48 protein-coding genes (2 of these 48 cut by a window edge) are annotated in these 57671 nt (G+C 72.1%); 21 read left to right on the forward strand and 27 right to left on the reverse strand.

What is annotated here, in order from left to right:
- Positions 1-801: the 3' portion of an alpha/beta hydrolase gene (locus AB0K15_RS33675; protein WP_364059703.1), read on the forward strand. The gene continues 96 nt to the left of window position 1, outside the view; the window shows 801 of its 897 coding nt (coding positions 97-897); the start codon falls outside the window, past its left edge; its stop codon occupies positions 799-801.
- 10 nt (positions 802-811) lie between these two features.
- Here the strand turns inward: AB0K15_RS33675 and AB0K15_RS33680 are convergent, their stop codons facing one another.
- Positions 812-1180, reverse strand: coding sequence for a DUF4267 domain-containing protein (locus AB0K15_RS33680; protein ID WP_364059706.1), 369 nt, complete (start codon positions 1178-1180; stop codon positions 812-814).
- Positions 1181-1481: 301 nt separating this feature from the next.
- On the opposite strand from AB0K15_RS33680, the gene cmk reads away from it, so the two are divergent.
- The 5 genes from cmk to AB0K15_RS33705 all read left to right on the forward strand — a co-directional run bounded on the left by cmk (position 1482) and on the right by AB0K15_RS33705 (position 10107).
- Entirely contained in the window at positions 1482-2198 is a 717-nt protein-coding gene (gene cmk / locus AB0K15_RS33685; protein ID WP_364059919.1) for a (d)CMP kinase, read from the forward strand.
- On the forward strand, positions 2195-2854 hold the full coding sequence (locus tag AB0K15_RS33690; protein WP_364059709.1) for a lysophospholipid acyltransferase family protein: 660 nt from the start codon (positions 2195-2197) through the stop codon (positions 2852-2854). The genes cmk and AB0K15_RS33690 overlap by 4 nt, the downstream gene beginning before the upstream one ends.
- A gap of 15 nt (positions 2855-2869) precedes the next feature.
- Positions 2870-4369 carry a ribosome biogenesis GTPase Der gene (gene der / locus AB0K15_RS33695; protein ID WP_364059712.1) on the forward strand — a complete coding sequence of 500 codons (1500 nt, stop codon included), beginning with the start codon at positions 2870-2872 and terminating at the stop codon, positions 4367-4369.
- Positions 4370-4742: 373 nt separating this feature from the next.
- A complete protein-coding gene (locus AB0K15_RS33700; protein ID WP_364059922.1) occupies positions 4743-8606 on the forward strand; it encodes a Pls/PosA family non-ribosomal peptide synthetase in 3864 nt (1287 codons plus the stop codon).
- 82 nt (positions 8607-8688) lie between these two features.
- Entirely contained in the window at positions 8689-10107 is a 1419-nt protein-coding gene (locus AB0K15_RS33705) for a M1 family metallopeptidase (RefSeq protein WP_364059715.1), read from the forward strand.
- Positions 10108-10129: 22 nt separating this feature from the next.
- Here the strand turns inward: AB0K15_RS33705 and AB0K15_RS33710 are convergent, their stop codons facing one another.
- From AB0K15_RS33710 to AB0K15_RS33755, 10 genes are all read right to left on the reverse strand, one after another.
- Positions 10130-11122 carry an LLM class flavin-dependent oxidoreductase gene (locus AB0K15_RS33710; RefSeq protein WP_364059718.1) on the reverse strand — a complete coding sequence of 331 codons (993 nt, stop codon included), beginning with the start codon at positions 11120-11122 and terminating at the stop codon, positions 10130-10132.
- 80 nt (positions 11123-11202) lie between these two features.
- Positions 11203-11604, reverse strand: coding sequence for a hypothetical protein (locus AB0K15_RS33715; RefSeq protein WP_364059721.1), 402 nt, complete (start codon positions 11602-11604; stop codon positions 11203-11205).
- 92 nt (positions 11605-11696) lie between these two features.
- Positions 11697-11855, reverse strand: a complete 159-nt coding sequence (locus AB0K15_RS33720) for a hypothetical protein (RefSeq protein WP_364059724.1) — start codon at positions 11853-11855, stop codon at positions 11697-11699.
- Positions 11856-12403: 548 nt separating this feature from the next.
- Positions 12404-13246: an MBL fold metallo-hydrolase gene (locus tag AB0K15_RS33725; RefSeq protein ID WP_364059727.1), complete on the reverse strand. Its 843-nt coding sequence runs from the start codon at positions 13244-13246 to the stop codon at positions 12404-12406.
- A 117-nt stretch (positions 13247-13363) separates the two neighbouring features.
- Positions 13364-16111 carry an AAA family ATPase gene (locus tag AB0K15_RS33730; protein ID WP_364059730.1) on the reverse strand — a complete coding sequence of 916 codons (2748 nt, stop codon included), beginning with the start codon at positions 16109-16111 and terminating at the stop codon, positions 13364-13366.
- A gap of 207 nt (positions 16112-16318) precedes the next feature.
- On the reverse strand, positions 16319-18070 hold the full coding sequence (locus tag AB0K15_RS33735; protein WP_364059733.1) for an FAD-dependent monooxygenase: 1752 nt from the start codon (positions 18068-18070) through the stop codon (positions 16319-16321).
- A 14-nt stretch (positions 18071-18084) separates the two neighbouring features.
- Positions 18085-20010 carry a maleylacetate reductase and hydroxyquinol 1,2-dioxygenase domain-containing protein gene (locus tag AB0K15_RS33740; protein WP_364059736.1) on the reverse strand — a complete coding sequence of 642 codons (1926 nt, stop codon included), beginning with the start codon at positions 20008-20010 and terminating at the stop codon, positions 18085-18087.
- A gap of 109 nt (positions 20011-20119) precedes the next feature.
- Positions 20120-21004, reverse strand: coding sequence for an AraC family transcriptional regulator (locus tag AB0K15_RS33745; protein WP_364059738.1), 885 nt, complete (start codon positions 21002-21004; stop codon positions 20120-20122).
- Positions 21005-21124: 120 nt separating this feature from the next.
- A complete protein-coding gene (locus AB0K15_RS33750; RefSeq protein WP_364059741.1) occupies positions 21125-21949 on the reverse strand; it encodes an NAD(P)-dependent oxidoreductase in 825 nt (274 codons plus the stop codon).
- Positions 21950-21992: 43 nt separating this feature from the next.
- The gene (locus tag AB0K15_RS33755) at positions 21993-22802 is read right to left on the reverse strand and encodes an IclR family transcriptional regulator (RefSeq protein ID WP_364059744.1); all 810 of its coding nucleotides are present in this window, start codon (positions 22800-22802) and stop codon (positions 21993-21995) included.
- A gap of 217 nt (positions 22803-23019) precedes the next feature.
- On the opposite strand from AB0K15_RS33755, the gene AB0K15_RS33760 reads away from it, so the two are divergent.
- The 6 genes from AB0K15_RS33760 to AB0K15_RS33785 all read left to right on the forward strand — a co-directional run bounded on the left by AB0K15_RS33760 (position 23020) and on the right by AB0K15_RS33785 (position 32058).
- Positions 23020-23961 carry a 5-dehydro-4-deoxyglucarate dehydratase gene (locus tag AB0K15_RS33760; protein WP_364059747.1) on the forward strand — a complete coding sequence of 314 codons (942 nt, stop codon included), beginning with the start codon at positions 23020-23022 and terminating at the stop codon, positions 23959-23961.
- Positions 23958-25214 carry a glucarate dehydratase family protein gene (locus AB0K15_RS33765; protein ID WP_364059750.1) on the forward strand — a complete coding sequence of 419 codons (1257 nt, stop codon included), beginning with the start codon at positions 23958-23960 and terminating at the stop codon, positions 25212-25214. The genes AB0K15_RS33760 and AB0K15_RS33765 overlap by 4 nt, the downstream gene beginning before the upstream one ends.
- 4 nt (positions 25215-25218) lie before the next feature.
- Positions 25219-26367, forward strand: a complete 1149-nt coding sequence (locus tag AB0K15_RS33770) for a hypothetical protein (protein ID WP_364059753.1) — start codon at positions 25219-25221, stop codon at positions 26365-26367.
- Positions 26368-26370: 3 nt separating this feature from the next.
- A complete protein-coding gene (locus tag AB0K15_RS33775; protein WP_364059756.1) occupies positions 26371-27867 on the forward strand; it encodes an aldehyde dehydrogenase (NADP(+)) in 1497 nt (498 codons plus the stop codon).
- Positions 27868-28063: 196 nt separating this feature from the next.
- Positions 28064-30436, forward strand: coding sequence for a polysaccharide lyase 8 family protein (locus tag AB0K15_RS33780; protein WP_364059759.1), 2373 nt, complete (start codon positions 28064-28066; stop codon positions 30434-30436).
- Positions 30437-30582: 146 nt separating this feature from the next.
- Positions 30583-32058, forward strand: a complete 1476-nt coding sequence (locus AB0K15_RS33785; protein ID WP_364059925.1) for an NAD(P)/FAD-dependent oxidoreductase — start codon at positions 30583-30585, stop codon at positions 32056-32058.
- Positions 32059-32138: 80 nt separating this feature from the next.
- Here AB0K15_RS33785 and rpmJ read toward each other — a convergent pair whose 3' ends face one another.
- From rpmJ to AB0K15_RS33820, 7 genes are all read right to left on the reverse strand, one after another.
- Complete coding sequence (gene rpmJ / locus AB0K15_RS33790) at positions 32139-32261, reverse strand: 50S ribosomal protein L36 (protein WP_220241881.1); 123 nt, start codon at positions 32259-32261, stop codon at positions 32139-32141.
- Between the two features lie 60 nt (positions 32262-32321).
- The gene (locus AB0K15_RS33795; protein WP_364059762.1) at positions 32322-33491 is read right to left on the reverse strand and encodes a VWA domain-containing protein; all 1170 of its coding nucleotides are present in this window, start codon (positions 33489-33491) and stop codon (positions 32322-32324) included.
- Positions 33488-35668: a DUF5682 family protein gene (locus tag AB0K15_RS33800; protein WP_364059765.1), complete on the reverse strand. Its 2181-nt coding sequence runs from the start codon at positions 35666-35668 to the stop codon at positions 33488-33490. Before AB0K15_RS33800 ends, AB0K15_RS33795 begins: the two co-directional genes overlap by 4 nt.
- Entirely contained in the window at positions 35665-36750 is a 1086-nt protein-coding gene (locus tag AB0K15_RS33805) for an AAA family ATPase (RefSeq protein WP_360598374.1), read from the reverse strand. Before AB0K15_RS33805 ends, AB0K15_RS33800 begins: the two co-directional genes overlap by 4 nt.
- Positions 36747-38189: a DUF5691 domain-containing protein gene (locus tag AB0K15_RS33810; protein WP_364059768.1), complete on the reverse strand. Its 1443-nt coding sequence runs from the start codon at positions 38187-38189 to the stop codon at positions 36747-36749. Before AB0K15_RS33810 ends, AB0K15_RS33805 begins: the two co-directional genes overlap by 4 nt.
- Before the next feature lie 628 nt (positions 38190-38817).
- Positions 38818-40158, reverse strand: a complete 1341-nt coding sequence (locus AB0K15_RS33815) for an SWIM zinc finger family protein (RefSeq protein ID WP_364059771.1) — start codon at positions 40156-40158, stop codon at positions 38818-38820.
- Positions 40159-40319: 161 nt separating this feature from the next.
- On the reverse strand, positions 40320-41474 hold the full coding sequence (locus AB0K15_RS33820; protein ID WP_364059773.1) for an NAD-dependent epimerase/dehydratase family protein: 1155 nt from the start codon (positions 41472-41474) through the stop codon (positions 40320-40322).
- 181 nt (positions 41475-41655) lie between these two features.
- On the opposite strand from AB0K15_RS33820, the gene AB0K15_RS33825 reads away from it, so the two are divergent.
- The gene (locus tag AB0K15_RS33825) at positions 41656-42162 is read left to right on the forward strand and encodes a GtrA family protein (protein WP_364059775.1); all 507 of its coding nucleotides are present in this window, start codon (positions 41656-41658) and stop codon (positions 42160-42162) included.
- Here the strand turns inward: AB0K15_RS33825 and AB0K15_RS33830 are convergent.
- Both AB0K15_RS33830 and AB0K15_RS33835 read right to left on the reverse strand, forming a co-directional pair.
- Positions 42092-44266 carry a glycosyltransferase family 2 protein gene (locus AB0K15_RS33830; protein ID WP_364059778.1) on the reverse strand — a complete coding sequence of 725 codons (2175 nt, stop codon included), beginning with the start codon at positions 44264-44266 and terminating at the stop codon, positions 42092-42094. The two genes, AB0K15_RS33825 and AB0K15_RS33830, sit on opposite strands and share 71 nt — an antisense overlap.
- Positions 44263-45207: an NAD-dependent epimerase/dehydratase family protein gene (locus AB0K15_RS33835; RefSeq protein ID WP_364059781.1), complete on the reverse strand. Its 945-nt coding sequence runs from the start codon at positions 45205-45207 to the stop codon at positions 44263-44265. Before AB0K15_RS33835 ends, AB0K15_RS33830 begins: the two co-directional genes overlap by 4 nt.
- 257 nt (positions 45208-45464) lie before the next feature.
- Here AB0K15_RS33835 and AB0K15_RS33840 point away from each other — a divergent pair, with 257 nt between their 5' ends.
- From AB0K15_RS33840 to AB0K15_RS33850, 3 genes are read left to right on the forward strand one after another with little or no spacing between them, the layout of a single operon-like run.
- Positions 45465-45938, forward strand: coding sequence for a helix-turn-helix transcriptional regulator (locus AB0K15_RS33840; RefSeq protein WP_364059784.1), 474 nt, complete (start codon positions 45465-45467; stop codon positions 45936-45938).
- A gap of 2 nt (positions 45939-45940) precedes the next feature.
- The gene (locus AB0K15_RS33845) at positions 45941-46525 is read left to right on the forward strand and encodes a hypothetical protein (RefSeq protein WP_364059787.1); all 585 of its coding nucleotides are present in this window, start codon (positions 45941-45943) and stop codon (positions 46523-46525) included.
- 7 nt (positions 46526-46532) lie between these two features.
- Entirely contained in the window at positions 46533-47612 is a 1080-nt protein-coding gene (locus AB0K15_RS33850; protein ID WP_364059790.1) for a hypothetical protein, read from the forward strand.
- Here AB0K15_RS33850 and AB0K15_RS33855 read toward each other — a convergent pair.
- From AB0K15_RS33855 to AB0K15_RS33865, 3 genes are all read right to left on the reverse strand, one after another.
- The gene (locus tag AB0K15_RS33855; RefSeq protein ID WP_364059793.1) at positions 47554-48075 is read right to left on the reverse strand and encodes a 2'-5' RNA ligase family protein; all 522 of its coding nucleotides are present in this window, start codon (positions 48073-48075) and stop codon (positions 47554-47556) included. The genes AB0K15_RS33850 and AB0K15_RS33855 overlap by 59 nt on opposite strands.
- 324 nt (positions 48076-48399) lie before the next feature.
- Positions 48400-48816: a nucleoside deaminase gene (locus tag AB0K15_RS33860; protein WP_364059796.1), complete on the reverse strand. Its 417-nt coding sequence runs from the start codon at positions 48814-48816 to the stop codon at positions 48400-48402.
- The gene (locus AB0K15_RS33865) at positions 48813-49670 is read right to left on the reverse strand and encodes an LLM class flavin-dependent oxidoreductase (RefSeq protein WP_364059799.1); all 858 of its coding nucleotides are present in this window, start codon (positions 49668-49670) and stop codon (positions 48813-48815) included. The genes AB0K15_RS33860 and AB0K15_RS33865 overlap by 4 nt, the downstream gene beginning before the upstream one ends.
- Positions 49671-49763: 93 nt before the next feature.
- Here AB0K15_RS33865 and AB0K15_RS33870 point away from each other — a divergent pair, with 93 nt between their 5' ends.
- The 4 genes from AB0K15_RS33870 (at position 49764) to AB0K15_RS33885 (ending at position 53573) form a co-directional block, all read left to right on the forward strand.
- The gene (locus tag AB0K15_RS33870) at positions 49764-50213 is read left to right on the forward strand and encodes an Lrp/AsnC family transcriptional regulator (RefSeq protein ID WP_364059802.1); all 450 of its coding nucleotides are present in this window, start codon (positions 49764-49766) and stop codon (positions 50211-50213) included.
- 95 nt (positions 50214-50308) lie between these two features.
- Positions 50309-51028: an SRPBCC domain-containing protein gene (locus tag AB0K15_RS33875; protein WP_364059805.1), complete on the forward strand. Its 720-nt coding sequence runs from the start codon at positions 50309-50311 to the stop codon at positions 51026-51028.
- Positions 51029-51120: 92 nt separating this feature from the next.
- Positions 51121-52644, forward strand: a complete 1524-nt coding sequence (locus AB0K15_RS33880) for a CehA/McbA family metallohydrolase (protein ID WP_364059808.1) — start codon at positions 51121-51123, stop codon at positions 52642-52644.
- 95 nt (positions 52645-52739) lie between these two features.
- Complete coding sequence (locus AB0K15_RS33885) at positions 52740-53573, forward strand: hypothetical protein (RefSeq protein ID WP_364059811.1); 834 nt, start codon at positions 52740-52742, stop codon at positions 53571-53573.
- Between the two features lie 517 nt (positions 53574-54090).
- Here the strand turns inward: AB0K15_RS33885 and AB0K15_RS33890 are convergent.
- Positions 54091-54660, reverse strand: coding sequence for a TIGR03086 family metal-binding protein (locus tag AB0K15_RS33890; RefSeq protein ID WP_364059814.1), 570 nt, complete (start codon positions 54658-54660; stop codon positions 54091-54093).
- A gap of 64 nt (positions 54661-54724) precedes the next feature.
- Between AB0K15_RS33890 and AB0K15_RS33895 the strand changes: the two genes are divergently transcribed.
- The gene (locus tag AB0K15_RS33895) at positions 54725-55468 is read left to right on the forward strand and encodes a helix-turn-helix domain-containing protein (RefSeq protein WP_364059817.1); all 744 of its coding nucleotides are present in this window, start codon (positions 54725-54727) and stop codon (positions 55466-55468) included.
- Here the strand turns inward: AB0K15_RS33895 and AB0K15_RS33900 are convergent.
- From AB0K15_RS33900 to AB0K15_RS33910, 3 genes are all read right to left on the reverse strand, one after another.
- Positions 55465-55653 carry a hypothetical protein gene (locus AB0K15_RS33900; protein ID WP_364059820.1) on the reverse strand — a complete coding sequence of 63 codons (189 nt, stop codon included), beginning with the start codon at positions 55651-55653 and terminating at the stop codon, positions 55465-55467. The genes AB0K15_RS33895 and AB0K15_RS33900 overlap by 4 nt on opposite strands.
- Positions 55650-57056 carry a DHA2 family efflux MFS transporter permease subunit gene (locus tag AB0K15_RS33905; protein WP_364059823.1) on the reverse strand — a complete coding sequence of 469 codons (1407 nt, stop codon included), beginning with the start codon at positions 57054-57056 and terminating at the stop codon, positions 55650-55652. Before AB0K15_RS33905 ends, AB0K15_RS33900 begins: the two co-directional genes overlap by 4 nt.
- A gap of 80 nt (positions 57057-57136) precedes the next feature.
- Positions 57137-57671: the 3' portion of a trypsin-like peptidase domain-containing protein gene (locus tag AB0K15_RS33910; protein WP_364059826.1), read on the reverse strand. 266 nt of this gene lie beyond the right edge of the window; the window shows 535 of its 801 coding nt (coding positions 267-801); its start codon lies off the right edge, out of view; it ends in the stop codon at positions 57137-57139.

Below are 57671 nucleotides of genomic sequence, written 5' to 3' on the forward strand. Positions count from 1 at the left end.
TTCCCGGACACGCCGTTCACCTACCGGCACCTGCTGCCCGCGCTCGCCGCGGCGGGGTTCCACGCGGTCGCGCCGTTTGTGCGCGGGTTCGCGCCGACGGAACTGCCGCCACTGCGCCACTTCGTGCACTCCAGCGGGATGGTCGCCGACCAGATCGCGCTGACGCGGGCGCTCGGCGGTGGTCCGGACGCGCTGCTGGTGGCGCACGACTGGGGCGCGGTGGGGGCGTGGGGTGCGCTCGGGCGGGCGCCCGAGTTGTGGGGCCGCGCGGTGATCCTCAACATCCCGCCGTTCGAGATCTTCGGCGAGAACCTGGGTACCTACGCACAGATCAAGCGCAGCTTCTACTTCTGGTACTTCCAGATGCAGCGGGTGATCGAAGACCGGATCCGCCAGGACGACTTCGCCTTCATCCGCGACATCTGGGGCGACTGGTCTCCCGGCTACGCGGCCGACGAGGACCTGGGTCACCTGCGAGCCGCGCTCGCCGATCCCGACCACCTGCACGCCGCACTGGGTTACTACTGGGGCCAGTTCGACCCGACCCGGTTCGGCACGCCCGAGTGGGTGGCCGAGCAGGCCGCCGCGTGGGGTGGCAGCGCGCCCCAGCCGCTGCTCTACCTGCACGGCACCCACGACGGCTGCCACGGGATGACCGCGGCCCAGGTCGAGCGGGTGACCGAGTTCGGCGGGCCCGGCTCCGAGTCGGAGCTGATCGAGGGCGTCGGCCACTTCATGCTCGTCGAGCGGCCGAAGGAGCTCAACGACCGCATCCGCGGCTGGCTGGACCGCACTCGCTGACCGACCGCGGTCAGGACAGCTCGAGCAGCAGTGTCGCCACGATCATGACGGCCGCCGTCGCGCCGTGGACGGAGAACGCGATCGCCCGGCTTCCCTTGTGGCGCAGGATGATCAGCATGTCGCCGACGGGGATGAAGGCCTCGGCGAGCAGGATCCAGCCGAGGACGTGCGGGCCGCCGGCGAGCATCGCCGCGCCCACCACCAGGCCGGACGCGATGTCGCGGACGCCTTTGATGTGGAAGAACGCCGTGGTGCCGGTCGGGATCGTGGCGAGGCCGAAGCCGGCGGCGGTCTTCTCCGGCGCCAGCAGATAGCTGAGCCCCACGTAGATGATGCCGATCGCGACGATTCCGGCGATGACGTAGGCGGTGACGATCAAGGGGGACCTCCGGAAATCTAGCAGTGCTAGGAACTGCTGCCAACGCTAGAGGATCCTCGCTAGAGTGTCTAGCAGTGCTAGATTTTCTGCTCGTGAACCGGCGGCTGCGTGACGGGCGCGACCGCGGCGGACCGGCGCCGCCCCGCAGGCCGGACGCGTCGCCGCGAGCTTTGCCGGACCCGGGCGAACGCCCTGGCAGAGCCGCCTCACCGGCCGTGCCGGGCGGCGGGCAGAATGAACGCCGATCACGCAGAGCACGACGAACGCGAGGAGAGTTTCGGTGACGGGAGCCCTACGTGGTGTGGTCGCGCTGGACGGCCCGTCGGGAACCGGCAAGACCACGGTCGCGCGCAAGCTCGCCGACCGGCTCGGCGCGGGCTACCTCGACACGGGCGCGATGTACCGGATCGTGACGCTCGCCGTGCTGCGCGCGGGCACCGACCCGGCCGACACCGACGCCGTCGGCCACCTCGCCCACGACGTGCGCTTCAGCATCGGCACCAGCCCCGAGCGCCCCGAGGTCCGCCTCGGCGACGAGGACGTGGCCGCCGACATCCGCGGGCCGGAGGTCACGCAGGCCGTGTCGGCCGTCTCCGCGGTGCCGCAGGTGCGCGAGCTGCTCGTGGCCCGTCAGCGCCGGATCATCGCCGACGTGCTGGCCGACACCGGCGGCATCGTCGTGGAGGGCCGCGACATCGGCACGGTCGTGGCGCCCGAATCGCCGCTCAAGGTCTACCTCACCGCGTCGGCCGACGTCCGCGCCGCGCGCCGCAGCGGACAGGACACCGCCGCCGGGCGCGAGACGAGCGTCGAGGCGGCCCGCCGGTCCGTCGAACGCCGCGACCGCCTCGACTCCACGCGCACGACGTCACCGCTGCGCGCCGCCGAGGACGCCGTGCCCGTCGACACGTCGGAGCTGTCGATCGACCAGGTGATCGTCGCGCTGTCCGAGCTGGCCTGCCGGCGCGGCCTGCTCGACGACTGCCCCGCCGGAGCCGAGGCCGAGGCGCGCGCATGACCGGTGGCGCTCTCCCCGAGGGTGCGAACGGCCTCCTGCACGACGCCGGGCGGGTGTTCGCCCGGTACCATCTGCGGTCGGCCTTCCGGATCCGCGTGCACGGGCGCGACCGGATGCCCGCCGCCGGCCCGGTCGTGGTGATCGCCAACCACAGCTCCATGATCGAGCCGCAGCTGATCTTCGGAATGCTCCCGCGGCGTTCGGCGTTCCTCGTCAAGGCCGAGATGTTCAAGGGCGCGGCGGGGCGGTTCCTGCGGGCGATCGGCCAGATCCCGGTCAAGCGGGGCGAGATCGACCGCACTCCGCTGATGACGGCGGCCGGCGTGCTGAAGGCCGGCGGGGTCGTGGGCATCTTCCCCGAAGGCACCCGGGGTGCCGGCGACGTCGGCGTGGCCGAGAAGGGCGCGGCGTGGCTGGTCCGCGCCGCCGGGGCGACCGTGCTGCCGGTCGCGACGCGGGGCACGTTGAAGCCCGCCGACGGGAAGCGGCGCTGGCGTCCGCGCGTGGACATCCTCGTGGGGGAGCCGTTCACGCCGGAGGTGGGCCCGGGCCGGACCGGCCTGGAAGAGGGCACCGAGGAGCTGCGCCTGCAGCTCGCGGGGCTCGTGAAGACTTTGGACGATTGGCGCGCCGAGAACCGAATCGGCTCGCCGTAGGTGAAGTGGGAAGCAATGACAGGGTTTGATTCCGCCTCCGCGGGAGACAGTGTGTCGGCGGAGTTCGAAGGTGTCGGCGAGATCGACGGCACCTGGTCCGACGAGACCGAGTTCGCCGCGCTCGACGCGCAGATCGAGGCGGAGGGCGCCGCCGAGCAGGAGAACCTCGCGCAGCCGGTGCTGGCCGTGGTGGGCAGGCCGAACGTGGGCAAGTCCACGCTGGTCAACCGCATCCTCGGCCGGCGCGAGGCCGTGGTGCAGGACGTGCCGGGCGTGACGCGCGACCGCGTCGCCTACGACGCCTACTGGGGCGGCCGGCGGTTCACGCTCGTCGACACCGGCGGCTGGGAGCCCGACGCGACCGGCCTGCAGGCCTCCGTGGCCGCGCAGGCGGAGATCGCCATGCAGACGGCCGACGCCGTGCTGCTCGTGCTCGACGCGACCGTGGGCGCCACGACCACCGACGAGGCCGTCGCCCGCGTGCTGCGGCGCTCGAAGAAGCCGGTGCTGCTGGCCGCCAACAAGGTGGACGACGACCGGTTGCTCGCCGACACCGCGTCGCTGTGGCGCCTCGGCCTGGGCGAGCCGCACCCGGTCAGCGCCCTGCACGGGCGCAGCTCGGGTGACCTGCTCGACGCGATCATCGAGGCCCTGCCCACCGCGCCGCGCGAAGCCGGCACCGTGAGCACCGGCCCGCGCCGCGTCGCGCTCGTCGGCAAGCCGAACGTGGGCAAGTCGAGCCTGCTCAACAAGCTTTCGGGCGAGCAGCGCTCGGTGGTCGACTCGGTCGCCGGCACCACCGTCGACCCGGTCGACTCGCTGGTCGACCTCGACGGCGAGATCTGGCGGTTCGTGGACACGGCGGGCCTGCGCAAGCGCGTGAACTCCGCCAACGGCGCCGAGTACTACGCCTCCCTGCGCACCAAGACCGCGATCGACGCGGCCGAGGTGGCGATCGTGATGCTCGACGCCGCCGAGCCGCTGTCCGAGCAGGACCTGCGGGTGCTCACGATGGTCGTCGAGGCGGGTCGCTCACTCGTGCTCGCCTTCAACAAGTGGGACCTCGTGGACGAGGACCGCCGTCACGCGATGGTGCGCGAGCTCGACCGCGGCCTGGTCCGCGTGCCGTGGGCGGAGAAGGTGAACATCTCCGCGCTGACCGGCCGGTCCGTGCGCAAGCTCGCGCCGGCGCTGCGGACGGCCCTGAAGTCGTGGGACCAGCGGGTGCCCACCGGCCAGCTCAACGGGTGGCTCTCGGACCTCATCGCGGCCACGCCGCCGCCGGTGCGCAGCGGCAAGCAGCCGAAGGTGCTCTTCGCCACGCAGGCCGGCATCCGCCCGCCGACGCTCGTGCTTTTCACCACCGGTTTCCTCGAAGCCGGTTACCGACGGTTCATCGAGCGCAAGTTCCGCGAGCGGTTCGGCTTCGAGGGCAGTCCCGTCCGGGTGAACGTCCGGGTGCGCGAGAAGAAGGCCAAACCCAAGGTCGGGGGCAAGGCCGCGAAGAGCCGCTGACGCCGGGGGACGCGGTTCGGACGCGCCGGGGGCGGTCGCTTCCCCGGCGCGTTTTCGCGCTCTGTCACCGAATGCGGAACCGGTGACATCCGACACTCGACCGTGACCCTTGCGCTATCTGGAGTTCACCTCCGCGTATGGTGGATGGCTGCACCGGGCGCCTCATTCGGAGAGCCAGCCCGAATGACGCTCGCGGAAGGTGAGTGATGGGCTTGCGCGCCCACCGTACGATCCCTTACGGCCTTTTTTCGAAACCCGCGGCTACGCGGCGTGACGGGGTGGCCCGGTGACCCTCACCGCCGACCACGCCCCCACCACCGATCTCGCCCTCGCCGCCGACGAGGCAACCTCCGCGCTCGCCTGTGTCGCCGAGGTGACCCACGCTCCCTCCGGCACGCCCGTCGCCGACCGCGCCCTGTTCTGGTCCGGCCTCGGCGCCAGCCAGCGCACGCTGCTCCAGATCCTCACGGAGACGGCCGAGCAGCACCCCAACGCTGCCGCCATCGACGACGGCACCACCACCCTGAGCTACCGCCGGCTGCTCGAGGAGATCGAGGCCTACGGCCGCCGCCTGCGCGCGCACGGCGTCGGCCTCGGCGACCGCGTCGGCGTCCGCGTCTCGTCCGGCACGGCCGAGCTCTACGTCGCGATCCTTGCCACCCTGTCCGTCGGCGCCGCCTACGTGCCGGTCGACGCGGACGACCCCGAGGAGCGCGCGGAGCTCGTGTTCGGCGAAGCCGGCGTGGCCGCGATCGTCACCGACGGCACCATCACCGTCGCCGGTACCCCGGGCGACCGTGACGGCCGCCCCGGCCCGGCTGACGACGCGTGGATCATCTTCACCTCCGGGTCCACCGGCAAGCCCAAGGGCGTCGCCGTCACGCACGCCTCCGCCGCGGCCTTCGTGGACGCCGAAGCGCAGCTGTTCCTCACCGAGGAGCCCATCGGCCCCGTTGACCGCGTGCTCGCGGGCCTGAGCGTCGCGTTCGACGCTTCCTGCGAGGAGATGTGGCTCGCGTGGCGCCACGGCGCCTGCCTGGTGCCCGCGCCGCGCGCGCTGGTGCGCACCGGCGTCGACCTCGGCCCGTGGCTGGTCGCGCAGCGCATCACCGTCGTTTCCACCGTGCCGACGCTGGCCGCGCTGTGGCCCGCCGACGCGCTCGAGGACGTGCGCCTGCTTATCTTCGGCGGCGAAGCGTGCCCGCCGGAGCTGGCCGAGCGCGTGGCCGTGGAAGGCCGCGAAGTCTGGAACACCTACGGCCCCACCGAGGCCACCGTCGTCGCCTGCGCCGCGCAGATGACCGGTGAAGGCCCGGTGCGCATCGGCCTGCCGCTGGCGGGCTGGCAGCTGGCCGTGGTCAACGAGGCCGGCGAGCCGGTCGCCATGGGCGAGACCGGCGAGCTCGTGATCGGCGGCGTCGGTCTCGCGCGCTACCTCGACGCCGAGAAGGACGCGCAGAAGTTCGCGCCGCTGCCCTCGCTGGGCTGGCAGCGCGCCTACCGCAGCGGCGACATGGTCCGCGCCGAGCACGAGGGCCTGCTGTTCCTCGGCCGGCTCGACGAGCAGGTGAAGCTCGGCGGCCGCCGCATCGAGCTGGGCGAGGTCGACGCCGCGCTGCAGTCGCTGCCCGGAGTGCAGGGCGCGGCCGCCGCGGTCCGCCGCACCAAGGCCGGCAACCAGGTCCTGGTCGGGTACGTCGTGCCGAGCGCCGGCGCCACCTTCGACCCGGACGACGCCGCCACCCGGCTGCGTGAGCAGCTCCCGGCCGCGCTGGTGCCGCTGCTCGCGGTGATCGCCGACCTGCCCACGCGCACCTCGGGCAAGGTCGACCGCGCCGCCCTGCCGTGGCCGCTGTCCACTGTGGACGCCGGGGCCGCCGGCCTGTCCGCCACCGAGGCGTGGCTGGCCGAAGGCTGGTCGGAGATCCTCGGGGTGTCCGTGACGGACCCGAAGGCCGACTTCTTCACCCACGGCGGCGGCAGCCTCACGGCCGCGCAGCTCATCGCGCGCATCCGCACCCGCCACCCCGAGGTGTCGGTCAACGACATCTACCAGCACCCCAAGCTCGGGTCGCTGGCCACGATGCTCGACAAGCTCAGCGGCCAGGAGACCGAACGCCGCGACATCGCGCCGACGCCGCGTCGAGCGGGCGTGATCCAGACGCTGCTGATGCTCCCGCTCATGGGCCTGGTCGGCCTGCGCTGGACGACGCTCGCGGCGGCGGCCTCGAACGTGCTGTCGCTGCTCGGGGTCGCCTGGGCGCCGACGCTGAACTGGGCGTGGGTCGTGCTGGCGTGGCTGGTGCTGTTCAGCCCGGCCGGCCGCATCGCGATCGCCGCCGGCGGTGCGCGCGTGCTGCTCTCGGGCGTGCGCCCGGGCAGCTACCCGCGTGGCGGCAGCGTGCACCTGCGCCTGTGGACGGCCGAGAAGCTCGCGGAGTTCAGCGGCGCGGACAGCGTCGCCGGCGCTTCGTGGATGACGACGTACGCCAAGGCACTCGGTGCCCGGGTCGCCAAGGACGTGGACCTGCACTCGCCGCCGCCGGTCACCGGCTTCCTCAAGCTGGGCCGCGGTGCCGCCGTGGAGCCCGAGGTGGACCTGACCGGCCACTGGGTCGACGGGGACCTCGTGCACATCGGCAAGATCCGGATCGGCGCGGAGGCCCGCGTCGGTTCGCGCAGCACCCTGTTCCCGGGCGCCCGCATCGGCAAGGGCGCGGAGATCGCCGCCGGGTCGACCGTGCGCGGCGCCGTGCCGGCCGGGCAGCGCTGGGCGGGTTCGCCCGCGGCCCACTCGGGTGAGGACGCCAAGGACGCGCTGAAGTGGCCGGCCAGCCGCCCGCCGCGGTCGCGGTTCTGGGCGACCGTGTACGGCGTGACGTCGGTCGCGCTCGGCTTCCTGCCGGGCATCGCGGCGCTGCCGGGCGTGGCCGTGCTCGGCGCCGCGATCTGGGGCGCGCCGACGCCGGGCGCCGCCGTGGCGCAGGCCCTGATCTTCACCCCGGTCGCCACCGTCGCCTACTTCCTCACCTACGCGCTGCTCGTGCTGGCCGGCGTGCGGCTGCTGGGCGTCGGCATGGTCGAGGGCTACCACCCGGTCCACGGCCGCGTCGCGTGGCAGGTGTGGGCCACCGAGCGCCTCATGGGCATGGCCCGCGAAGGCCTGTTCCCCTTGTACGCCAGCCTGTTCACACCCGTGTGGCTGCGGCTGCTCGGCGCGAAGGTCGGCCGCAACGTCGAGGCGTCGACCGTGCTCGCGCTGCCGAAGATGACGAAGGTCGACAGCGGCGCGTTCCTCGCCGACGACACGATGGTCGCGACCTACGAGCTGGGCCACGGCTGGCTGCACGTCGCGCCGGCACGCATCGGCAAGCAGGCGTTCCTCGGCAACTCCGGCATGACCGCGCCGGGCCGTTCGGTGCCGAAGCGCGGCCTCGTGGGCGTGCTGTCCTCGACGCCGCTGAAAGCCAAGAAGGGCTCGTCCTACCTCGGCATGCCGCCGCTCCCGGTCCGCCGGGCGGTCGGCGACGCCGACACCAGCCGCACCTACACCCCGGCGCTGCACCTCAAGGCCGCGCGGGCGTTCGTGGAGCTGCTGCGGATCGTGCCGGTGATGTGCGGGGTCGCCCTCAGCGTGGGCGTCGCGTTCTCGCTGCTGGCGCTCGCGTCGCTCTACGGGTTCGGCATCGCCGCGCTGCTGGCCGGGCCGGTGCTGCTGGCCGCCGGTGTCGTCGCCGCGCTCACCGCCACCGTGGTGAAGTGGCTGCTGGTCGGGAAGTTCCGCGCGATCGAGCACCCGTTGTGGAGTTCTTTCGTGTGGCGCAACGAGCTGGCCGACACGTTCGTCGAGACGCTCGCCGTGCCGTGGCTGATCGGTTCGGTCGGCGGCACGCCGCTGCTCACCGCCTGGCTGCGCACCATGGGCGTGAAGATCGGGCGCGGCGTGTGGCTGGAGACGTACTGGCTGCCGGAGTCGGACCTCGTCCGCCTCGGCGACGGCGCGACGATCAACCGTGGCTGCGTGGTGCAGACGCACCTGTTCCACGACCGGATCATGAGCATGTCCCGGGTGGAGCTGGACGAGGGCGCCACGCTCGGCCCGCACGGCATCGTGCTGCCGGGCGCGAGCATCGGCGCGCGCACCACCGTGGGCCCGGGTTCGCTCGTCACACGGGGCGACGCGGTGCCGGCCGACACGCGCTGGCTCGGCAACCCGATCTCGACCTGGCGTCGGTGAGCCTCCGACCGTTGCGGCGCGCCAAGATCCGCGCGATCCTGCTGGAACAAGACCACCTCACGGAAAGCGGGGTTCTCCTCGGGTGACCTCGAAGGCTGCCGCGCCGGCACCCGGCGCGGAAACCTCCGCAGATTCGTACCTCCCCGGTCACGGCAACGGCGGCTACCACGTCCGCCACTACGACCTGGACCTCGACTACCGCGTCGGGCCCAACCGGCTCAGCGGTAGCGCGGTGCTCACCTGTGTGGCGACGCAGGCTCTGTCGCGGCTGACGCTCGACCTCGGCGAGTTCCGCGTCTCGCGGGTGCTCGTCGACGGCCGGCCGGCGAAGTTCGTCCGGCGCGGGCTGAAGCTCCAGGTGAAGCCCGCCAGGTCGATGGCGGCCGGCACGGAGTTCCGTGTCGAGGTCCGCTACGTCGGCAACCCACAGCCGGTGCCGAGCCGCTGGGGCGACATCGGGTGGGACGAGCTCACCGACGGCGCGCTCGTCGCGAGCCAGCCGATCGGCGCTCCGTCGTGGTTCCCGTGCAACGACCACCCCGCCGACAAGGCGAGCTACCGCGTCACGGTGACGACCTCGTCGTCGTACCTGGTCGCGGTGACGGGGAACCTCGTGTCGCGCTACCAGTCGGCGAGCACCGCGACCTGGGTGTTCGAGCGGCCGGAGCCGACGGCGACGTACCTGATGAGCGTGCAGGTCGGGCGCTACGACGACGTCGAGCTCGTGGCCGGGTCCGGCGCGGGCTGGTTCTCGCACCCCGAGGCGCGATCGTTCCGGATGCGGCTGGGCTTCGGCCGGGGCACCGGCGTCGAGTCGGTGGTGGCGACCGTGCCGCAGCGGGCCGCGGTGCCGCCGCGGCTGCGCCGGGCGTTCGGGCGCGACTTCGGCCGCCAAGGCCGGATGATGGACGTGCTGCAGCGCCTGTTCGGGCCGTATCCCTTCGGCGAGTACGTGGTCGTCGTGACCGACGACGAGCTGGACGACCCGATCGAGGCGCAGGGGATGTCCATCTTCGGCGCCAACCACGTCGACGGCCGGCGCACGTACGAGCGCCTGGTCGTGCACGAGCTCGCGCACCAGTGGTTCGGCAACAGCCTCACCGTCGCCGACTGGCGCCACATCTGGCTCAACGAGGGCTTCGCGACGTACGCGGAGTGGCTGTGGTCGGAGGAGTCCGGCGGCCAGTCGGCGGACTCGCTGGCGCGGACGTGGCACGCGCGCATGAAGGCCAAGCCGGCCGACGTGCGCATCAGTGACCCGGGTGTGGCGCGGATGTTCGACGAGCGCGTGTACAAACGCGGCGCGCTCACGCTGCACGCCCTGCGCGGCGAGATCGGCGACCCGGCGTTCTTCGCGCTCGTCAAGGAGTGGACCTCGGAACACCGCCACGCCACGGTGAGCACGGAGGAGTTCGTCGCGTCCGCCGAGGCCTTCGCGGCGCGCTCGCTGCGGCCGTTCTTCACGGCCTGGCTGGAGACACCGGCGCTGCCGGAGCTGTGACCGGTTCCCTCACCGCCCGCGGTTACTCGTCGCGAGCACCAGTGGCTGCCAGCTCGAGCGAGCGGAGCCGGGCAGCCGGGTCGTAGACCGGTGTGGACAGCATCAGCTCGTCGGCGCCGGTCCGCTCGACCAGCTGCGTGAGTCGCGTACGCACCGTCGACGGTGACCCGTACGCCTGGGTCTCTCGCAACGCGGCCAGGCGGTCGCCGACCTCGGAGGGAATTTCCTGCCGTTCCGCCTCTTTCGGCGTCGGCAGTTCGGCCTCGGTGCCCCGTCCCTGCAGCGCACCGGCCATCGCCAGTGCCGAGGGGCGCGCCAGTTCCCGGGCCTGCTCGTCGGTCTGTGCGCACAAGGTCTCCACGCAGACGATCACGTACGGCTGCTCGCGCCAGCGCGAAGCGCGGAACTCGTCGCGGTAGCGGGTCAGCGCGTCGATGGTGTTGCCCGGCCGGATGTGGTGGCCGATCGCCAACGGCAGGCCCAGTTCGGCGGCGATCGCGGCCCCGCCCGGGCTGGACGCGAGCAGCCACGGCTCCGGCGACTCGTCGGCCCCGGGCAGCACCCTCGGGCCGTCCTCTCCGGCGAGATGCCCGAGCAGTTCGACGACGGCGGCGCGGTAGGCGGCGTCGGTGATCGGTTCGTCGGTCCCGCGCAACGCCCGCACCGCCCGGGCATCGGTGGTGCTGGGACCCCGGCCGATGCCCAGATCGATCCGTCCCGGATGCAGCGCGGCCAGGGTCGTGAACTGCTCGGCCACCGCCAGCGGCGGGTGGTTGGGCAACAGCACACCGCCCGACCCGACCCGCAGCGCGGCCGTCGCACCGGCCAGGTGCGTGGCCAGCACCGGCGGCGCGACGCTGCCGACCGAGCGGTAGCCGTGGTGCTCGGCCACCCAGATCCGCTGGAAGCCCAGTTCGTCGACACCGCGGGCGACCGAGGTCACCGCCTCCAGCGCCTCGCTCGCGCGGCGCCCTTCTTCCACCGTGGCCAGTTCGAGCACGGACAACCCAACCATCGGAAACTCCCCGCACTCGACGTGGTCTGGCCGCTCCTCGCGACCGGACAGCCCACTCGGCCGCACCGGCGCCGCGAAGATCATAGGCCGCACGAGTCGTCGAACGGCGTCGACCCGGGTCCGGCGTGATCATGCCCTCCGTGGTCGCCACCGTCCTGGTCTCCGCTCGCGGCGCAGGGCGACCACGCGTCCGACGGTGACGAACGGGACAGCTTTTCGGGCCATTCCACGATCAAGTCGTTGACGGGCATCGCGTGGAGGCCTCTGCACAGCTGGAGCTGGAGATCGAAATCGAACGCGCGTGCGTGCAACTCGTCGGCCAGGGTCGGATGGAACACGTCGGGTGCGCTGGTGAGGTCGAGGTCCCTGTGGATCACCTGCGCGGCGTTCTCCGCAGCTGGGGCGACACGAACCTTGGCGATGTAATCACCATGACGCACGGCACCCATCGACCAGTACGTGCTGAGCATCGGATTGCGCACCGGCGTTTGTGTCGCCGTCCTGACGAACGCGAGCAGCTCGTTCCATGCCCAGTTCCGCTGATCGAGTGTGCCGTTTCCGGTGAGAAAATCCGTCAGCAGTTGGTAAATCCCCCGATGCCACCTGCCAGGTAGCGCGGCAGGTCGTTGATGATCTCCTGGATGAACAGGTAGTGTTTCGCCGTATTGCACAGGAAGATCGGAATGTTCTTGAGCACGAGATCGAATGTGGTCGCGTCCGGCTCGTCGTCCACCAGGTCCGTCGAACATCTTCATCGCGAACCCGAGGCCCGGCCCGGACCGCCCGGCCGGAACCTTCGGCTTGGGGTGATTCACGTCCCTTGTTCTCCACGAAGTCGATGACCTCGGTCAGCACCTCGTCGAGATGGGGATCGATGGTCTCGATTTCGGGGGCGTAGTGCACGAACTCGGATGCCGTGGGTCATGCGTCCTCAACGCGCTGTTGATTCCGCCACAGCGGTCGTTCTCTGTGGCGGAAGAATGCAAAGAATGTGGCGAAAGGCGATGTGGTTCGGGCCGGTCAGTCGCTCGTGCAGCCGGGTTTCGCGCCAGGGCGGAAGTGTGGATCCGTTGGCCGCACACGACAACGCGTCATCGCGAGGTGGCGCGTTGTCATCCGAGGACTGAGATCGGAGCAGATTCCGAGCGCGATCGGCAACGAAGCAGGCCGGCGGTGTTGGAGACTGCGTGACGATCGCAGCGGGCCCGTTCACGTGCGGGATGTCCACGTGGGACTCGCCGGCCCCAGGACGGGGAGAGCTACCCCGTCCGGCCGGGGAACTTACGCGAGGTAGGACTTGGCCGAGTTCCAGAGGACCCCGCGGTTCACCCGTCCCGGATACAGGGCACGCACGGCCTCGTACAGGTCGGCGAAGCCGTCGGCCTTCTCGGCCGCCGAAGTGAAGATCTCGATGTAGCGGCGGGTCCGGCCGATGTCGTCCGGGTCATCGGGGTCGCCGTCGCGTTTGTGGCCGGCGACGACCGCGCGGGGCTGGAGCTTTTCGAGGGTGTCCAGCGCTTCGAGCCAGTCGCGCCAACCGTTGTCCTTGGCTTCGGCGAGGTACAGGTGCACGTCGCCGTACACGGCGTCGCCGGCCACCACCAGCCCGAGGGACGGCACGTGGAGCGCGCTGCTGCCCATGGTGTCGGTGTGACCGAGCTCGATCGCTTCGAGCTGTTCTCCCTCGAGGTCGAACACACCGTCCACGAGGGGCCGCGCGGCGACGCGGCGGGTGGAGATCTGCCCGGGGAACCGCGGGTTCCAGAACCCGTCGAACCACTGCGGCCCGTATTGGGCATCCATGCGCGCGGCGACGCCGGGGGCGGCGACGACTTCGGCATCCGGGAATCGCTCCAGCACGGCGGGAGCGCCGAAGAAGTGGTCGCCGTGGGCGTGGGTGATGAAGAGGGTCGTCACGTTCTTGCCGGTCGCGGCGACCCACTCGGCGAGGGCCGTTGACTCGTCCATGGTCATCAGCGGATCCACCAGGACGGCGTCCCGCTCGCCGTAGATCAGGGTGGACGCGGTCGGGGACCACATGCGCTGCTGCTCTCCGGGCGGGAGATCATCGGACACAGCGGCCTTCGACGGTGTGACGTACACCGAATATGCAAGCGCTGTCATGTCGACTTCCTTACTGAGCGGCCGAGTACATTGCTGTTATATCCACCGGCGGATGACCGTCTCTTCAGTGACATCACTGCATTCCGTGAACCCGGGCAAACGGTTACCTACGAGTAGTCAGCCCACCGGATCGAGCCTTCGATGCATGACGGTGACCAGTTCCACGCGCGATCTCACGCCGAGCTTGGGAAACATGCGGTACAGGTGTGATTCGATCGTGCGGTGTGACAGGTAGAGCCGCTGGGCGATCGCTCGGTTGGTCAACCCTTGAGCGACCATCTGGGCGACCTGCAATTCTTGGGGTGTCAGTTCTTCGAACCCGTCGAGCCGGCGGCGCGGGCTGCTCTCGCCCGCCGCGCGCAGCTCCTGATGGGCTTGCTCGGCCCAGGGTGTCGCGCCGAGTGCGTCGAACATGTCCCGGGCGGATCGCAGCGGAGCACGCGACGCGAGGTGCCTTCGCCGCCGGCGCAGCCACTTGCCGTAGGCGAGCTCCACGCGTGCCCGCCAGAGCGGCCAGGCCGGCCCGGTCTGCCTGAGTGCCTCGTCGAAGAGAGGCTCCGCTTCGTCGTTGTCGTCGGCAGCCAGCTGCAGGCGGGCGTAGGCCAGCTGGATGTGAAGCCACGACCCTGGTGACTGGCGCGCGCCGGGTTCCACCTGCCGCACCAGCGCGACCGCCTGCTCATGGTGGCCGCTACCCACCGCGGCCTCGGCGAAATCACCGATGACGTGGCACGCGGTGAGGTGATGGCTCGCCGCGTCACCGGGCTGGTAGATGCGAAGCAGCTGCTCGTAGGCTTCGAGACACCGTCCGCGTGCGAGTTCGACCGTGCCGCGGGCGCATTGCACCAGGCTGAGCAAGGCCGCCGCGCCGATCGGCAGCGCCACACGGCTTGCCTCCGCGGTGAGCGTCTCCACTGCTCGCTGGTCACCGCGCAGTGCCGCGGCCGTCGCTTCCGCGATCCGTCCACCGGTCTCCCACAGCGGCCGCCGAACCTCCGCGGCCAGGCGCTGCGACTCCTGTGCCGCCGGCAGGGCGACCGCGAAGTCGCCGACCTCCAGCGCGGCCCAGGCCTGTATCGACAGCACCTGCGCGAGCAGGCGCAGCCGCCCCTGGCCACGCAAGCGTTCCGCGGAAGCAGCCAGCAGCGGCAGCGCCTTGTCGAACGCACCGGCCAGACACACTGCCATGCCCCGCAGATACAGACCTGGCGCATCGTCGGGGCCGCCGCTTCTGCCGAGCTCGCGCAGCACCACCGCACCGCGTTCGATCGGCGCCGCGAAGACCTGGATGTACAGCATCCGTTGGTCGCCAGGGGATGCCCCGATGGCGTCGGCGGCGCGCACCACCTCCAGGCCATCGGCCCGGAGATCGCCCCAGTAACAGCGGGAGGCCGCGGACACGAGCAGGTTCAGGGCCAGGTCCCGGTCACCGAGCTCGGCCATCCTCATCGCCGTCCGCGTCAGCTCCGTCACCCGGCCGGCGTCGCCGACACGTCCCGACCGAAAGCCTTCCTCCAGCCACATCCACAGTGCGTGCTCGTGCGGCCCCAAGTCGAGCAGACTCGCCTCCGCCAGCAGCCGGATGACGGTTTCGCCGTGTCCTTGGTCGCTTGCTGCCGCGGCGGCCTCCAACAGCAGCCGCCCGCGCCGAGCCGGGTCCGGCGCGACGGCGGCGGCTCGCTCGAAGACGACAGCCGCCGTCGCGGCGGCACCACGGCGCAAAGCACGGCGCGCGGCTTTCTCGGCCTCCGCGCAGACGTCGGGATCGGTACCGGTCGCGGCTGCCAACCGGTGCCACACGCGGCGGTCCGGGTCCTCGGCGTACGCCTCGACCAGCGCCGCGTGGGCCGCTTGGCGCTCGGCGACCGTGGCCGCCTGATAGATCGCCGAACGCATCAGCGGGTGCAGAAATCGGACTTGCTGGTCCTCGATCACGAGCAGCCGCGCCCGGACCGCGGGCACGAGATCCGCGACCGTGCGAGGCGCGCCGTCGAGCACCTCCGCAGCCTCGAGGATCGTCGCCAGCGTGCCGTCCTCCGCGGTCGCCGCCACGCGCAGCAGGGTTCGTGCCGGGGCGGGGAGTTCTGTGACGCGGGCCGCGAACGCCGCTTCCAGTCGTTCACTCAAGGCCTGCCGTACTCCGGAAGCCGCCAGCCCGGCGTCGGCGCTCGGGCCGAGTGTCGCGGGGAGCTCCCGCAACGCCAATGGATTTCCTTCGGCGGCGGCGAGCACCCGGCTGCGGGCCGACTCCGTGAGACCTGGGCTCACCTGGTCGAGCAGCTGCCGGGACGCCTCCTGCGTGAGCGGTCCCAGTTCCATCTGGATCAGCCAGGGGCAGCGCAGCGGACTGTCGTAACCGGTGCGAAGGGCGGCCAGGAGAACGATCGGATCCGACTCGATGCGCCGTCCGAGGAACGCGAGGGCATCCGCGGTCGGACGATCGAGCCAGTGAGCGTCTTCGACGCAGATCAGCACAGGCGCGCGCGTCGCGGCGTCGCTGACAAGCCCGAGGACCCCGAGGGCGATCATGAAGGGCTCGGGCGGGGTCCGTTCACCCATCCCGAAGGCCGCGTTGACCGCGTCGCGTTGCGCCGTGGGCAGCGCGTCGACGTGCGCGAGGAGCGGCCGGAGAAGCCGGTGCAAGCCCGCGAACGCGAGGTTCGCCTCCACGGGGATTCCTGTGGTGCTCAGGACAACCATGCCCCGGCCGGTGGCTGCTTTCCGCGTGTGGTCAAGCAGTTCCGACTTCCCAATCCCGGCAATCCCGCTGAGGGCGATCGCCGTCCCGTGGGCATCGACTTCGGCCAGGAGATCGACCAGCCGGCCCAGCTCGTGGTCGCGTCCTACCATCAACGGGCTGTCCATCCCGCCATCCTGCCGCCGCCCCGCAAGGGAGCTGGCATGGTGTTGCTTTGGCGACAACACCATGCTCGCTGTCGTCCACACGGACATCGGTCCCATCGGACAACGGGTGGCATTTCTGCCGTCGTGCACGAAGCGATGGATTTCGAAGCCCTGTAACGCGGTCCGCCCGCGGAGTCACCGAAGTGACCCCGCGAGCGGCGAGAGAGCTCAGGCGCGGGACAGCACCGTCTGCAGCGCGGCCAGCAGTGCCGTCGTCGCTTCGGGTTCGGCGGCGGCGGTCGAGTGGCGCCAGGCCACGTAGCCGTCCGGGCGGACCAGCAGCGCGCCGGCCTCGTCGATCTCGCTCGTGCGGGTCCAGTCGCCGTAGGAGTCGCGGGCGCCCTCGGCGCCGACGGTCACCACGCGCAGGTCGAGGCCGAGCTCCGCGGCCGCCTTCTCCGCGGCGACGCGCCAGGAGCCGCCCGACAGGCCCGTGACGACGCTCCAGCGGCCGCGGCCCACGAGGTCCAAAGTGGACACACGGCGGCCGTGAGAGCCGACGAGCCACACGTGCGGGATCTTCGCGCCCGGCGTGGTCGTGGCCTGGTGGAACAGCTCCGGGTCGCGGCCGGACCCGGGCGCGGCGCCGTCCGGGATGACCGCGGTCGACGCGTAGCGCTGGTCCAGCTCCACGCCGTGCGCGTTGAACTCGTAATGCTTGAGCTCGATGGCCTTCTCCAGCTGACGGCGCTTGCGCGCCCCGTCCTCGGTCGGCGCCTCGCACGCGGCCAGGCCGGCGGCGATGGCGTCGGCGTCGGTGTCGCCGGTGATGCCGAGCGTCTCGAAGATCGGGCCGAACTGGTCGCGGGAGAGGTTCGCGCGGTCCACGATCTGCTTGCCCACCGGCGCGCGCTCGGCCGAGTAGGTCTCCAGCAGCTGTTCGCCCGCCTCGCCGCGCACGACCATCGCCAGCTTCCAGGCGAGGTTGTAGGAGTCCTGAATGGACGTGTTCGAGCCGAGGCCGTTGGACGGCGGGTGCCGGTGCACGGCGTCGCCCGCGCAGAACACGCGGCCGCTGGAGTACTGCGTGGCGTAGCTGTGGTTGACCGTCCACAGGGAAGTCGAGGTGATCTCGACCTCCAGCTCCGGGTCGCCGATGAGGTCGCGCACGATTCGCGTCGCCTCTTCCGCGTCGACCTCCGGAGGCGCCTGCGCGATGTCGTAGCCCCATACGAGCAGCCACTTGTTCCACGGCCGCACCATGCGGACCAGGCCCATGCCGATGCCGCCCAGGTGCGCGCCCGGCCGCATGACCCAGTAGAGCACGCTCGGGCGGTGCGCCACGTACTTGCCCAGGTCGGCGGTGAACGTGATGTTCATGCTGCCGGCCTTGCCCGTCTCGCCGGCGATCGGCAGCCCCGCCTGCTCCGCGACCCGGCTGCGCGCGCCGTCGGCGCCGATGAGGTACCGGGCCCGCAGCGTGAACTCGTCGCCGCGCACGCGGTCGAGGAACCGGGCCGTGACGCCGTCGGCGTCCTGGGTGAAGTCCAGGAACTCCGTGTCCAGCCGCAGTTTCGCGCCGCGCTCGGCGGCGTTGGTCGCGAGGATCGGCTCCAGGTAGGTCTGGGGCAGGTCGATCATGTGGCACGGGCTCGCCGCGCCGTACTCGGTCGCCGAGCGGTCGCCGGTGCCCCAGCTCGCGATGCGGCCGATCTCATTGCCGGCCAGCGACGTGCACAGCACGGTGTCGCCCATCAGCTCCGGCGGCGTGCCCTGCGCCAGGGCCTGCTCCTCGATCCCGAGGTCGCGCAGGACCTCCATCGCCCGCTGGTTGGTGATGTGGGCGCGCGGCGTGTTCGCCGTCCAGCCGTACTTGGTGGCCAGCACCGTGCGCACGCCGTAGGTGGCGAGCAGCAGCGCCGCCGTTCCTCCGGCCGGCCCGCTGCCGACCACGATGACGTCGGTGTCGTACTCGTTCATGGTGGGAGTCCTCGTCAGTGCGCGGGGGCGGGGGAGATGCGGAACGTGAAGTCGAGGCGGCGCCAGCCGTGCTCGGGCTCGCGGCCGTCGGGCGCGGGGCCGGACTGCTCGGCGAAGTCGACGATCAGCCCGTCCTTGACGCCGAACACCGTGTCGGAGTCGAGGTAGTCCCCGCCCCGGACGAACAGCTGGGTCACGAGTGTGCGGAAGCCCGGCTTGGCGATCATGAAGTGCACGTGGGGTGCGCGGTACGGGTGGCGCTCGACCGCGTCGAGCATGTGCCCGACGGGGCCATCGGCCGGGATCGGGTAGGCCGAGGGCACGATCGTCCAGAATTTCAGCCGGCCCTCGGTGTCGGTGCGGAAGCGGGCGCGCAGTACGGGGCCGTCGACGTCGGGGAGTTGGACGTCGTAGAAGCCGTCCTCATTGGACTGCCAGACGTCGACGATGGCGTCGGGCACGGGGGTGCCGTGGGTGTCGGTGACGGTGACGTCGGTCCACAGGGGAGTGCCGGGCAGGCCGTCGGCGAGGTCGGCGCCCTGGGCGGTCTCGGGCGGGCCTTGGACGTAGAAGGGGCCGAGCACGGCCGACGGGGTGGTGTCGGGGGTTCGGGAGTTGGTGAGGACGTCGACGACGCTGGAGACGCCGAGGGTGTCGGACAGCAGGATGAACTCCTGGCGTTTGTCGTCGGAGATCTGGCCGGTGCGGGTGAGGAACCCGATGGCGTACTCCCATTCCTCCTGCGTGAGGTCGGTGCGGACGACGTAGGAGTGCAGGGTGCGCACGAGTTCTTGCAGGAGTTCGCGCAGCCGCGGGTCGGGGGTGGCGGCGAAGCTGTCCACGACCTCGGTGGTGAGGCTGCGCAGGTCGGGTTTGGTGCCTTCGGCGGGTGTGGGGCGGGTGCCGGCCCAGGCCTGGTGCAGCAGGTCTTCGATGCCGTCGCGGGTGACTTCGCGTGGGTTGGGGTAGGGCTTGGCGGTGGCGATCTCGGCGGCCTGGGTGATGTCGGTTTCGGTGAAGCCGAGTTCGGCCAGGGAGTGGGGGACGGGCAGGGCGGCGATGAGGTCGTAGACGCCGGTGGCGGCGTCCGGTACGTCGAGCACCTCGGCGATGCGGCGCAGGGCGTCGGGGGCGCCGGTGGTGTTGTAGGCCATGGCGTAGGGCAGGACGACGGTGTGGGTTTCGGCGTGGGGGAGGTCGAAGCTGCCGCCGAGGGTGTGGCAGAGCTTGTGGTGCAGGGCCATGCCGACCGAGCCGAGGCAGGTGCCGGCGAGCCAGGCGGCGCGCAGGGCTGCGCTGCGGGCGTCGGCATCGGAGGGGTCGGTGGCGATGCGGGGGAGGGCGGTGGCGAGCAGGCGGATCGCTTCGAGGGCGAACTGGTCGACGATGGGGTTGGCGTCGGGGGAGTAGAGGGCCTCGACGGCGTGGGCCATGGCGTTGATGCCGCTGGTGAGCGATACCTGCACGGGCAGCTTGAGGGTGAGGTCCACGTCGTAGACGACGACCTCGGGCTGCACCTTGGGTGAGGTCTGGGTGGTTTTGCGTCCGTCGGCGGTCTCGCCCAGGATCGGGGTCATCTCCGAGCCGGCGTAGGTCGTGGGCACGATGATCTGCGGCAGATCCGTGCGCAACGCGATCGCCTTCGCCAGACCGGTCGTCGAGCCGCCGCCGATGGCGAGGACGCAGTCGACGTCGTTCTCGGTCACGACCTTGAGCGCGCGCTCGGTCACGTCCACGGGTGTGTGCATCGCGGCTTCGTCGAAGCGGGCGGCGAGCAACGAGCCGAGCGACTCGGCGACGCGGTCCGCAGGCGCGGCCAGTGGCGGGCTGCCCAGCAGCAGGACGCGGGTGGCGCCGAGGCGGCGCACCTCGTCGGGCAGCGAGGCGAGGGTGCCGCTGCCGAAGACGACCCGGGCCGGGTTCGCGGTGTAGCTGAACATCGTTGGTCCTTCCACGCGGGTGCCTCGAGTATCCGGATGTCGCCGCCCGGTTTCCTGCACGTTCCTGCCGCGCCGGCAGCACGAAACGCGCGCGTCACCCGGAGTGCGCTTATCCCTCGCGCCGCAGGGCCGCCGGAGTGGTGCCGAGCTGTGTGCGCAGCACCCGCGTGAGGTGCTCCTGGTGCGAGAAGCCGCAGCCGGCCGCGATGTCGGCGATCGGGTCGCTGGACGTGCGCAGCAGCAGCCGGGCCTGCTCGACGCGCAGCTTCAGCAGATACTGGTGCGGGGGCAGGCCGGTGCGGGCCTTGAAGCGGCGGGCGAACCGGCTCACGCTCAGCCCCGTCACGGCCGCCAGCTCGGGCAGCCCCAGCGGTTCCGCGAGCCGCTCGGCCATCAGCCCGCGCACGCGGTCGAACTGCCGGTCCGACAACGCGGCGGGCGCCGCCGGGGCCGGCTCGGCGGTGGTGCCGCCGGCGCGGTGGCGGCGGGCGAGGTGCGTGGCCACGAGGGCGCACAGCTGGTCGGCGTACGTGCGGGCGCTCGGCTCCCAGTCGCGGACCACGCCGTCGAGGGAGAGCAGGAGCTGCTCCAGCAGCGGGTCGACGGTGCCGAGCTCCTCCGAGAGCCGGATCGGGGTGGCGGTGCCCGCGGCCTCCTGCACGGCCGAGTCGGCGACGTACACGTGCAGGGTGTCGAGCTCCCCGCCCAGCTCTACCGACAGGTCCGCGTGCGAAGGCTGCAGGAACAAGCCGCCGGCCGGGACGCGCCGGCTCTGCTCGCCCGGCGTGCCGACCCGGCGGCGGACCGTCACGGGCCCGGCGAGGTGCAGGATGAGCTGGTGCGTCGGGGCGGCGGCGAACAGGCCGCGGTGGGGCCGTTCGTGCTGCTTCGACAGGTAGAGGTGCTCCCAGCCGAGACCGGCGCTGGTGCGTTCGGGCCGGATCCACGGCAGCGCGAGAATGCCGTTGGTGTCGGCGGCCGAAAGCTCACCCACCCACGTCCTCCTCGTCGCGCCGTCTCCGGACATCACGAGTGTAGGCGCCGGCGCGGCTCCACCGGACGTGTGAAGGCCCGCCGGGCAGGTCGGCGGGCCTTCAGGGGCAAACGGCAGCGGTCAGAGCGGGTTGAACTGCCCGAGTGGAGCGGTGCAGAACGGCCCGCCGACGAACTCCGCGGCCGCACCCGTCGGGGCGGGCTTGTCCGCGAGCTGCTCGGCGTAGACCTCGGCGTTGTCGAGGGACTTGTAGCCCAGCGCCTCGGCCTCGGCGAGCGAGTAGACGCGCCGGGTGTTGTCCGAGACCCCCCAGACCAGCCGGTAGCCGGGCGAGGGCGTGCTCAGGCAGGCCTCGAACAGGCGCGCGCCGTCGTCGGGGGAGAGCCACGTGGTCAGCCCGCGCGGGCCGAGCGGCAGCGGCGTCTCGAAGCACGAGCCGATGCGGATCACGATCACGTCCATGGCGAACCGCGACGCGTACAGGCTGCCCAGCGACTCGATGGCCGCCTTGCTCACGCCGTAGTAGGTGTCCGGGCGCGGGCTCGAGTCCGCGGGCAGGCCGGCCTCACCGGCGTCGGCGTTGCGGCGGAAGCCCACGGCGTGGTTGCTCGACGCGAGGATCACCCGCTTGACCCCGGCTTCGCGGGCCGCTTCCAGGACCGTGTGGGTGCCGTTGATGTTGACGTCGAGCGTGGCTTCCCACGTGTTCTCGCGGCTGTGGCCGCCGAGGTGGATCAGGGCGTCGGCACCGGCGCAGGCCGCCGCCATCGCCTCGCGGTCGGTGACCGAGCCGGTCACGATCTCGACGGCTTCGCCGGCCTCGGCCGGAGCCTGCTCGGCCAGGTCGAGCAGCCGCAGCACCCGGCCGGGCTTGCGCAGCCGCGGGCGCATCAGGGTGCCGACGATGCCTGCCGATCCGGTGATCAGCACGCGCTGGTCTGCCATGGGGTTCCTCTCGAAACGCTTCGCAACAGGGGAATGGCGGCGGTCAGCGGATGCCGGCCCGGCGCAGCTGCTGCCCGAGCTCGGCGGTCGTCTCGGCCAGGAGCTCGCCGACGCGCCGCACGTCGGCGTCGGTGACCTGGCCGACCGGCATCGAGCAGCTCATCGCGTCGGTGCCGGGGATGCGGTACGGGATCACGGCGGCGACGCAGCGGACCCCGAGCGTGCCTTCCTCGATCTCGGCGGCGTAGCCGACCTCGCGGGTGCGCGCGAGGTCGGCGTGCAGCTGCTCGCGAGTGGTGATCGTGTGCGGCGTGAGCGGCGGGAGCTTCGCCGGCATCAGCTCTTCGATCTCGTCGTGGGTCAGCTCGGCGAGCAGCGCCTTGCCCAGCGCCGTGGCGTGGGTGGGCAGCGTACGGCCGACGCGCGAGACGAGGTGCGTCGAGTGCTGCGACTCGCGGGTCTCGAGGTACACGACTTCGGTGCCGTTGCGGCGGGCGAAGTGCGCGGTGAACCCGGTCTTCTCGCGGATGCGCTCCAGCGCCTCGGTGGCGAACGGGACGATCGCGTCGCGGTCGAGGTAGGCGGTGCCGCAGATCAGCGCGCGCACGCCGAGGCGGTAGCGCGCGGTGTTGGCGTCGGCTTCGAGCCAGCCCGCCTCCAGGAGCGTGCGCAGCAGGCCGTGCAGGCTCGAGCGCGGGAAGCCGGTGCGCGCGTGCAGGTCGGACAGCGACAGCCACACGTCGTTGGCCGCGAAGGTTTCGATGAGGTCGATGGCGCGCCGCGCGGACTTCACGCCCGCGGTCTCCGCACCGGGCGTCGCGATCCGCTCCGCGGTGGCCGGCTTCTGCGCCATGTGCGTCCTCCAACCGGGCCGTTGACTTGTGACTCCGGCCATATTAGCGTCCCGAACAGCATTCTTATGGATGAACATAATCAGCATAACAGACTCCATTCAAGAATGTGAACACCGGGGTGGTCTCGAGCGCGGAGACGGCGGCGGTGGGATCGTCGAACCCGTGGCCGGGCACGCCACCCGGACGCCCCGACGAGGACGGAAAGAGCAGAAACTGATGGCACAGCCCAAGATCGAGCTGGACGGCCTGCTGGCGTTCCCGCTGACGCCGTTCACCGAGGACCTCGAGGTGAACCTCGACGGGTTCGCGGAGAACGTGGAGAGCCACGTGGCCGCCGGCGCGGGGGCGTTGTTCGTCGCGTGCGGCACGGGCGAGTTCTCCTCGCTGTCGCCCGACGAGATCGCGGCGCTGCTGGCGCGGGCGCGTGAAGTCGTGGCCGGGCGCGTGCCGGTGTGGATCGGGGCCGGTGGCGGCGCGGCCGCCGCACGCGCGGGCGTGGCCGCGGCACAGGCCGGTGGCGCCGACGGCGTGCTGCTGCTGCCGCCGTACCTGGTTTCCGGGCCGCAGGCGGGGCTGGTCGATTTCGTGCGGTTCGCCGTGGCCGACACGTCGGTGCCCGTGATCGTGTACCACCGCAGCACCGGGGTGTTCACGGCGCCGTCGGCCGCGCGGCTGCTCGACATCCCGTCGGTCGTCGGGCTCAAGGACGGGTACGGCGACGCGGAGGTGATGACGCGCATCGTCACCACGATCCGGTCGCTGGGCACGCAGCGGTCCGAGGATTTCCTGTTCTTCAACGGGTTGCCGACCGCGGAGGTCTCCGCGAAGGCGTACGCGGCGATCGGCGTGGCCCGGTATTCCTCGGCGGTGCACTGCTTTGCGCCGGAGATCGCGCACCGCTTCCACCGTGCGCTGGCCGAGGGCGACACCGAGGTGATGGACACGTTGCTGGCCGGGTTCTACCTGCCGCTGGTGGCGTTGCGCGACGAGACGCCGGGCTTCGCGGTGTCGCTGGTCAAGGCCGCCGCCCGGCTGCGCGGCGACAAGGTCGGCACGGTCCGGCCGCCGCTGGTGGAGCCGACGACCGAGCAGATCGACCGGCTCGGCGGGATCGTGGAGCGCGGGTTCGAGGTGCTCAAGGGGATCGAGAGCCGATGAAGATCCGGGATGTGGTGCTCACGCCCGTCGCGTTCGCGGACCCGCCGCTGCTGAACGTGATGGGGGTGCACGAGCCGTTCGCGTTGCGCAGTGTCGTGCAGGTGGTGTGCGACGACGGTGTCGTCGGGCTCGGCGAGTCCTACGGTGACGCGGCGTTTCTCGGCGAGGTGCGCAAGGTCGTGCCGGAGCTGGCCGGGCACGATGTGTTCGACCTGCCGGGGCTGAAGCGGATCGTCACGCGGGTGCTGGCCGGGACGGTGCTGACCGACGAGCACGGGCTGATCGGCGGCTTCTCCATCCGCAAGACGATCGCGAGCGTGTATTCGCTGTTCGAGGTCGCGTGCCTGGACGCGCAGGGGCAGGTGCTGGGCCGACCCGTGGTCGATCTGCTGGGCGGCAAGGCCCGCGACGCCGTGGACTTCTCGGCGTACCTGTTCTACAAGTACGGCGCTCACGTCGGGGCCGAGGTGGATTCCTGGGGTGAGGTGATCACGCCGGCGGCGCTCGTCGGCGAAGCGCGGCGCATGGTCGAGCAGTACGGGTTCCGCTCGATCAAGCTCAAGGGCGGGGTGTTCGCGCCTGAGGAGGAGGTCGAGGGCATCCGCGCGCTGGCGGAGGCGTTTCCCGGTCATCCGTTGCGGATCGACCCGAACGCGGCATGGACCGTCGACACGAGCGTCCGGGTCGCGGCCGAACTCGACGGTGTCCTGGAGTACCTCGAAGATCCGACCCCGGGCATCGAGGGCATGGCGCGGGTCGCGGCCGAGGCGAGCATGCCGTTGGCCACCAACATGTGCGTGGTCAACTTCGGAGACATCGAGCCCGCCTTCCGCGCCCGCGCGATCGGCGTGTTGCTGTCGGACCACCACTTCTGGGGCGGGATGCGCGACACGCAGGCGCTGTCGGTGCTGTGCGAGAGTTTCGGGGTCGGGCTGTCGATGCACTCCAACAGCCACCTCGGCATCAGCCTGGCCGCGATGGTGCACGTGGCCGCCGCGACACCGCACCTGACGTATGCGTGTGACACGCACTGGCCGTGGAAGACCACCGACGTGATCGTGCCCGGCGTGCTGGAGTTCGCCGACGGCGCGGTCGCCGTGCCGGACAAGCCGGGCCTGGGCATCGAGCTCGACCAGGACGCGCTGGCCCGCGCGCACGAGGACTACGTCCGCTGTGGACTGACGAAACGGGACGACGTGACCTACATGCGCTCCTACGTGCCCGGCTTCGAACCCAACACGGCGAGGTGGTGACGCCGTGAAGGTGACCGGATACGCCTACTCCTGGGACGTCCTGGACGACCCCGGCTTCGTGGAGCGTGCGCAGGACCTGGAGGTGGACGAGGTCGCCGTGGCGCTGACCTACCACAGCGCCCGGGCCGCCACGCCGTACTCCGCCGAGCGCACCTCGGTGATCGCGCGCACGGCGGCGAGCTACCGGCCCGTGCGCGAAGAAGCCTGGCAGGGCAGGGAACTGCGTCCGTCCACTCCGGACTGGGTCACGCAGCCCGACAGTGGCGGCGACGCCGTGCGCCTGCTCAACGCGGCGGGGATCCCCGCCGCCGCCTGGATCGTGCTCACGCACAATTCGCAGCTGGGCACGGCTTTCCCGCAGCACACCGTGCAGAACTGCTTCGGCGAGTCCTACCCGTGGGCCCTGTGCCCGGCCCGGCCCGCCGTGCGGGAGTACGCGGCGACGCTGGCCGCGGAGGCCGTCGCGGGCCTGGAACTCTCGTCGGTGATCCTCGAGGCCTGCGGCCCGCTCGGCGCGGTGCACCAGCACCAGCACGAGAAGACCGACGGGGTGTGGGCGCCCGCCACGGCGCGCCTGCTGTCGATCTGCTGCTGCGAGGCGTGCGCCGAAGGCTGGACCGGTCTCGACGCCGCCGAGGTGCGCCGGACGCTGCGCACGGAGGTCCGCCGGCTGCTCGGCGCGGCCGACCTCACCGCGACCGAGGACCGGCTGCCGGCCGCGCTCAAGGACACCGTGCTCGCCGGGCGCCGGCGTGCCACCGACGCGTTGCGCGCCGCCGTGCTCGCCGAGCTGGCCCCGGGCACGCGGATCGTGCTGCACGGCGCGCTCGACCCGTGGGTCACCGGCGCGCTGCCCGGCCTCACACCGGCCGCGGCCGGCGACGCCGCGGTGGTCGTGCTGCAGAACTGGGCGCCGGGCCAGGGCAGCGTCGACGCCGTGGCCGCGGCCCGGCGGGCGCTGCCCGAGGATGTGGCGGTGGGCAGCTACATCACCGCCGTCGCCGCGAGCCCGGTGCCCGACATCGAGGCGTACGTGACCGAGCTCGGCAAGGCCGGCGCGGCCGAGCTGCACCTCTACCATCTGGGCTTGGCGGGTCCCGGCCGGTGGCCGGACCTGCACGCGGCCACGGCGGCCGCACGCAGCCTGCCCTGAACCGTGCCTGAACCTGAGCGATCCACCGAGGAGACACGTTCCACCATGAGCCGAGAAACCTCCGCACCGGAGCTCGAGCGCACCCTCGCCGCCGCGGCCGCGGCCGCCCGCCCGTTCGCGGCGAGCACTCCCGCCGAGCGCGCCGGCTGGCTCGAAGCCGCCGCCGACGCTCTCGACGCCGAAGCCGAGGCGCTGATCGCCCTCGCCCACACCGAGACCCACCTGCCCGCGGCGCCGCGCCTGAAGGGCGAGCTCGCCCGCACCACGTTCCAGCTGCGCCTGTTCGGCCAGGTCCTGCGTGACGGCGCGTTCCTGGGAGCCACCGTCGACCACGCCGACGCCGAGTGGCCCATGGGGCCGCGTCCCGACATCCGCCGCGTGCTCGTGCCGATCGGCCCGACGCTGGTGTTCGCGGCCAGCAACTTCCCGTTCGCCTTCAGCGTCGCGGGTGGCGACACCGCGTCCGCGCTGGCCGCGGGCTGCCCGGTGATCCTCAAGGCGCACCCGGGCCACGAGGAGCTGTCCACGCGCACGGGTGAGATCGTGGTCGGGGCGCTCGCCGCCGCCGGCGCGCCCGCGGGCGCGTTCGCCGTGATCCACGGGTTCGAGCAGGGCGTGACCGCGCTCAAGGACCCGCGCGTCCAGGCCGCGTCGTTCACCGGCTCCGTGCCGGGCGGGCGCGCGCTGTTCGACATCGCCGTCTCGCGGCCCACGCCGATCCCGTTCTACGGCGAGCTCGGCAGCGTGAACCCGGTCGTCGTGACCCCGGGCGCGGTCGCCCGGCGCGGTGAGGCCGTGGCGAAGGCGTACGCGGGATCGTTCAGCCTCGGTGCCGGCCAGTTCTGCACGAAGCCGGGCCTGCTGTTCCTGCCCGAGGGCCACGGTCTCGACGACGCGCTGCGCGAGGCCGTCGGCGCCGTCGCGGGCCAGCCGATGCTCAACGAGCGCATCGCGCAGGGCTTCGCGCACAAACTGTCCGAGCTGCGCCAGGCCCCGGGCGTGACCACGGTCGTGGACGGCACGCACCAGGGCGAGTCGTTCACCCCGAGCCTGCTCTCCACCACGGCCAAGGAGTTCCTGGCCGGCGGGGAAGCGGTGCGCGAGGAGCATTTCGGTCCCGCGTCGCTCATCGTCACCTACAGCGACGCCGACGAGCTCATCGGCGTGCTCGACACGCTGGAGCCGGGCCTGACCGCGACGGTGCAGGGCGAGGAGGACGAGGCCGACTACGTCCGCCCGCTGCTGCCTTCGCTGACCCGCCTCGCCGGGCGGCTGCTGTGGAACGACTGGCCCACCGGCGTCACGGTGAGCTGGGCGCAGCAGCACGGCGGCCCCTACCCGGCCACCACCGCGCCCACCACCACGTCGGTCGGCACCGCCGCCATCGAGCGGTTCCTGCGCCCGGTCGCGTGGCAGGGCTTCCCCGACGCGCTGCTGCCCGAGCCGCTGCAGGAGCAGAACCCGTGGCAGCTGCCGCGGCGCACGGACGGAGCGCGCTGACCGTTTCTCCGCCGAGTAACCACAACTGAATTCTCCTGGTGCCGATCCGGCCAAAAGCAGGCCGACCCCACGCGGCACGTAATCGTTGCTACGAAGCCATTCGACCGTGACTGTGGTCGGATCGGCAACGATCGGCACTGTCAGGTCCCCGAAAATCCCGCAAGCCAAGGACGTCTTGATCCTGGGAGGCATTGTCATGCCCGTAAACCGGAGAACTGCCCTGCGCGGCGGCGCCGTCGCGGCCGCCTCGGTGGCCCTGACCGCCGCCGCGCACCCGGCGTTCGCGGCGGGTGCCGCGCCCGCCGCGCCGGCGGGTGCCGCGCCCGCCGATCCGCTCAAAGCGATCGTGGCCGGCTACCGCGAGCTGCAAACCGGGATCAACCGGCCCTCGCCCGAGCGCACGGCCGCGTTGAAGAACCTCGGCCGCGTCGCGAAGGCCTACAACGACACGATGACCGTCACCGGTGGTCCATTGTGGACCGATCTGCCGCTCGGGCCGGGCAGCGACTACACCACGTCGATGTACGCGCGGCTTCGGGCCATCGCCGTCGACTGGGGCACGCCGGGCGGCACCCTCTCGGGTGACCCGCAGGTGCTCGACCGCATCAAGAAGGCGCTCGAGCTGATCTACGCGAGCCAGTACAACCCGCAGGTCGGCGAGATCGGCAACTGGTACACCTACGAGATCGGTGTGCCGTACTACGTGCTGCACACGCTCGTCACGGTCGCCGGCGAGCTGACGGCCGACGAGCTCGCGCGCTACGTCAGCCCGATCAAGCGGTTCGTGGGCAACCCCAACGTGCGGGCCAACAGCCCGGGCACCGTCGAGACCGGCGCCAACCGTGCCGACAAGGCCTTGATCTCCATCGTCTCCGGCGCGCTCATCGGCGACACCGCGTGGATCAGGACGGGCATCGACGCGCTCACCGACGTCGCCGGCGGCGGCGCGGCGAGCCTCGTGGCCAAACTCGACAAGTCGGGCAGCGACGGCTTCCACGTCGACGGCTCGTTCATCCAGCACGACACCATCCCGTACCCCGGGCACTACGGCATCGTGCTGCTGACCGCGCTCTCCGGCGCGATCCACGTGACCGAGGGCACCGAGTACACCCTCCCCGAGGACCTCAAGCAGAAGATCTACGCGCTGGTGCCCGACACCTTCGCGCCGTTCGTCTACGCGGGCGCGCTGATGGAGCCGGTGCGCGGGCGGATGCTCTCGCGCCAGGGCGAGACCGGCCACGACATCGGCCACCAGCTCACCGTCGCCACACTCGTGCTGGCGCGCGCGGCCACCGGTGCGGCCAAGGCCGAGCTGTCGGGTCTCGCTGCGAAGTGGATCTCCGAAGGCACGTACGCGCCGTTCCTGGAGATCCCCGACCCGGAGCGGTTCGCGCCGGGCCCGGACCTCGTGGCGACGCCGGGCATCGAGTTCGCGCAGGAGATGCTCGCGACCCACGTGCGGCCGACGCCGATCACGGCCACGCACCGGATCTTCGGCCAGCAGGACCGGATGCTGCACGTGACCGAGGGCTGGTCGAGCTCGCTCGCCGTGGGGTCCACGCGGATCTCGCGCTACGAGTCGATCAACGGCATGAACCAGCACGGCTGGTACGTCGGCGACGGCGTGCTCTACCTGTTCCTGCCGAACGCCAAAGGCCACTACTCCGACGCCTACTGGCCGACCGTCGACCCGCTGCTGCTGCCGGGCGCCACGACGAAGGCCGGGCCGACGGGCGCGCTGCAGTCCACGCCGATGTCGACCAGGGCCCACGTCGGCGGCGTGCGCTGGGACGCGCGCCACGGCGGGTACGCGATGGACTTCGTGTCGCTCGACGGCACGTTGACCGCGAAGAAGTCGTGGTTCTTCACGCCGGCGGGCGTCGTCTGCCTCGGCGCGGGGATCACCGATACGTCGGGCCGGCAGGTGCGGACCACGATCGAGAACCGCAACCTGGGGGAGAACGGCCGGGGCACGTTGCTGGCCGACGCGCGGCTCGTCTCGTCCGCGCCGGGGCGCTCGACGACGCTGCGCAACCCGCACTGGCTGCACCTCGATGACGTCGCCGGCTACGTGCTGCTCGACAAGGCCGACGTGACCGCGTTGCGCGAGGACCGCACCGGCGCGTGGCGCGACATCGACACGGGCGCGAACACCAAGGGCACGACCGATCCGTACACGCGGCGTTACCAGAAGCTCGTGATCGAGCACGGAGTGAAGCCGTCGGACGCGAAGTACGCGTATGCGGTGTTGCCCGCGGCTTCGGTCGTGAACACCGTCGCTTCGGTGCTCGCGTGGCGAGTGCGGGCGAACACAGCCGCCGTTCAGGCGATTCGGCTGTGGGACAACACACTCCTCGCGAACTTCTACAAGGCGGATACTGTGGATGAGGTGACTGTCTCAGGTCCGGCTTCGGTGGCACTGGGGCGCAGCGGCGCGGGCTGGCAGCTCGCCGTCTCGGATCCGACCCAGTCGCAGGACAGCGTCCGGGTGACGGTGCGGCGCCAGACCGTGGAGGTGCCGCTGAAGGGCACCTTCGGCGCGACACAGGTGGTCAACCTGCCGCGCTGACCCTTGGTTTCCCTGCCGGGCCGGTGATTCCCCGCCCGGCCCGGCAGGGCCCCACTTCCGAACCTCGTTCTGCCCGGGCCGGGCCGAAGAAGGCATTCCGACGGTATGATCTCGGGAACACGCTCGAGCCGGGGAGAGTGATCACGATCGCCACGCACGTCGACGTCCTCGTGGTAGGTGCGGGGTTGTCCGGGATCGGGGCGGCGTGCCGCCTCCAGCTGCGGACTCCCGGCAAGACGTACGCGATCCTGGAGGCCCGCGACTCGATCGGCGGGACCTGGGACCTCTTCCGCTACCCGGGCATCCGGTCCGACTCGGACATGTTCACGCTCGGTTACCCGTTCCGGCCGTGGAAGGACCCGAAGGCCATCGCCGACGGCCCCTCGATCCTCAGCTACATCCGCGCCACGGCCGAGGCCTACGGCGTCGAGCGCCACATCCGCTTCGGGCACCGCGTGGTGTCCGCTTCCTGGTCCTCGGCCGACGCCCACTGGACGGTGGAGGCCGAGCACGACGGTTCGACGGTCACGTTCACCTGCTCGTTCCTGTACCTGTGCAGCGGCTACTACAGCTACGACAGCGGCCACGTCGTCGACTTCCCGGGCCGCGAGGACTTCGCCGGCGAGATCGTGCACCCGCAGCACTGGCCCGCGGACCTGGACTACGCGGGCAAGAACGTCGTCGTGATCGGCAGCGGCGCCACGGCCGTGACGCTGGTCCCGGCGATGGCGCCCGAAGCGGCTTCGGTGACCATGCTGCAGCGCTCGCCGAGCTACGTCGTCGCGCGCCCCGGAGCCGACGCGCTGGCCGACCGTCTGCGGGCCGTACTGCCGGAGAACCTGGCGCACCGGCTGGTGCGCGGCAAGAACGTCGTGATGGGCACGCTGTTCTTCCAGCTCATGCGCCGCCTGCCCGAGCGCGCCGCCGCGGTGCTGCGCGACGGCGTGGCCAAGCAGCTGCCGCCGTCCATCTCCGTCGACCCGCACTTCGTGCCCGACTACAACCCGTGGGACCAGCGCCTGTGCCTGGTGCCCGACGCCGACCTGTTCCGCGCGCTGCGCAGCGGCAAGGCCGACGTGGTCACCGACCACATCACGCGCTTCACCCCGGACGGCATCCGGCTGGAGTCGGGCCGCGAGCTGCCCGCCGACGTCATCGTCACCGCGACCGGCCTGCGGATGGTCGCGTTCGGCCAGGTCGCGTTGACCGTCGACGGGCGTGCCATCGACCCGGGCGAGCAGCTCGTCTACAAGGGCATGATGTTCGGCGGCATCCCCAACCTCGCGTGGTGCGTGGGCTACACCAACAACTCGTGGACGCTGCGCGCCGACCTGGCTTCCCAGTACGTCTGCCGGCTGATCTCGCACATGGACCGCCACGGCTACGTCGCCTGCGCCCCCGACCCCGGCCGCGCCCCGACCACGGGCCTGCGCCCGGTCGTCGACCTGATGTCGGGCTACATCAAACGCGCCACCGCGGCCCTGCCGAAACAAGGCGGCCGCCGCCCGTGGGTGATGCGCCAGAACTACCTGCTGGACCTGGCCGACATGCGGCTCAACCGGCTCGACGACGGGGTCATGGCCTTTCGCCGGGCGGACGAGCGCATCCCGACGCCGGTCTGAGCGCACGGCCGAGCGCACGCTGAGCGCATAAAAGAAGGGCGCCACCCACCTGAGGTGGATGGCGCCCGACGCCGTGCTGCTCAGCCCTGGCGAGCCTTGTTCCGCGGGTTGTCACGGTTGATCACCAGGATCTTGCCGTGCCTGCGGATGACCTGCGCCCCCTGCTGGCGAGCCAGCGACCTGACCGACGCGCGAACCTTCATGGTTACCCGTCCTCTCTTCGAAGTCTCGTTCTGTCTGCTTCAACCAGATGACCGGTCGGTTTAATCCCCGCTCGCGGTGGCGGCGCTCACCCAGCGGCCGAGGTCCTCGCGGCGCAGGGCCGCGGCCATCAGCTCCGGGAACAGGTCCGGGGTGCACGCGAAGGCCGGCACCCCGAGCTCGGCCAGCGCGGCGGCGTTCTCGTGGTCGTAGAACGGCGCGCCGGAGTCCGACAGGGCCAGCAGGGTCACGACCTGCACGCCCGAGCCGACCAGCTCGCCGACGCGGCGCAGGAGCTCCTCGCGCACGCCGCCCTCGTAGAGGTCGCTGATGAGCACCAGCAGCGTCTGCTCGGGGCGTTCGACGAGGCCCTGGCAGTAGGTGATGGCGCGGTTGATGTCGGTGCCGCCGCCGAGCTGGGTGCCGAAGAGGAGCTCGACGGGGTCGTCGAGGTGCTCGGTGAGGTCGACCACGGCCGTGTCGAACGCGACGAACTTCGTGCTCAGCGCCCGCATGGACGCGAGCACGGCACCGAACAGGCCCGAGTACACCACCGACTCGGCCATCGACCCGGACTGGTCCACGGCCAGGATCACCTCGCGCTGCACGCTGTGCTGCCGCCGGCCGAAGCCGACCAGCCGCTCGGGCACGATGGTCTTCAGCTCGGGGGAGTAGTGCTTCAGGTTCGTGCGCACGGTGCGGGCCCAGTCGATGTCCGCCGCGCGCGGGCGCTGCGTGCGGGCGGCCCGGTCGAGCGCGCCCCGGATCGCCGCGCGGGTGGGTTCGGCCAGCCGCTGTTCGAGCTCGGCCACGACGGTGCGCACGACCGAGCGCGCCGTCTCCTTCGTCTCCTCGGGCAGCACGCCGTTGAGCGACAGCAGCGTGCCGACGAGGTGCACGTCGGGCTCGACCGCGCTCAGCAGCTCCGGTTCCATCAGCATGCGGGTGAGGCCGAGCCGGTCGACGGCGTCGCGCTGCATCACCTGGACGACCGAACCCGGGAAGTACCGCCGGATGTCGCCGAGCCAGCGGGCCACGCGCGGCGCCGAGGAGTTCAAGGTCGCGCCGCGGCGGTCGCCCGAGCGGACGGGCTCGTCGCGCCGGTCGTAGAGCGCCGCGAGGACAGCGTCGAGGCCGCTGTCCTCTTCGGACAGCGAGCGGCCGGTGCCGTCTTCGCCGCCGCCGAGCACGAGGCGCCAGCGGCGCAGGCGATCGAGGTCCGGGGTGGTCATGACGCTGCTCCGAGAAGGGTCGCGAGCACGGGCAGGGCACTGCGGGCGCGGACCTCGTCCAGCTCGTCGGCGGCGAGGCGAGCCGCGGGGGCACCGCCGGAGAGGGTGGCGGCGCGTTGGCCGATGGCGCGTTTCTCCGGTCCCGCGAACGCGCCGAAAGTGCGCCGCAGCAAGGGAAGCACCTCCGTGAACACGGCGGACGGGATGGTGCCCAGCCAGGTGTCGACCACCCGCAGCATGCGCTCGTCGTGGACCAGCAGGAGCGCGCCGCCGGCGAAGAAGCCCTCGACGTAGGCCGCGCCCGCGGCCGGCTCGACACCGGGGGTGAGCGCGCGGCCGAGCCGCAGCTCCACCTCCGCGCTGTCGAACAGGTCGGCGTCGTGCAGCAAGCGCACGATGCGGCCGGCCAGCAGCGGCGGCAGGGAGTCGCGGCCGGCGAGCTTGCGCAGCGCCGTGAGCCAGCGTTCGCGCGCCGCGTCGCCGAGGAGGGTCGTGGCTTCGTGGACGTTGTCGATCAGGTCGCAGAACTTCCGGGCCGCGTCGTCGTCGATGCCGTGGACCGCCGGCGGCAGCCCGGCGCACACGCGGGTGAGCAGGCGGTCCGCGACCTCCCGCAGCTGCGCGGTGTCGGTTCGGCGCACGTCGCCGTAGCGGGTGGACCGGGCCAGCGGGGGCAGCGAGGTCATCAGGTCGGCGACGTCGGTGTCGGCCGCCGCGCGGACGTCCAGCGCGGTCAGCACCTCCGGCAGCGCGTCGCCGAGGCCGCCGAGCAGGCAGCCCTCGACGGCCGTGGTGATGTCGGCGAGTGGCGGCTTGCCGGCCATGGCCTCGCGCACCCGGGCGGACGCCGCCGACGCGACCGTGGTGCCGTGCACGGCGGCCGCGACCAGGTCGACCTCGAAGCCCGGCTCCCAGCACAGCGTCCACGTCTCTCGGAACGTGCCCTTGCTGCGGGTCGCCGAGATTTCCGGGGTGCCCCAAGGGATGTCGAGCAGGCGCAGCCGGTGCAGCAGCCGCGAGCGGTCGAGGCCGCCGGGCGTGCGCAGGTCGAGATCGAGCTCGCGCGCGGCCGGCTCGCGCTTGAGCCGCAGCCGGCGCGCGGTCGCGATCAGGTCGGCCGCCAGCGGAGCCTGCGGCACGGATTCGGGGACTTCGCCGAGCCGTTCGCCGACCACGAGCTTGCGCGTGACGAGGTCGGCCTGCACGTCGTCGCCCGAGCACAGCACCGAGCGCGTCGCGGCGTCGACCTCCGCCAGGCCCGCCGAGGAGCGGCCGCGCAGCGCCGCCAGCGTCTCGGCCAGCCGCACGGCCTCGATCACGTGCGCGGTCGAGACCGGCAGGTCCTCCTCGCGCAGCACCCCGGCGACGGCGGTGAGCCAGCGCGCGGTGACGTCGTCGGCCGTGGTGAACAGGTGGTGGTACCAGCCGGGCGAGCGCACGCCCGCGCCGTAACCGCTCGCCGTCGCGAGCCGGCCGTGCGTCCACGGCACCCACGTGCACACGACCTTGCGTTTCGGCAGTCCTTTGAGGACGGTCTGGTCGTGGCTCGCCGGCGGCAGGGGATCGGCCAGCGCCGGGACGTGCCACGCGCCGCACACCACGGCGATGCGCTCGAAGCCTTCCTTGCGCGTCTTGCGCAGCACGCCGCGCATGTACGCTTCGCGGCGCTGTTCGTGGAGGTCCGCCGGGCGTTCGTCCTCGCGCAGCGCGGTCATCGCGTCCGCGATCACCTCGAACGGCGACTCCCCGCCGCGCCGCGACTCCACGACGTCGTCCCACCACCGCTCGGGGTCGTCGTACCCGCCCGCGGCCGCCAGCTCGGCGAGCGGGTCGGTGCGCGGCACGCGGTCCTCGTCGCCGAGCGCGAACTGGTGCGTGGCCGGCAGGTCGCAGAACCGCACCGGCACCCCGGCTTCCGCGGCGTAGCGCAGGGCCTGCCACTCGGGGCTGAACACCGCGAACGGCCAGAACGCCGCGCGCGACACGTCCTCGGCCGCGTACGCGAGCAACGCGACCGGCGGCCGCATGTCCTCGTCGGCCGCCAGGTCCACGAGCCGGTCGGCTTCGGGCGGGCCCTCGATGAGCACCACGTCGGGCTCCAGCTCGGCGAGCCTTGCGGCGACCGCCCGAGCCGAACCCGGCCCGTGGTGCCGGATCCCGAGCAGGTGCGTGGTCATCCGCTGATCTCCTGCCCCGCGCGGTAGAAGTCCGCCCAGCCGTCGCGTTCGCGGACCACGGTCTCGAGGTACTCGATCCAGATCGCGCGGTCGGCGACCGGGTCCTTCACCACGGCGCCGTGGATGCCGGCCGCGACGTCCTGCGCCCGCAGTACGCCGTCCCCGAAGTGCGCGGCGAGCGCGAGCCCGCCGGTGAGCACGCTGATCGCCTCGGCCGTCGACAGGGTGCCCGACGGGGTCTTGACCGCCGTGCGCCCGTCCTCGGTGCGGCCGGCGCGCAGTTCGCGGAACACCGTGACGACCCGGCGGATCTCGGCCAGTTCGGCGGCTTCGGCCGGCAGGGCGAGCGAGGCGCCCAGCTGCGCGACCCGGCGGCTGACGATCTCCACCTCGGCCTCGGCGGTGTCCGGCAGCGGCAGCACCACCGTGTTGAACCGGCGGCGCAACGCGCTCGACAGCTCGTTCACACCCTTGTCGCGGTTGTTCGCGGTGGCCACGAGCGTGAAGCCGGGGCGCGCCTGAACCTCCGTGCCGAGTTCGGGCACGGGCAGGGTCTTCTCCGACAGGACGGTGATCAGCGAGTCCTGCACGTCGGCCGGGATGCGGGTGAGCTCCTCGAGGCGGGCCACCTTGCCGTCGCGCATGGCGCGCAGGATCGGGCTCTCCACGAGCGCTTGCTCGCTCGGGCCTTCGGCGATCAGGCGCGCGTAGTTCCAGCCGTAGCGGATCTGCTCTTCGGCCGTGCCCGCCGTGCCCTGCACCAGCAGCGTGGAGTCGCCGCTGATGGCGGCGGCGAGGTGCTCCGACACCCAGGTCTTCGCGGTGCCCGGCACACCGAGCAGCAGCAGCGCGCGGTCGGTGGCGAGCGTGGCGACGGCGACCTCGATCAGGCGGCGCGGACCGACGTACTTCGGGCTGATCTCGGTGCCGTCGGGCAGCGTGCCGCCCAGCAGGTACGTGACCACGGCCCAGGGCGAGAGCAGCCACGACGGCGGCTTGGCGCGGTCGTCGGCCGCGGCCAGCGCGGCCAGTTCACCGGCGTACTCCTGCTCGGCGTGGGGCCGGAGGACTGCGGACGTCATGAGAGCTCCTCGTGCATTTCGCGGCGGAAAGTCAGGGTTTCGGCCACGGCGCGCCGCCACGGGGCGGCTTCGCCGGGCTGGGGGATCAGGGCCAGGCGGTGGCGCAGGCAAGCCGGCGGCACGGCCTTGGCGATGAGCGCGGCGGCGTGGGCCACGAGCCGGTGGTCCTGCTGCGCGCCGACCCAGTCGAGCAGCACCCGGCCGAGCTCCTCGGACCACGGTTGCGGCAGGTCGAGGATCAGCCGGGTGAGCGCCTCGACCTTCAGGCCGCGCGCCAGCTTCGCGACGGTGGCGGCCTGCTTCTCCGGCGCGAGCACACCGACGAGCGCCGCCGTGGCCCGGCCGCCGGGTTCGGCTTCCACGAGCGCCTGCGCCCACGCCTCGTCGCGCTGCCGGATCGCCGCCGTGGCCCAGCTTTCGCGCACCACGGCGAGCGGGCAGCCTTCCACGAGCATGCCCACGAGGTCACCCGGCGTGCCGAACTCCGCCCAGAACGCCAGGGGAGTGGCGGCGATGACCGCCCGCAGCCGCGCGGTGTCCTGCCCCGGTCCGTGGGGCACGCGGACGCCGTCGCGCACCAGCGAGTCGTCCGGCCCCGGCAGCGCGACCTGCAGGACGTCGGCCCGCAGCGCCCGGCTGCGCACGGTGACGCACTCCCGCAGCCGCGCCGCCATCCGTTTGCCGAGCCCCGTGTCGGGCAGCCCGCCGAGCAGCCGCACGGCCGTGTCGCGCACCGCCGCCGCCCGATCGGCCAGCGCGGCGTCGAGGAACGGCTCGTCGTCCCGCGTGAGGTGCCGGCCCAGCATCCCCAGGAACGCGGCGCGCAGGTCGGCCGGCTCGGTGCGCCACGTGGCCGTGAGCGCCGCGCGCGCCGCCGCCGGATCCTTCGCGAGCGCCCGGTCGAACCACGCCTGGCGCCGCGCCGGTGTGCCGAACTGCCAGGCGTCGTCGCCGTCGTCCTCGACCTCGGCGACCAGGAACGCCCAGTCGCTGTTGCGTTCGCCCAGCCACGCCCCGACCGGCCCCGCCACCTCCGCGAGCGGCGCCCGCAACGACACCCGCGCCCGCGCCGCGTCCGCCAGCGCCGGCAGCAGCTCCGGGCTCACCCGGAACCCCCGCCCGGCCGCCGTGTGCAGCCACTCCTCGAGCAGCTCGGGCCGGTTCGCGTGCAGCAACCGCGCCAGCCGCTCCCGCGCGAGCGGCGGGACGAACGGCCGCCCGTCGGGCTTCGCCGGCTCTTCGCGGCGCGCGTTCGCGACAGGCAGCCGGCCCGCCCGGCGGTAGTTGGTGAGCAACGCCGCGGTGGCGAGCACGGCGTCCGCCCGGTCCTCGGCCTCGCCCACGACCTCGCGCACGTCGGCCGGCAACCCGCTCAGGTCCAGACCCCGGCGGCGCGTGCCCAGCAGCGCCGTGCCGACGAGGTCCTCCCATGCCTTCATCGGCCCACCACCGCCCCGGCCGTCAGACCACGACGCGACGGCAGGCATACGCCCCGACTTGCGGGGGTGGTTGGCGCGGTGGGGACGCTGGTCGCCGGTGTGGAGCACGGGTGCGGGAGGTGCGTTTCCGGGCGGGGGGTCGGCTCGGTTGACCGGAGCGGGCGCGTCGGGAGCTGCGGTCCGGCCGTGCTCGCTGCACTGCGCTGAGCTTTGGTCGAGCAGGTGGTTGTGTGGTGCGTTGCCGGCTTGCACCGATTCGTCGGTCGCGCCGGGACTTGTTGTCTGGCCGTGGTCGTCGGATGGGGCTGGGCCTGGGGCGAGCACGTGGTTGTGTGGTGCGTTGCCGGCCTGGGTTGTTTGGTCGGGTTCGTTGGCACGCCTTGTCCGGCCGTGCCTGCGCGACGGTGACCGGCGTCGGTCGAGCACGTGGTTGCGGGGTGCGTTGCCGGCCTGCGCCGATTGGCCGGGCGCACCCGGAACAGTGCGCCGGTCGCGACGTTCGGGCGAAGCCTTGGCGCGACCGGGTTCGCGTGGCGCGAAGGCGGCGCCGCCGGCACAGCGGGGCGACGTGCCGTGGGCAGGGTTTCGTGTGGTGCCAAGGTTTCCGGGGTCTTCCACAGTGTCGAGGTCACAGGCGCACCACGCCGTTCGGGTGCCAGCAGGTCAGAGGGCGCAGGCCGGACGGGGTCAGTTCGGCCGCGAGGGTCACCGGGTGTTCGGCGGCGAGGGCCAGCAGGGGCCACGGGTCGACGCCCGGCAGCAGGGGCAGGGCTGCACCGTCCACATCGGACAGGGCCCAGCCGCCGTCGTGGCGGGCGGGGGTGAGGTCGGACAGGAGCACGGGCCAGCGGTCGAGCCACGGGTCCACGGCGAGGGCCTCGGCGAACCCCGCCAACGCGTCCGCGACGGTGTCGCCGCGGGGGACCGGCGTCGGCACGGCTTCGGTGCGGTCGGCGACGAGCGCGCGCAACGGCAGCGCGCCCGGGTGGAAGGCCAGTTCGCCGGGAACGACGTAGCCGGGAGGCAGGGAGCTGTCCAACGGGCGCCCCGGCGGGGCGAAGGACAGGACCAGCGCCACGCGCCCGGAGTGGCGGCCGCGCAGCCACGTGCGCCGGGTGCGGAGGTTGTCCTGTTCGTCGTCGACCGCGCCGGTCACGAGCCACTGGTCGGCGACGCGTTCGCCCGACTCCAGCACCTGCGCGGTGCCCGCCGAGAACCCCAGGCGCGTGCGCACGGTTTCGGCCAGCGGCGCGGGCAGTTCGTCCAGGCGAAGGGCCGCGCCGGCCAGCACGTACAGCAGCGACAGCTCGGCCAGCAGGTCACCCGGCCAGTCGCGGCCGCGCCCGACGAGGCCGGCCGCGCGCCGCAGCCCGCCCGCCAGGCCGGGGGCCTGGGCGTCGATCATCCGTGCGGCCACCGCGCGCAGCTGCTCGGCGCCGCCGCCGGAACCCGAGCCATCCGCGAAACCACTGCTCTCGAAGCTCGCGAGACCGGCCCCGACGCGATCGGTCAGCCAGCCACGCAACTCGGCCGCGCCCGCGGTCACGCGCGCGAGCCGCTCCTGCGCGCGTTTCGCCGCGGCTTCCAGGTCCTTCGGCGCGTCCGGCTTGCGTTCCGCGCGCGATGCCCGCGCCTCACGCTCCGCGAGCCACGTGGCGACGTCGGGCTCCTCGGCGGAGGAAGTCACCTGCTCCGCCGACCACAGCAGCAGCAACCCCAGCGCGTGCTTGCACGGGAACTTCCGCGACGGGCACGTGCACTTGAACGCCGGCCCCGCCAGCTCGACCACCGTGCGGTAGGGCTTCGCGCCACTGCCCTTGCACGAACCCCACACCGCCCGCGCCGAAGCGCCGGCGCCCGACCACTTCGCCGGTACCGCGAGCCCGCGCCCGGCCTTGGCCGACGCCGGGTCCGGCGCGAGCCCGGCGACCTGCTCGGGACTCCAGCGCGCTGCCACCTGTTCGGCCACGTTTCCCTTGCCGCTCCGTGTTTCCCACCCCCGTGAGGGGCTGACCGGAGAAGCATCTCATCCACCACCGACAGTTTCCGACACCTGCCGGGCCGCGATGAAAAACGCCGGACCGCGCAACGGCGATCCGGCGTTTCAGGGTGCCAAAGCGGCGAACGGGGTCAGGACTTGACCGCACCCCGCCAGCGCACGGTCGGGCGCATGCGCTCGTCGTTCACGCGGTGCTTGTTCGAACCGACGATGTCGAACAACGACTCGATCAGCGTGTCCGACAGCAGGTGCGGCTGCAGACCCAGCTCCACGAGCCCCGTGTGCTTCACGTTGTAGTAGTGCTCGGCCTGCTCCACCCGCGGGTTGTCCAGGTTCTCGATCTGGACCGGGCCGGGGAAGGTGTTCGCCACGATCTCCGCGATCTGGGCGACCGAGTAGCTCTCCGTCATCTGGTTGAACACGCGGAACTCGCCGCGGTCGGCCGGGTTCTCGACGGCGAGCCGGATGCACTCCACGGTGTCGCGGATGTCGAGCAGGCCGCGGGTCTGACCGCCCTTGCCGTAGACGGTCAGCGGCTGACCCAGCACCGCCTGGATCACGAAGCGGTTCAGCACGGTGCCGAACACCGCGTCGTAGTCGAACCGGGTCGCCAGGCGCGGGTCGAGCGCGGTCTGCGCCGTCTGCTGGCCGTACACGACACCCTGGTTGAGGTCGGTCGCGCGCAGGTCCCAGATGCGGCACGCGAACTCGATGTTGTGGGAGTCGTGCACCTTCGACAGGTGGTAGAAGGAACCCGGCTTCTTCGGGTAGAGCATGCGGTCCTTGCGGCCGTTGTGCTCGACCTCGAGCCAGCCCTCTTCGATGTCGATGTTGGGCGTGCCGTACTCGCCCATCGTGCCGAGCTTCACCAGGTGGATGTCCGGGTTGATCTCGGCGATCGCGTAGAGCACGTTCAGGTTGCCGACGACGTTGTTCTGCTGCGTGTAGACGGCGTGCTCGCGGTCGATCATCGAGTACGGCGCGGAGCGCTGCTCGGCGAAGTGGACGATCGAATCGGGAGCGAAGTCGCGCACGGCCGAATAGGTGAACTCGGCGTCGCACAGGTCGCCCTCGAACAGCGCGATCTTCTTGCCCGACACCTCCTCCCACGCCGCGATGCGCGTGGGCAGGTCTTCGATGGGGACGAGACTCTCGGCTTCGAGCTCTACGTCGTACTTGCGGCGGGCGTAGTTGTCCAGAACAGCCACTTCGTGGCCTTTGTCCGACAAGTGCAATGCCGTGGGCCAGCCGAGGTAGCCGTCACCGCCGAGAACCAGCACTCGCATTGAAGAGCCTTTCCGTATCGTTTACGCGACAAGCACGCTGATTCCTCTTTGTACATGACGCCTTGAACACGTCCGAACCTATCGACCAGGTGCTGATGATCACCTGGCAGACAGCTGTGAATCTACTGTGTGTCGGGGGGCCGGACGGCAGGCCGATCGGCCCGAGGGGAGACTGGGGGACATGACGACGGTAACCAACCCGGTGGAGCCTCGCACAACGGAGGATTCACCCCGGCCCCGGCGTCGCCTCGCCGGCAGGTTCTTCCGCGCGGCCACCAGTTCGGTCGCGGCGACTTTGCTCAGCCAGGCGGCGTTGCTCACGGTACTCGCGATCGGCGGTGCTCCGTGGCTGGCCAGCGCGTTCGCGTTCGCCGCGGGCGCGGTGCTGAACTTCTTCCTCACCCGCCGCTGGGTCTGGGGCCGGCGCGGCAAGCCGGAGGTCGGGCGCGAGCTGCTGCCCTACGTCGTCGTCATCTCGCTCGGCGGGCTCGCCTCCGTCGGGCTCACCACGCTCACCGGCCACCTGCTCGCGCCGCTCGACCTGCCGCACGCCTGGTGGGTCATTTCGATCGACGGTGCGTACGTGTTCAGTTACGCTTTGGTTTTCGTGGTGAAGTTCACGATGCTCGACCGCTTCGTGTTCGCCCGCGGCGCAGCACGTACCCCCGCCACCACGTCCCCGTCATGACCCGCGCGTAGTTCGCGCCGTAGACCACGCTGCCGCCCTTCTTGCTCTTGCCGGCCTTGCGCAGCCGCATGCTCATCGGCCGTTCGAGCACCCGGGCGCCGCGCGCGGTGACTCCCAGCAGCAATTCCGAAGACTGGTACTGCGGCTCGTTGAGCGCAACTGCGCACGCGAGCTCTGCGCGCATCGACCGGAAACCGAAGGACGTGTCGGTGATCTTCCGCCACGTGAGCGCCGAAGCCAGCCACGCGAACACGCGCACGCCGAGCCAGCGCATACGGCTGTCGGCCTCTTCGTGGCCCAGCCGCCGCGATCCCGTGACGAAGTCGGCGGTGTCGTCGAGCAGTGGTGCGACCAGTTCCGCCATCTCGCTGTTGTCGTACTGCCCGTCGCCGTCGGTCGTCACGACGTAGCGCGCGCCGCGGTCGGCCGCGAGGTGGTAACCGAGGCGCAAAGCCGCGCCCTGTCCCCGGTTCCTCGGCGCGACGCACACGTAGGCGCCGTGTTCCGCGGCGATGGCGGCGGTGTCGTCGCTGCCGCCGTCGACGACCACGAGCACGTCGACCGGCAGGCCGAGGCACTCGTCGGGCATCTTCTCGAGCACCTGGCCGATTCCGCCGGCCTCGTTGTAGGCGGCGATCACCACGGTCAGCTCAGACAGCTTCGCGCCCGGGTGCCGGTCGTCGAAATCCTTGACCGCGCCGACATCCACGGAGTCCGGGTACGCGGCGAGGCGCCGCCGGCTCGCGGCCGTGAGCGTGGTGAAGCCCAGCGCCCCCGCGACGGGCAGCAGCACGAGCGCCGGAATCTGGTAGCGCCACGAGAATTCGAAGACCGCCGACGCGAACAGGAGGAACAGCCCGCCACCTGCTGCGAAAAGCGCACCGGCGCGGGCCTTGTCGCGCGGTTTCTTGCGGCGCAGCAAGGTGAGCAGGCCAAGCAGGGCGAAGAACCCGAGCACGGCGCCGGGCACGAAGCCGCCGTTGATCTGGTAGTCGCGCAGGAAAGTCGCGATCGGCTCGTTCACGCTCGGGTTCACGCCGTCGTATTGCTGCGTGATCATCGCGATGTCGGCCGGTTCGTTCCACTCCGGGTAGGTCTGCTGGAACTGCCAGCGGTCGATCGGCACGTCGTTGATCGCCGTGCTGCGCGTGAACCGGAAGCTCTTGGAGAAGTCGCTCAGGATCGCCTTCGCGACGTCCCACCATTGGACCTTGAGCACGTCGACGGAGAACTCGTGCGCCAGCGCGGCCCGGTCGGCGCCCGGCGGCAGCGGGCCCGGCCACGCGGGGTCGAGGTCGGCGTGCGTGTAGTTGTCCACCAGTCGCGTGGACACGTCTTCGGTGGGGCAGAACACCTGCACCTCGGGGGCCAGGTGCAGGTTCGCGCAGTCGGCGACGGCGGCGGTGCGCCCGTAGAGCATGCTGCCCGAGGGACCGGTGAGCCCCCACTTCCCGGTCTGCGCCTTGACTTCCGCGGCGTAGGGCACGATCACGACGAGCATCGCCAGCACGCCGATGCCGGCGTTGCGCCAGCCGCGCCACGTCCGCCAGGAGCTGCCGGCGCCGAGCACGTACAGCAGGAACGGCACCGCGAGCGAGACGCCGATCAGCCGCACCAGCACGGCGAACCCGACCACGAGGCCCGCGAGCGCGATCCGCCGCCAGTTCGGCGCGCCCTTCGCCAGCAGGAGCCACAACAGGCCCAGCAGCAGCGCTTCGAACAGCACCTCGGACATGATGTTCTGCTCGATCTGCAGCTGGTACGCGTCCAGTAGCAGCGGCGCCGTCGCGAGCGCCGAGACCCAGCGGCGCGCGCCGAGCCGGCGGGCCAGCGCGTAGATCCCCACCGCGATCGCCAGCCCGCCCACGTGCTGCACGGCCGCGACCCACGACAGCCCGCCGACCGCCAGCAGCGGCCGCAGGATCAGGTCGTAGCCGATCGGGTTGAGCTGGTCGGCGCGCAGCGCGTGCAGGTTGTCCAGGTACCGGTACGAGTCGATGTACAGCAGCGCCGGCCGGTAGGCCACCCACGTGAGCACGCGCAGGACGGCGCCTGCGACGAGCAGGAGGAGCAGGAAGGCGTGGCGGCGGAGGAACAGGCTCACGGGGTCGCTTTCAGGTCCAGTTCCGAGAAGTACTTCCAAGCGGTGGCGAGGCCGTCGGCGAGCGAGATCGCCGGGGTGAAGCCGATGGTCTGGGCGCTGGCGGACACGTCGACGACGACCGCGGGCATCTCGCCCTTCGGCGCGGCCACGTGCTCCACGGGCAGCTCGGCGCCCGTCACGTCGCGCACGGTCTGCACCATCTCCAGCACCGACACGGAGTGGCCGGCGCCGACGATGGCGCGGCCGCTGTAGCCGCTTTCGAGCGCGAGCGCGATGGCGCGCACCACGTCGTCCACGTGCACCAGGTCGCGGCGCTGCTCGCCCGTGCCGTACACACGCACACCCTCGCCCGCCATCGCGGCGCGCATCATGCGCGGCACGAAGCTGTCCTTGTGCGACATGCCGGGGCCGTAGACGTTGGTGAACCGCAAGGCGCACGTCGTCATGCCGTACGCGCCGGTGTAGCCCGACAGCAGCATCTCGCACGCGGCTTTCGTGGCGCCGTAGGGCGTGAGCGGCCGCGTGGGCAGGTCCACGGTGATGGTCGACGTTCCGACGTCGCCGATCACGGCGTTGGTGGAGGCGAGCACGAAGGTCTGCACCTCGCGTTCGCGCGCGAGCTCCAGCAGCCCGTGGGTCACGGCGACGTTCTCGGTGAACGTGTCGTCGGGCAGCTCCACCGACTTCAGGACCGACGTGAGCGCCGCGAGGTGGACGATGGCGCCCGTACCCGCGGTGACGGCGGCTTCGCGGGTTTCCGCGTCGCGCAGATCGCCGGTGACCACGCGCACGCCCTCGTCTTCGGTGACGTACGGGACCCGGTCCACGACGGTGACGGGGTAGCCGCGATCGCGCAGCTCGCGCACGGCCGCGCGGCCGATGAAGCCGCTGCCACCGGTGACGACGACGGGTGTCCTTTCAGGACCGTTCTGCAGCACCATGGCGCACAACCTACCTCCGCAGCCTGTGAGCCAGGACAGCGGACGAGGGCGGCCGGGGCGATCGGTCCCGGATGTCCGGTAGGTCCGCTCGCTCCCGGCGCCCGCGTGTGGCCACCCCCAGTGATCACACGCGGGCGCCCGTCTCGTTTTCGCGACATCCCGTGCGCCGGAGTGTAGCGTTGACGGGACGGTCGATGTCAAGTTTTCGTGACAGCTATGCTTCACGTCGTCACGAGCGGAGGACGGTTGGGGGACTGATGACCGGGACGCCGGACACCGGGGACACGGTGAGTGGTCCCGGCGAGGAGACCAGCTTCGCCGAGCGGCTCGCGCACTTGATCGCGACGGTGCACCCGCCGGACCGCAAGCCCTACTCCTACCGCGAGATCGCGCAGGGGGTCGCGGAGCTCACCGGGGTGAGCATGTCGGCCACCCACGTGCAGCAGCTCGCCGTCGGGGCGCGGCGCGACCCGAAGCGCTCGCACATCCAGGCGCTGGCGCGGTTCTTCGGCGTGCCCGTCACCTACTTCTTCGACGACGACGTGGCCGAGCGCGTCGACGGGCAGATCGCCGACGTCGTCGCGTGGCGCGACACGGGCGCCCGCGACCTCGCGCAGCGCGCGATGCGGCTCTCCGAACGCGACCGCGACACCGTGTCGGCGCTGGTGGACCAGCTCAACAGCTACGACGCCGGGCACGAGCGCACCCGCCGCGGGCGCAAGCCCGAGTAGCTATGCTGATCATCGCCGGGGCGCCGCGGTGCACCCGGCTGGTCCAGCCGCCGAGCGCACCGGGAGGGGTCATCGACCCGAGCCTGAGAGAGCGCGCCCGCACCCGAGTGCGCGAGCTGCTGCGCGACGTGCCCCCGCCGCGCCCGTGGTCGATGAACGCGTGGGTCGACGAGCTGGAACGCCGCCGCGGCCGCGACATCGACCTGGTGGCCGTGGCGTACGAGCCGGGCCGGCCCTCGGGCGCCTGGCAGCGGCGCGCGGACTACGACCTCATCGCCTACACGGCCGGCACCTCGCCGCTGCACCAGGACCACATCATCGCGCACGAGCTCGCGCACCTGCTGTGCGAGCACCGCGGGTCCTGCGTGATGTCCGACGCGGAGGCCGCGGCGCTGGCGCCCGACCTCAGTGCCCACACGCTGGCGCACCTGCTCACGCGCGTGACGACCGACGTCGACGAGTACGAGGCGGAGCTCATGGCGGTGCTGCTGATGAGCGCGGCGACGGCCGAGGGCGAACCGCTCCGGCCCGGTGCGTCCGGGCGCTCGGCCGATCGCGCGCGGCGGCTCGCGTCGCTGCTCGGGTAGCGGCCGGATGATCGACGCGCTGTTCTTCGGGGTCGGGCTCGTCGCCGTGGCCGCCGGGACGTGGCGCGCCGTGCGGGCGCGCCGCACCGGCGCGGGCGCCGGGCTGGCCACGAGCCTGATCGCGCTCGGCCTCGCGTTGTTCTTGCTGGCCGACAGCGCGCAGGCGATCGAAAGCCGGATCTACCCGAGCCTCGGACGGCTGCTGTCGAACCTCGCGACGATGGTGGCCGCGTACGGCATCGAGGTCACCGTCGCCGAAATCGGTGGTGTGGCGGGGAAACGGCGCCGCAGCCGGCTCGCCGCGCTCGTGGTCGCGCTCGTCGTGCTCGTGGTGGCGTTCTTCTCGACCCGCGGGCTGCCGGTGGGCATCGGCCTGTTCGACGAGCTGTACCGGACCAACCCGACGCTGGTCGCCTACGTCGTGGTCTACACGCTCTACCTCGGGTTCGCGGTGGTGGACATCGCGATCGTGTCGGCCGGCGCGGTCCGTGCGGGCGCCGGCGCGTTGCGGGTGGGGCTCGGGCTGATGCTCGTGGCGTGCGTGTTCGCGCTGGCCTACCTCGCGGGCAAGATCGTGGACCTCGTCGCCGACGTGACCGCCGAGCACCCCGTCGCCGTGGTCTGCCGCGGCGCGTTCTCGACGGTCGACTGCGCGCTGGCCGTGGGTTTCCCGGCGATCTCGGTGCTGTTGATCGTGGTCGGCCTGACCGTGCCCGCGATCCCCGCGGCCGGGCGCGCGGTGCGCGACGCACGGACGCGGGCCGAGCTGCGCCCGCTGCGCGAGCACCTCGCCGGGCGGTTCCCCGACGTCGTCCGCCTCGGCCGCGCGGGCGCGACCGGGCGCGAGCGGCTGCTCACGGTGCTGAGCGAGATCAACGACGGCCTGCTGCTCGCCGGCATCCCGCCGTCGGCTCCGCCCGAGGCCGCGGCCGGCTTGCTGCGGCGAGGCGGCGGTGACGCGGTGGCGGGTCCGGCCGGTGACCTCCGCGGCGACACCGCGTTCGCGGCCGACGTCGCGCGGCTGCGGGCTATCGCGCGGGCGCTGCGAGCGGAGCGGTCAGCCGGAGCTGCCAGCCCTGTTCGGTGAGCACGACCAGGTGCAGCGCCTCGGCGCGCGCGGTCAGCGGCAGAAGCCGCTCCACGGCCCGCGTCACCGCGGTGTTCTGCTCGTCGCTGCCACCCATCGCGATCGTGAGGTGGGCCGGCGGGTGCGGGCCGAAGCGTCCGCCGTACGGCCGGACGCCGGGCCAGCGGTCGCACGCGGTGTCGGCGAGCGGCTGCAGCGCCGGGGCCGCCGCGGCGACGAACCCGGGGGCGGCCACCACGTCGCCCAGTGCGACGTCGACCGCCTCGTGGGCGGCCGCCAGCGCGGTCACGGCGGCGTCGACCTCGTCCGTGAGCTCGGCGGCGGGCAGGAACGGGTAGAGCGCCGTGACGTGCGGGGGCAGGCCGGGGCGCACCAGCGTGGGGCTGATCGCGGCGGCGGCCTCGAGCAGGCCGGCCGCGGCGGGGAGCTCGACGACGAGGGCACTGGTTCCGGGAGCGGGCACGGGGTGATCTTCCCGTACCCGCGGCGTATCGGGAAATTGAGGCTTGCCTACGTTCCCGGGTGCACCCGAATGGGAACCCTAAGTCTTTCCCAAGTTTTCCGCCCGTTTTGTGGACCGGCCCTACACTCGGTGAATGAAGATCGTCCTATGGACCGCATTGTGCGGATTGTGTGCCCTCGCCGGCCACGTGCTCCTGGGCGTCGTGGCTGTTTCCCTGCTCCTGGCCTGTGTTCCCGTACGGCGGGAAGTCGGCCGGGGAGCCGGAAAAAGAGAATTGATCACCACCCGAGGCTGATATTCGCCGGGTTGCCGCTCAATTGCAATTCAGTGGTAATAACCGTCCACGGGCAGGCGGGCTTCGTCGAACAATGCGGGGCCCTGCAGTTCGAAACTCGCGCCGGGCGCGGGTGGTTTCAGGGTGGCCAGCTGCTGCGTGGACAGAGCGAAGACCACCCGGCCGAGTCCTGACCGTTCGATGGCGCCCGTGCACATCCCGCACGGCTGGCAGCTCGTGTACATCGTCGTCAGCGCGGCCGTCTCGGGGCTGAGCTCGCGCGCAGCCCAGCGCGCGAGCTTCAGCTCGGGGTGCGCGGTGATGTCGTGGTCCGTGAGCGACGTGTTCCACTCCTCGACGAGCACCTTGCCGTCGGCGGTGGCGAGCAGCGAGCCGAACGGCGGGTTCCCGCTGGCCCGCGCCGTGGCGGCGAGCTCGATCGCACGGCGGAGCAGGGCCTGGGTCATCGTGGTCCCCTTTCGAGGGAGTGCTGCTTCCAGGCGTCCGCGACGGCCGCGAGCGCCCGCCAGGCCGCCGAGGGCCGCCGGGTCTCTTCAGGGTCGCCCGAGAACGGGTCGAACACCACGTCTTCGGCGCCGAGCCGCCGAAGTTCCTCCAGATCGCCCACGATCTGCTCCAGCGTGCCCTCGCCCGCGAGCCGGTCGGCGGGCGGCGCGTCGGTGAGCCGCAGGACGATCCGCGGCGCGAACGCGGGCACCGGTTCGCCCTCGGCCTCGGCGAGGTCGCGCAGCCGGCCGAGGGCGGCGCGGACCCACGGCAGCCGGAAGCGCAGCGGGTGCCACGCGTCGCCGAAGCGCACCGAACGACGCAAGGCGGCGTCGCTGCCGCCGCCGACCCACACGGGCACCCGGCCCGCCCGGTAGTCCTCCTCGTCGGCCCAAGCGGCGCGGATGGCCGCCAGGTGCGCGTCGGTCAGCGCGCCGCGGCGTTCGAACGGCACGCCGAGCGCCGCGTACTCCTCGCGCGCCCAGCCGACGCCGACGCCGAGCACGAACCGGCCGCCGCTGAGGTCGGCGAGGTTCGCGGCCATGCGGGCGGTGAGCAGCGGGTGCCGGTAGGGGAGGATCAGCACGGTGGTGCCCAGCCGCACGTCCGTCGTCGCGCCCGCCAGCCACGACAACGTGGTGAACGGCTCGTAGAACGGTGCGGGGTACTGAGCTGCCACGTCGGGCGTGATGGCGACGTGGTCGGACACCATCAGCAGGTCGTAACCGAGCCCTTCACCGGTCTGCGCCCACGCGCGCAGCACGCCGGGGTCGGCGCCGGGGCCGAAGTTCGGGATGTTCACACCGAGTCGCACGCCACCAACGCTATCCGCGCGGACTCGGCCGGTGAAGGGATTCCGTCCGGCATATCGACCCGATGGCCGTGGATCTGCCGGTAGATTGCGGGAATGGCCGAGACTCTCGACGACACCGACTGGGCGATCCTCGCCGAGCTGCAGCAGGACGGCCGGCTCGCGCTCACCGAGCTGGGCAAACGCGTGAGCCTCAGCGCGTCGGCGACCACCGAGCGCGTGCGGCGGCTCGAGGCCCTCGGCGTGATCACCGGCTACCGCGCCGAGGTCGACCTCGGCAAGGTCGGGTTCGGCGTGCTGGCGGTGGTGCGGCTGAAGTTCCCCGGCAACCGCCACGACCCGCTGCACCGGCTGCTGGCCGAACGCGCCGAGCTGCTCGAATGCCTCCGCACCACCGGCGACGACTGCTACACGCTCAAGGTCGCCGCCACGTCGATGGAGCACCTCGAGCAGCTCATGGGGGAGCTGGCGCAGTTCGGGAGCACCACCACGAACGTCGTCTACAGCCAGACGCTGCCGTACCGGGGGCCGCGCAAACCCGCCTGAAGAATTTCCCGCCGATTTGTCGAAGCGCGCCCGGCCCCTCCGACGTGTCCGTGACGGGGGCGCACCGAGCGTCCCCTCGGAGCGAAGGAGACGCCATGGGCACCGAGATCGACGTCCGGTGGGAAGGCGTGCTGGCGGGGACGCCGGAGCAGGTGTGGGACGCGTTCACCGCGCACACCGGCGGCTGGCTGTGGGAGATCGCCTACGAGCCACGGCCCGGCGGTGCCGAGCGCGGCCTGACGCCGGCCGGCGGCACCGTCGTCGAGTGGGACCCGGCGCGGCGGTTCGTGACACGCGCCGACTCCGCCGACGGGTGGTTCAACCAGCTCGACTACGATCTCGAGCCCCGCGGAGCCGGCACGCTGCTGCGCTACCGGCACCGCTCGGTTCTCGGCGAGGACCACGACGTGCAGCTCGACTCGTGCCTGCACCACACGAAGTTCTACTACCACTCGCTCACCGAGTACGTCCGCCACTTCGCGGGCCGCGACGCGACGTACGTGTCGGCAGGTGCGCCGGAGTCCTCGGCCGACGGCGGGTTCGCGGCGGTGTGCGACGCGCTCGGTGTGGGCGACGCGGCCGTCGGCGACCGGGTCGTGGCCGCGGGACCGACGCCGATCGACGGCGTGATCGACTACCGCACCGACCGCTTCCTCGGCATCCGGACGGCCGGCGCGCTCCACCGCGTCTACGGCCGTGACGCGTGGGGCTGGCCGGTCGCCGTGGCGGCGCACGTGTTCGACGGCCCGGCGGACCCGGAAGTGGCCTGGACCACTTGGCTGGCCGGTGGTTTCCCCGCGGGAACGCACGAATAGCCCGGGTCGCCGAGTGTTCACCCGCGCGTCGTTGATGGCGGCGCCGGGCCTCCCCTAGCGTCGGGCCGTCTTCGACCTATGCGGAGGAACGCATGTCCCCTGGCGATCTCAGCCGGCGTAACTTGTTGCGTGTGAGTGGTGTCGTGGCGGCCGGAGCGGCGATGGGCATGCTGCCCGGCGTCGCGTTCGCGGCTCCCGCGCCGGGCACGACGCAGCAGACCAAGACGGTGACGGGCACCTTCAAGCCCGACGTGCCGGACTGGTACTACCTGCCCGTCGACGTGCCCCGCGGGGTCAAGCAGATCGATGTCGTCTACTCCTACGACCGGCCGGCCGTGCCCGCCGGCGTCCGCGGGAACGCCTGTGACATCGGCATGTTCGGGCCGGAGGGGCACGACCTCGGCAACGCGCGCGGCTTCCGCGGCTGGTCCGGCGGGTTCCGCGACCGCTTCTCGATCAGCGCCTCGGAGGCCACCCCCGGGTACCTCGCCGGCCCGATCAAGCAGGGCCGCTGGCACGTGATCCTCGGCCCGTACACCGTGGCGCCGCAGGGCATGAACTACCGCGTGGACATCACGCTGACGTTCGGCGCGGACGACAAGCCGTTCAAGCCGAACCCCGCGCCGGAGACGGCGCCGGCCCGCCAGCGCGGCAAGTCCTGGTACCGCGGCGACTGCCACCTGCACACCGTCCACTCCGACGGCAAGCGCACGCCGGACCAGCTCGTCGCCGACGCCCGCGCGGCCGGGCTCGACTTCATCGTCTCCACCGACCACAACACCAAGAGCTCGCAGCTGATCTGGGGCGACTACGCCACCGACGACCTGCTGATCCTCAACGGCGAAGAGGTCACCACGCGCTCGGGCCACTGGCCCGCGATCGGCCTGCCCGCCGGCACCTGGATCGACTGGCGCTACCGCGCATCCGACGCGGCGGACTTCCGGCGCTTCACCGACCAGGTGCACCGCGCGGGCGGCCTGGTCACCGCGGCGCACCCGTTCGCGAACTGCTTCGGCTGCACGTACGAGTTCGCCTACGAGATCGCCGACCTCGTCGAGGTCTGGAACGGCCCGTGGACCCAGGACGACGAGGCCAGCGTCACGCACTGGGACGGCCTGCTGCGCGGCGGCCGCTGGATCCCCGCGATCGGCGACTCCGATGCGCACAATCCGGACCAGATCGTCGCCCTGCCGCACACCGTGGTGAAGGCGGACAGCCTCGGCCGCGCCGACCTGCTGGCCGGCCTGAAGGCGGGCCGGACGTGGCTGGCCGAGTCGAAGGACGTGAACCTCGAGTTCGGCGCGTCCGGCGGCGGGCGCAGCGCGGGCATCGGCGAGCGGCTCACGGCCGGCACCGGCACCGCGGTCGCGGTGAGCGCGACGGTGACCGGCGCGCCGGGCACCACGGTCACCTTCCTCGACCAGCTCGGCCCCGAGCACGTCGAGACGGTGCCCGACAGCGGTACCGCCACCGTGACGTGGACGACCTACCCGCGCTACAGCCGGTGGGTGCGCGTGGAGGTGCGGCGCCCGTCGGGTGGCCCGAACACCACCACGCCGAACGCCATGGTCGCCATGTCCAACCCGATCTTCCTGGGTGCCGCCGACGGCAAGTGATCCCGGCCCGTCCTCCTTCACCCACACACGGGCCCTACCGGTCCTCCGGGCAGAATTGTCCGAACAGGTCTTGTGAGAAGGGTGGGGGAGGACGGGTGCGCGGGTGCGGGGTCAAGGCGGCGATCGCTGCGGTCGTCGTGGTCCTCGTGGCCGTGGTCGTCGTCGTGGTGGTGGTGTCGCGAAGCAGCGACGTCGCGACGCCCGGGTGCACGGTCACGGTGCCGCAGGAGCCGGGCCAGCAGGATCCGACGCAGTACACGCTGCAGCCCGACCAGATGAGCAACGCCGCGACGATCGCCGCGGTGGCTTCGAAGGAGGGGCTGCCGGCGCACGCCGTCACGGTCGCGCTGGCCACGGCGTTGCAGGAGTCGAAGCTGCGCAACCTCAGCGGCGGTGACCGCGACTCGGTCGGCCTGTTCCAGCAGCGCCCGAGCCAGGGCTGGGGCACGCCGGCGCAGCTGCAGGACCCGGTCTACGCGGCCACGGCGTTCTACGAGAAGCTCGCCAAGCTCTCGGGCTGGGAGTCGATGCCGATCACCGAGGCCGCGCAGGCGGTGCAGCGCTCCGCCGCGCCCGACGCCTACGCCCAGTGGGAACCCGTCGCGCGCGCCGCGGCGAACGCGCTGACCGGCCAGATCCCGGCCGCGCTGACCTGCCGCAACATCACCGTCGGCCCGGCCCGCTCGAACCTCGTCGCGACCGCCAACGCCGAACTCGGCACGGCCCGCCTCAGCGGCGCCCACCCGGCCACGCAGGGCTGGGCCATCAGCACCTGGCTGGTCGCCCGCGCCGCCACGGTGGGCGTCGACAAGGTCACCTTCGCCGGCCAGTCCTGGACGGCCGAGTCGGGCGCGTGGACGGCCGACCCGTCGGTCGGGCCGAACCTGACGCTGCACCAGGTGCCGGCCACTCCGCCCAGCTCGCGCTGACCGTCCACTTCGGAACTCGGTTCAGCCTGCGAACCTGTCGATCTCGGTCAGCTCCGCGGAAAGCCGCCTTTGGCGGTCGTGTCGGGTCCACGGGGATTGCGCAGATGCTCGACTGCTTCTGGATTCAGGTCGTGGTCAGTCGAGCCGGCTGATCGTGAGTGTGACGCTGCCTTGGTTCCGGTCGGAGAAGTGCCAGGGCTCGTCGGCGACGGCCGGAGAAGTGCCCGTCCGCGCTGACTTTGTGCTCGGCGGTGGGGCCGATGGCGATGCGTTCGTGTTCGCGATTGTCCTGTGGGTCCGCATTCTCGCCGCACCATCCCCCCAGCGCAGGAACTCCGCCGGGGGGATGGCTGAGCACTGACCGACCTCAGTGCTCCGGCGCGGCCAGCCCGGCGGCATCGACGAACTCACCGGACTCCACCGGTTCGTCCGTCGACCTGCCCGTGAGCTCGCCCATCGCGCGGGCCTTCTCGGGCGTCCGCGCCGGGCCGGCCGCGGTTGCCTCACCGGTCGGAGACTACGTCCAGGCGGGATCACGGCCGGTCAGGCCGAGGATGCGGTCCAAGGTGGGTGCGTCGGTCGGCACGGTGACCTCCGGGCCGTACATGCCCATCTCCCGCCCCTGCTCCACGCCGGCGAACACCGTGTCGTGCAGGTGCGCCAGCAGGTCGGCGGGCAGTTCCAGCCGCTGCCCGGTCGCGGCTGCCAGGTCCCAGCCGTGCACGGCCAGCTCGCCGACGATCATGTCGCCCATGACGGGCGCGGGCAGCGTGTGCGGCGTGCCCATGGTCGTCTCGCCGGCCCAGGCGCTCGGCGGCGCCCACGACGACGCGATGTCGTCCAGCAGGGCGAGCAGGCGGCCGCGCCAGTCGCCGGCCGTCAGGTCCACATCGGACTCGGCGGCCGCCGGCTGCGGAACGGACTCCTTGCGGCCGGCGCCGGCGAGCGACGGGCCCCAGAACAGGAGGTGGTTGACCAGTGCCCGCACGTCGTACTCCGTGCACGGAGTCTTGTTGGCGAGCTGGTCGTCGGTGATGGTGCGGGCGACTGCGGCCATGGCCTCGGCCGCGTGGGATAGGTGTGACATGGCGGCGACGCTAGGCGGCGCGGACCGGAGCGGTATTGAACAAAGGCGACATACACTGTGCCGTGTGGGGCGGGATGCTCGTGAGCTGCGGAGCGCGTGGACCAGGTACCAGCGCCACGCGTTCCACGACCCGTCGCCGGCGCTCGCGCCCTGGGTGGAGCGGTACTGGGAGGCGCGCTGGGACTACGCCGAGCCCTACCGGCAGAAGATCGTGCCTTATCCGAACGTGCACCTGTCGTTCGGCAGCGGCCGCGCGGACGTCAACGGCGTCTGCAGCGGCTACCGGATCAAGGTCCTCGGCGGCCGCGACCACGTCTTCGGCGTCGCGTTCCGGCCGGGCGGCTTCCGCTCGTTCCTCGGTGCCTCCGTTTCGACGATCACCGACCGCGTCGTCCCGGCGGCCGACGTGTTCGGCCCCGGCCTGCCCACGACGCTCGACGTGCCGACCGTGGACGCGTTCCTGCTGAAACACCTGCCGGACGACGACCCCCGGGTGCGCCAGGCGGTGGCCGCGGTCGAGCTGATCGCCGAGGACAAGGCCGTGACCAGGGTCGAACGCCTCGCCGACGAGCTGGGGCTGAGCATGCGGGGGCTGCAACGGCTGTTCGCGGAGTACGTGGGCATCGGGCCCAAGTGGGTGATCCGCCGCTACCGCCTGCACGAGGTGACCGCACGCATGGCCACCGGCGGGGCGATCGACTGGGCCGCGCTGGCGGCGGACCTCGGCTACGCCGACCAGGGCCACTTCATCCGCGACTTCAAGAGCATGTTCGGCGAGCCACCGACCTGGTACGCGCAGCGGTATTAGCCCGCCTCGCCGGATTCGCGAACCGCCGTTCCCCGCCGGGGCCGACGCGTTCCAGCGGGGTTGGCCATCACACCCGCGCTGCCGATGAACAGGTCGATGCCGCGGCCGGAGGTGAGGACGGCGTCGGCGTAGGCACGCGCGCCGCCGAGGTCGAACGGGGCGGTGAGGAGCCCGCTCCACGTCAAGTTCGCGTGGCGAGCGTGGGCTCCGGCGCGCTCTCGGGTACGTGGTCCGTGCGCCGCCGGGCGGCGATGGCGAGGCCGGCCACGGACGTGGCGACGCCGGTGCCCACGATGAGCAGCCAGCCGCGCCGGAAGGCCGCGAGGTCCTGCGTGCCGGCGTAGATCGCGACGAGCACGGCCGTGCCGAGCACCGTGCCGATCTGGCGGCTGGTGTTGATCATCGACGACCCCGCGCCCCAGCGGGCGGCGGGCAGGACCGTGGCGACGATGCCCGAGACGCTGGGCATCGTGAGGCCGACGCCGGCGCCGGTCAGGAGCTGGCCGGGCAGCATCGCCGTCAGGTACGCCGGTTCGGACCCCATCCGCAGCAGCCACACCGTCACGCCGAGCGCCATGGCCAGGCCGCCGGCCGCGATCACCGGCCCGGGGCCCGTGCGGTGCGCGAGCCGGCCCGCGAGCTGCGACACGGGCACGACCACGAGCGGGCCGGGCGCCAGCGACAGGCCCGCCACGAGGATCGAGTCGTGCCACTGCGACGTCAGGAACAGCACGTTGCCGAACAGCATCGCGCCGAAGCCCGCCGAGTACACGGCGACCGCGAGGCACGCCAGCCACAGCGTCGGCACGCGCAGCGCCGGCAGGTCGAGCACCGGCACGGCGTGCCGCGCCGAGCGCCACGGAACCCACGTCAGCGCCACCGCGGCGACGGCGAACGCGATCAGCACGGCCGGCGAACCCCAGCCGCGGTCGGGAGCCTCGACCAGCGCGTATGCCAGCGCCCCGACGCCGACGAGCAGCCCGAGCGCGCCGAGGAAGTCGGGGACGCCGGTGGTGCCGTCGCGTGTCTCGCGCAGCACCCGCGGGCCGAACACCAGCGTGAGCACCCCGATCGGCAGGTTCACCAGGAACACCCAGCGCCACGACGCTTCCACCAGCAGGCCGCCGACGGGCGGGCCGAGCGCCGCCGCCACCGCGCCGATCGACGCCCACACCCCGACCGCCATCGACCGCCGGTGCGGCGGGAACGCGGTGAGCAGCAGGGCCAGCGCGGTCGGCATCACCAGCGCCGCGCCCACCGCCTGCAGGGCGCGGAACGCCACGAGCAGCTCGATCGACGTCGCCGCCGCGCACGCGGCCGAGGCGAGGGTGAACACCGCGACGCCCAGCAGGAACAGCCGCCGGCGGCCGTAGCGGTCGGCGAGCCGGCCCGCCGGGGCGAGGAAGGCGGCGAAGAGCACGGTGTAGCCGTTGAGCACCCACGACGTCGTCGCGAGATCTGCGCCGGTGAACGCCACGCGGATGGCCGGGAACGCGACCGTCACGATGAACAGGTCGAGGCTCGCCAGGAACGTCGCGGCCGAGACCACGAGCAGGACCGCGCCGGGACGGACCGGGGCTGGGGACATGAGCGGGGCTCCCGTCGACTCGGTTGGCAAAAGCAACCTAGCTGGCGGGAGTCAGTCCTCACAAGCGACTGTGCTGGTTGTTACCTGGCGGGCGCAGCAATGACGGAGTCGTAGAGCTGCTGGATGTCCTTGTCGAAGTAGGCGCTGTAGGACACGTCCGGGGTGTCGCCGCCCTGTTCGTAGCCGCCGATCACGCCGATCACCGTGCCGAGCCCGGTCGCCGGGTCGGCCGCCGTGACCCACGGGCCGCCGCTGGTGCCGTCGGGGAAGCCAGGGCACTCCACGCGCTGCTGGTAGGTGTCCGACCGGGTCGTGGTGTTCGCGCAGACGACCGGGGCATCGGCCGTGTCCGGGTAGCCGGTGAGTGTGATGCGGTTCGTGAAGCCCCGGTCGACGCCGAGCCGGTTCGCGCCGGCCAGGCTTTCCAGCGACGCGGCGGTGCCGGGCTGCGTGACGGTGAGGAACGCGAAGTCGAGGTCCTGGTCGGCCGAGGCCGTCCAGCCCGCGGGCACGGCCGAGGCGGTCACCGTCCAGCTGCCGTAGGGGGCGACACCGTCGTGGTATCCGGGTTCGAACGTGAGGCCGGCGGTGCCGCCGCCGAGGCAGTGCGCGGCG

The organism is Amycolatopsis sp. NPDC049253 (genome assembly GCF_040678995.1).
In the GTDB taxonomy this organism is placed as follows: Bacteria; Actinomycetota; Actinomycetes; order Mycobacteriales; family Pseudonocardiaceae; genus Amycolatopsis.

What these genes read in the sequence shown, in the direction of transcription:
- AB0K15_RS33860 (WP_364059796.1), bottom strand. Translation starts at nt 48,816, where the DNA reads ATGACCCAGGCCCTGCTCCGCCGTGCGATCGAGCTCGCCGCCACGGCG.
- AB0K15_RS33840 (WP_364059784.1), top strand. Translation starts at nt 45,465, where the DNA reads ATGACCGGGACGCCGGACACCGGGGACACGGTGAGTGGTCCCGGCGAG.
- AB0K15_RS33795 (WP_364059762.1), bottom strand. Translation starts at nt 33,491, where the DNA reads ATGACCACCCCGGACCTCGATCGCCTGCGCCGCTGGCGCCTCGTGCTC.
- AB0K15_RS33730 (WP_364059730.1), bottom strand. Translation starts at nt 16,111, where the DNA reads ATGGACAGCCCGTTGATGGTAGGACGCGACCACGAGCTGGGCCGGCTG.
- AB0K15_RS33780 (WP_364059759.1), top strand. Translation starts at nt 28,064, where the DNA reads ATGCCCGTAAACCGGAGAACTGCCCTGCGCGGCGGCGCCGTCGCGGCC.
- AB0K15_RS33870 (WP_364059802.1), top strand. Translation starts at nt 49,764, where the DNA reads ATGGCCGAGACTCTCGACGACACCGACTGGGCGATCCTCGCCGAGCTG.
- AB0K15_RS33755 (WP_364059744.1), bottom strand. Translation starts at nt 22,802, where the DNA reads ATGGCGCAGAAGCCGGCCACCGCGGAGCGGATCGCGACGCCCGGTGCG.
- AB0K15_RS33845 (WP_364059787.1), top strand. Translation starts at nt 45,941, where the DNA reads ATGCTGATCATCGCCGGGGCGCCGCGGTGCACCCGGCTGGTCCAGCCG.
- AB0K15_RS33800 (WP_364059765.1), bottom strand. Translation starts at nt 35,668, where the DNA reads ATGACCACGCACCTGCTCGGGATCCGGCACCACGGGCCGGGTTCGGCT.
- AB0K15_RS33725 (WP_364059727.1), bottom strand. Translation starts at nt 13,246, where the DNA reads ATGACAGCGCTTGCATATTCGGTGTACGTCACACCGTCGAAGGCCGCT.
- AB0K15_RS33820 (WP_364059773.1), bottom strand. Translation starts at nt 41,474, where the DNA reads ATGCGAGTGCTGGTTCTCGGCGGTGACGGCTACCTCGGCTGGCCCACG.
- AB0K15_RS33765 (WP_364059750.1), top strand. Translation starts at nt 23,958, where the DNA reads ATGAAGATCCGGGATGTGGTGCTCACGCCCGTCGCGTTCGCGGACCCG.
- AB0K15_RS33875 (WP_364059805.1), top strand. Translation starts at nt 50,309, where the DNA reads ATGGGCACCGAGATCGACGTCCGGTGGGAAGGCGTGCTGGCGGGGACG.
- AB0K15_RS33905 (WP_364059823.1), bottom strand. Translation starts at nt 57,056, where the DNA reads ATGTCCCCAGCCCCGGTCCGTCCCGGCGCGGTCCTGCTCGTGGTCTCG.
- AB0K15_RS33740 (WP_364059736.1), bottom strand. Translation starts at nt 20,010, where the DNA reads ATGTTCAGCTACACCGCGAACCCGGCCCGGGTCGTCTTCGGCAGCGGC.
- rpmJ (WP_220241881.1), bottom strand. Translation starts at nt 32,261, where the DNA reads ATGAAGGTTCGCGCGTCGGTCAGGTCGCTGGCTCGCCAGCAGGGGGCG.
- AB0K15_RS33850 (WP_364059790.1), top strand. Translation starts at nt 46,533, where the DNA reads ATGATCGACGCGCTGTTCTTCGGGGTCGGGCTCGTCGCCGTGGCCGCC.
- AB0K15_RS33890 (WP_364059814.1), bottom strand. Translation starts at nt 54,660, where the DNA reads ATGTCACACCTATCCCACGCGGCCGAGGCCATGGCCGCAGTCGCCCGC.
- AB0K15_RS33760 (WP_364059747.1), top strand. Translation starts at nt 23,020, where the DNA reads ATGGCACAGCCCAAGATCGAGCTGGACGGCCTGCTGGCGTTCCCGCTG.
- AB0K15_RS33825 (WP_364059775.1), top strand. Translation starts at nt 41,656, where the DNA reads ATGACGACGGTAACCAACCCGGTGGAGCCTCGCACAACGGAGGATTCA.
- der (WP_364059712.1), top strand. Translation starts at nt 2,870, where the DNA reads ATGACAGGGTTTGATTCCGCCTCCGCGGGAGACAGTGTGTCGGCGGAG.
- AB0K15_RS33805 (WP_360598374.1), bottom strand. Translation starts at nt 36,750, where the DNA reads ATGACGTCCGCAGTCCTCCGGCCCCACGCCGAGCAGGAGTACGCCGGT.
- AB0K15_RS33735 (WP_364059733.1), bottom strand. Translation starts at nt 18,070, where the DNA reads ATGAACGAGTACGACACCGACGTCATCGTGGTCGGCAGCGGGCCGGCC.
- AB0K15_RS33835 (WP_364059781.1), bottom strand. Translation starts at nt 45,207, where the DNA reads ATGGTGCTGCAGAACGGTCCTGAAAGGACACCCGTCGTCGTCACCGGT.
- AB0K15_RS33810 (WP_364059768.1), bottom strand. Translation starts at nt 38,189, where the DNA reads ATGAAGGCATGGGAGGACCTCGTCGGCACGGCGCTGCTGGGCACGCGC.
- AB0K15_RS33710 (WP_364059718.1), bottom strand. Translation starts at nt 11,122, where the DNA reads ATGGTTGGGTTGTCCGTGCTCGAACTGGCCACGGTGGAAGAAGGGCGC.
- AB0K15_RS33690 (WP_364059709.1), top strand. Translation starts at nt 2,195, where the DNA reads ATGACCGGTGGCGCTCTCCCCGAGGGTGCGAACGGCCTCCTGCACGAC.
- AB0K15_RS33750 (WP_364059741.1), bottom strand. Translation starts at nt 21,949, where the DNA reads ATGGCAGACCAGCGCGTGCTGATCACCGGATCGGCAGGCATCGTCGGC.
- AB0K15_RS33880 (WP_364059808.1), top strand. Translation starts at nt 51,121, where the DNA reads ATGTCCCCTGGCGATCTCAGCCGGCGTAACTTGTTGCGTGTGAGTGGT.